Origin of the sequence: Labilibaculum euxinicum, from assembly GCF_963678175.1 — a bacterium.
In the GTDB taxonomy this organism is placed as follows: domain Bacteria; phylum Bacteroidota; class Bacteroidia; order Bacteroidales; family Marinifilaceae; genus Labilibaculum; species Labilibaculum euxinus.
Map to the genome: position 1 here is coordinate 2,768,229 of NZ_OY782756.1, position 57,671 is coordinate 2,825,899.

The window sequence follows — 57,671 nt, forward strand, 5'->3', positions numbered from 1 at the left end:
TTTCCCAATCCGACGTCCGACATTTTAAACCTCAATTTTGAATCCTCTTCCAGCAGACAAATTAGTCTTTTTACAATGGGCGGAACGCAGTTGTTTTCTCAGTTGAGTTCCGAAAAAAGTCATTCCATTAATGTAAATGAATATGCAACAGGTACATACCTGCTTACAGTTTCAGGTAAAGACGTGAACAAAACCGTGAAGGTTCTGATTGTTAAATAAGAGTTTTGCTTCAATAGTAATACAGATTTCAATGGCAATTCCTCACCAAATATCTCAGGGAAAAAAGTCAAACTTAATTTCGGAATTGCCATCACCAAAAAGGCACAAGAGGGAAGCTGCTCTCTTACTGTTATTGTTTCTTACAAAGCTGGGAATCAGCAGGAAAAATATATTGGGTTTGCAATTACCCGAATATAATTACGGTGGATCCGGAAGCTAACAGACAGATCCATTTATTGAAAATAATTAACTAATCATCTTAACTAATTATCTATGAAAAAAACAGTCTTGTTTTTAGTTTTGGCATTATTTTGCTTGCAATCCTTTGCACAAAAGCATGTCGTAACAGGTATAGTGGCCTCAGCAGAGGATGGTATACCATTGCCGTTTGCCTCGGTAGTGATTAAAGGTACTACAATCGGTACTACTACCGATATGGATGGAAAATATCAGATTGAGATCTCAAATGATGGGATACTGGTATTTTCGCTGATTGGTTTTAGCTCACAGGAAATTGTGGTGGGGAACAATTCAGAAATGAATGTGGTTTTAAATGTGGAAACAACAGGACTTGACGAAGTTATTGTTGTTGGTTACGGAGTGCAGAAAAAGAGTGTTTTAACTGCTTCAATTGCGAAAGTTTCAGCAGATGATTTAGAAAGTATTGCACCTGTTCGCATCGATAATGCTCTGAAAGGATTGGCCTCAGGAGTAACCGTTACATCATCTTCCGGACAGCCGGGAGCTTCTTCGCAAGTACGAATTCGTGGTATTGGTACGATTAATAATAGTGATCCATTATATATTGTTGATGGTATGCCAATTGATGGAGGAATAGATTATTTAAATCCAAGTGACATTCAGTCTATTGAAGTTCTAAAGGATGCTGCATCAGGAGCAGTATATGGTGCCCGTGCTGCTAATGGAGTTATTCTGATAACTACAAAAAGTGGAGATAAAGGCAAATTATCTGTAAAATATGATTTCTCGCGAGGTTGGCAAAGCAAATGGAATAAAAGGGATGTATTAAATGCCCAACAATATGCTTTACTGATAAATGAAGGTTTAGTTAATTCAGGGGAAACTGCAAGATATGATGATCCTTATGCATTGGGTAAGGGTACAGATTGGCAGGATATGGTTTTTTATGACAATGCCCCTGTTGAAAACCATCAATTGAGTGTTAGCGGCGGATCCGATAAAGTTATATATTATTTCTCTGCAGGTTATTATAAGCAGGATGGAATCGTTGGTGGAAATTTTGACCGTTCTAATTATGAGAGAATCTCATTAAGGTCAAATACAACATACCATCTTTTGGATAATATGAACCGTAATTTTTTAAATAAATTAACAGTAGGAATTAATGTTGCCTATTCAAGAATAAACTCTAAAGGTATTGGAACAAACTCGGAGTATGGTTCAGCACTTGGAGGTGCAATTTCATTCTCACCATTGTTAGGTTTGTATGAAGAGGATCAGGTAGCGGCTGCAGCCCTTCACCCAACGGCGGTTCGTGACCCAAAGAATGGGTTAATTTATACAATCGCTGGTGATGACTATAACGAAATCACTAATCCGGTCGCTCAGCTGGCTTTACCTGGAGAAGAGAATAACTCGGACAAGTTAGTGTCGTCATTTTGGGGCGAATTAACGATCTGGGACAATTTAAAGATTAGATCTTCATTTGGAACTGATCTTGCATTTTGGGGTAATGATGGTTGGACACCTGAATATTATTTAGGTAAATCTGCTTATTCTGATTATTCAAAAGTTTGGTCGAGTATGAATCGCGGATTTACCTGGCAGGTAGAAAATATCTTATCATACGAAAAGAGTATTGCCGACAAGCATAATTTTAACGTAATGTTAGGGCAATCAGCTAAAAAAGTAACAGGTCGTGGTTTAGGCGGAAGTAATAAATTTATGGTTGAAGAAAATGGAGACAAAGCCAATATTGATTTTACTACCGGAACAGCTGCAAATGGAGACCAGACAGTTGGAGGAGGAGCTTGGAGCCCACATACTTTAGCGTCAATGTTTGCCCGGTTAAGCTATAACTTTTCAGAGAGATATATGTTTCAGGCCACTATTCGTAGAGATGGTTCTTCTAATTTTGGTCCGGGAAAAAAATATGGTGTGTTCTCCTCAATTTCACTGGGATGGAATATTACAAATGAGGCATTCATGGAATCACGTCCAGAGTGGTTAACTTCTTCTAAACTGAGAGCTTCATGGGGTAAAAACGGGAATGAAAATATCGGGGCTTTTGGTTATACCGCCCTTACTTCAACAGGTAATAATTATGCTTTTGGACCAGGGAATGGAACATTAGTAAATGGAACAAAAGCATCTGGACTGGCTAATACTTCATTAGCATGGGAAGAATCGGAACAAACCGACATAGGACTTGATTTCGGATTCTTAAATAGTGCATTGACATTTACAGTTGATTACTATGAGAAGAAAACCAATGGAATGTTGATGACGATGTCGATTCCTTCTTATGTGGGAGAATCAAAACCAACTGGTAATGTTGGAGATATGAAAAACTGGGGTATTGAATTTGATTTAGGCTATAGATTCAAGCTTGGCGATTTCAACTTTAGCATTAGAGGAAACGCTTCTTATCTTGAAAACGAATTGGTTAATCTGGGAAATGCAGATGGTTTTGCTAATTACGATAGCTATGCTAATGTAGGAACTATTTCGAGAGCCCAAAATGGGTTGCCATTCCCCTATTTTTATGGATATAAAACAGATGGTATTTTCCAAAATTATGCAGAAATTAATTCGCATGTGAATAATGAAGGTGGCTTAATCCAGGCGAATGCAGTTCCTGGAGATGTAAGGTTTGTGGATTTGAATGGAGATGGCTCTATTGGAGATGATGACCGTACAATGATTGGAAAGGGTATGCCTGACTGGACATACGGCATAAACTTTGGAATTGATTTTAAAGGCTTTGATTTTAGCATGATGCTGCAGGGGACTGTTGGTAACGATATTTATGATGCTACCCGACGTACAGACTTGCGTTATATTAATTTGCCTGCCTATATGTTAGATCGTTGGATAGGAGAAGGAACTTCCAATACAATTCCTCGCTTTTCATTTTCAGATAATAACGGCAACTGGTTATCATCTGACCTCTATGTTAAAGATGGCGATTATATGCGCATTAAAAATGTAACATTAGGTTACACTCTACCCCAAAATATTGTCAATAAGGCATTTGTAAATAGTTTGCGCTTTTATGTTGCAGCAGAGAATCTTTTCACTTTCACAAAATACGACGGTTTTGATCCTGAAATTTCTTCAGGAGGTACTTCTCTTGGTATTGATCGCGGAATATATCCTCAGGCAAGAACATATACAGTTGGTTTAAACCTGTCTTTTTAACGATTAAAAACTTAAAGTAATGAAGAATAAATATATTTTAATTTGCAGCTTATTTTTTATCCTTTTGGGTTCTTGTAAAGAGGAGTTCCTTGAAGTAGATTCGGCAAGCAGCGTATTGATAGATGATTATTATACAACAGAGGATCGTATATTTGAAGCACTTGTTGCTGCTTATGATCCATTATCCTGGACAGATTATGCCTGGGGACAATATACTCAACTTAACTTAGTGTCAGATGTAATGTCAGATGATGTGTATGTTGGAGGAAATGACCAGGGTGATTTGCCTTTTCTGCATAAGATGTTCAATTACGAAGCGACACCGGAAATTGTTTGCAGCGATTTATGGACCACTTTTTATTCAGGAGTAAAGCGTGCTAACGCTGTTTTGGAATATATGGATAATGTACAGGATATTTCCGAATCAAACAAAGCACTTTACATTGCTGAAGCTAAAGCATTAAGGGCTTACTATTATATGTGGTTATGGAAACTTTGGGGCAATATTCCATATTATGAAACTAATCTAGATTTTCCATATATAGCAGCTCAGTTAACTGCCGATGAAGTTTATGAAGGTATAATCACAACATTAGAAGATGTGATTGCCAATGGTGGATTATCAATAAAAACTACTTCTGAAAATACAGGACGAGTATCCTTGGCCATGACTTATATGGTATATACTGAAGTGGTGATGTATCAGAATGATGAAAGCCGCTATTCAACAGCATTGGCTTACATGAATGAAATTATTGCAAGTCACCAATATATCTTGAATGATGATTTTGCAGGAATTTGGGAAGAAAGTGGAGAATGGACTAAGGAATCTATATTTGAAGTGAACTATTTTAGTGTTAATGGAGGAAAAGATTGGGGGAGTGCCATCGGTGATGGGGGTACTGTTTATCCTAAATTGATTGGTATTAATAGTTTATCAGGAAGTGATGATTTTGATGGAGGTTGGGGATTTGAACCTGTCCGTCAGGAAGCATATGATTTGTACGAGGATAATGACCAACGTAAAAATGGTGGAATTTTAAATTTTGCAACCTATGCAGCTCAATCTGGAGCTACTTACGAAGGACGTTATCAGGACACAGGAAACTTTTTGAAAAAATACCTTCCAAGAGCTAACGGAAATGCCGGTTATGCAGGTTCTGCGGATATGAATTACAACAATAACCTTAGGGTTTACCGATATGCTGAAACACTACTTAACGCCGCTGAATTATTAGCACGTGGAGTATCAGGAACAGGAAGTGCTCAAACTTATTTAGATGAAGTTCGGGATAGGGCAGGTGTAGGTAGCATTACTGCTACTGTTGATAATATCATTAAGGAACGTCATCTTGAGTTTGTGGGCGAAGGTAAGCGCTATTGGGATTTGGTTCGTACCGGAATGGCAGCAACAGTACTTGCTCCAAACGAATACAGAAAAAACACTTGGACAGAGAATAAAAAACATCTGCCTATTCCGCAGGCCGAGATGGATTCAGATAGCGGTTTAACTCAAAATCCTTATTAAAAAACAAAATATAATCATATGAAACGACCCCTATAAAAAGCTTTACACGCAGGAGGATGAGTGTAATTTGGGAGTTCCATATGGCAAGCACACAAAAATATAATCATATGAAACGTATTGAAATAATATATATAGGATTATTCGTCTTGTTAACTTCTTTAGGAATGGTTTCCTGTACTCAGGATACTTACGACGATCAAGAACATGTAACAGAACAAATGATAGATGTAAGATTTTCAGTGGATGAAATTTCTGCAAATAGATATCAAATTACGACCAATAGTAACAAATATGTTATTAGTAATTATTGGGATCTAGGAGATGGAACAGGTTTTTCTACTGGCGGTAATTCATTTGAATTGTTCTTACCAGATGCAGGAGAATATGAAATAAAGCATAAGGTAATTGTAGCAGGTGGAATTTTAAGCAGCGAAGCATCAAGCGTGGTGAATGTTGAAACTTCAGATCCAATTTCTGGAAATTTAATCAGAGGAGGTAAGTTTACTTCTGAAGATGATATAGCAGAATGGACAATTGGTGGCACGGGTGCAGGTAACGGCACCTGGAATTTTAATGACGGTAATGCTAACTTAACAACGCCCAGCTGGGGAGGTAATGGAATTTACCAAGCCATCCAGGTAGAGGAAGGGCGTAGTTATCAAATCGATATGTATATCAGTTCTACTACAGGCTGTTCTGATACATGGTTCGAAGTGTATTGTGGTTATAGTGATCCGGAAACAGTATCCGGCGATTACAATGAAGGAGAAAAATTATTGAGCATAAATACATGGGATGGAAGTGGAACAACTCCATTTGCAGGGAAATTTACTAAGGTAGGAAGTTCAACCGAAACCAATGGGGTCTTTACCGCAGCAACTGCAGGAACAGTATATCTTGTTATAAGAGGTGGCGGTGGTGATATGAAGGAAGGAATTACTATTGATAATGTGGAAATTCGTTCAATTCAATAACACCTCTGTCAGGTTTGGGCTATATACTCATGGATTTAAATCTGGAAGAGTTCATGATTATAATAAATTAGAATAGTTTATGGGGCGTTGCATTCGGAAGGCATTGGAATTCTTTGTGCAGCGCCCCTTTTTTAAGTTTGCCGTTGAAGGGACTGAGAAAGAAACTCTGGGCTAAACTAATTCAATTTTCACACAGGTGAAAGTTGATTCCGTTTGGGTTTTCAAGAACGATTAAAAATGAAAAAATGGTAAATAGATTTTACGTATTAGGGATATGTCTTTGCCTTTTACAGTCTTGTGTATCTTCTTTATCTATTAATGATCAGAAGATTGAGAAACTTTTGTCGCAGATGACAATTGATGAAAAAATAGGACAAATGTGTCAGATCAATGGCTTTTCCGGACAAATTCCGGATAAGATAAAAGAAGAAATAAAGGCTGGAAATGTTGGCTCTATTTTGAACGAAGTTGACGTAAAAACAGTAAATGAAATTCAAAAAACAGCAATTGAAGAAAGTCGGTTGGGTATTCCTTTGTTAATAGGTAGAGATGTTGTACATGGATTTAAAACCATATTCCCAATTCCTTTGGGGCAAGCAGCTACCTGGAATCCTGAAATAGTAAAAAAAGGGGCAGGTATTGCAGCACAAGAGGCTTCTTTAGCTGGTGTTAACTGGACATTTGCACCCATGATTGATATTGCCAGAGACTCCCGATGGGGGAGAATTGCAGAAAGTTTTGGAGAAGATCCATACTTGGTTTCAAAAATGGCTGTTGCTTCTACCGAAGGTTTTCAGGGCACCAATGGTTCTCTTTTTTCAAATGGCAAAATAGCCGCTTGCGCAAAACACTTTGCCGGCTATGGTGCAGCAGAGGGAGGCCGGGATTATAATACAACACTTATTCCTGAAGGAGAATTGCGGGATGTTTATTTTAAATCATTCAAAGCAGCCAAGGATGCCGGTATCAGAACTTTTATGACAGGATTCAATGATTTGAATGGCGTTCCGGCTTCGGGAAATCAATTCTTGTTTCGTAAGGTTTTAAGAGAGGAGTGGCAATTTGATGGTATGGTGGTCAGCGACTGGGCGTCAATTCATGAATTGATCAGTCATGGTTTTTCTTCTGATGAAAAAGATGCAGCAAAAAAAGCTTTGATAGCAGGCGTTGATATGGAAATGGCTTCCACCTGTTACAAAAATCATATTAAGGAACTTTTGGATGAGGGTCTTATAAATATAGATTTAGTTGATGATGCAGTAAGAAATATACTGCGAATCAAAATTGAACTGGGCTTATTTGAGCACCCATATGTAGATGAAAACGGACAGGGCGAAATTGGAGAAAAAGACATAGAAAAAGCGGCTCTGGAAGCGGCCGAACAGAGCATCGTTCTTTTGAAGAATAAAAATAAGCTGTTGCCTCTTTCCACAAAAATAAATTCAGTTGCAGTTATTGGCCCGATGGCTCATGAAAAATACGAGCAATTGGGAACATGGAGCTTCGATGCCGACAGTTTGTTATCAATTACGCCGCTCGAAGGAATTAGAAATTTGCTGGGAAATGCGAAGGTGAATTTTGCAAAAGGATTAAAATACACAAGAGACAAAAATTCAGATGGTTTCAAACAAGCAATAAAGGCTGCAAAATCCTCTGATGTTGTTGTTGTATGCGTGGGCGAGGAAGCGATATTATCAGGAGAGGCTCATTGCTGGGCCAGACTTGATCTTCCTGGAATTCAAAAAGAACTGATACAGGAAATATCGGAAACAGGCAAGCCAGTCGTTCTGATTGTAATGGCAGGAAGAGCATTGAGTATAGGAGATGTATACGAAAATGCAGATGCAGTACTGTATGCATGGCATCCGGGAACTATGGGAGGAACAGCATTGGCAAATATTTTGTTTGGAAAAGTATCACCTTCAGGTAAATTGCCGGTAACAATGCCAAAATCGGTTGGACAGATTCCCATGTACTACAATCATAAAAACAGCGGACGACCTGTTGATCCCAATAACTGGCCTTCAATTGATAAAATTCCCGTAAAGGCCTATCAAACATCATTGGGAAATACTTCTCATTACATGGATGAAGGTTTTGAACCCTTATATCCCTTTGGTTTTGGATTATCATATACTGATTTTGAATATTCAGACTTACGGATTGAAACACCGGTAATTGCAGGTACAGCAGAGTTGAAAGTATCCGTTTTATTAAGCAACAAAGGGAAATGTACTGCCGAAGAAGTTGTACAGGTTTACATTCGTGATCTGGTTGGAGATGTTACCAGACCGGTAAGAGAACTAAAAGCTTTCGATCGGGTGAAACTGAAGGCAGGAGAAGCCAAAAGGGTGAGTTTCACAATTCCGGCAAGCGAATTGTCATTTCATAATCAGCAAATGATGAATGTTGTTGAGCCTGGAAAATTTATGCTTTGGATTGGAGGAAATTCCAATGCCGATTTGGGTGCTGAGTTTGCAGTGAAATAGGAACTGTTTTAATTTTTATGGCACAACTATATCCTTGTAAAATATCAGCTTGTCATGCTCTGACTATATCCAAGCCTTTCTTGTCAGGGTATGACTTGATTCTATAAGCACTATTTTATAAGATCAATTTTGATGTTAATTTGGTATAATTGGTAAGTTTAAAATCAGTTTTTTCGTGTCAAATGATTTTTAAATCAATCTTTTATGTTGATTGTTTAAACCGGATTTTAAATGTGTATAATGATAATTATTTGTACCTTAAACCCTATAATTTGTAATTAATAAAACATGAAAAATTTACTATTGTTTTCCATCCTAATACTATCAAATATGGTATTGAAAGCACAGACTAAAAAATCAGACCTGGATGTCAATGATAAAATTGACCAACTGGTTTCTAAATTGACTTTAGAGGAGAAAGCAGCTCTTTGTTCCGGTCGCGATGACTGGAGCACACAGCCGGTCGAACGCCTGAATATCCCATGGATTTGGGTCGCAGATGGTCCTCATGGTCTGCGCCGGGCACCGGCAACCAATAAGGCTGGTTACGGCGATCAGTTGCCGGCTACCTGCTTTCCAACTGCATCGGCACTTTCTGCAACATGGAATTTAGATATGGTCAATAAAGTTGGACAAGCCATAGGTGAAGAATGCCAGGCGCAAAATGTGAATGTAATTCTGGGGCCGGGTGTCAACATCAAACGATCAGTTTTGGGCGGAAGAAATTTTGAGTTCTTTTCTGAAGACCCAATTTTATCAGGCGAACTGGGAGCGGCCTATATCAACGGAGTTCAAAGTCAGGGCGTGGGAACATCATTAAAACATTATACCGCCAACAATGTCGAAACCATGCGCATGTACAACAACTCCAATATGGATAATCGTACCCTGCACGAAATCTACCTCACTCCATTCGAAATAGCGGTTAAAAAGGCACAGCCATGGACAATTATGGCCTGTTACAATCGGGTTCAGGGTGTTTACGGCACTCAAAGTCCGTATTTGTTAACCGATATGCTTAAAAAGGAATGGGGATTTAAAGGCATTGTTATTTCAGACTGGTTTGCAGTGGTTAACCGGGTTGAAGCAATGAAAGCAGGCATGCACATCGAAATGCCCAGAGTTAGTGGTGTAAATGATTCTCTTGTTGTAGAAGCGGTTAAAAACGGAGATTTGGATATTGCCGTTGTTGATGGATTGGTAAAAGAGATCCTGACAATTGTATTTAAAGCAAAAGCTCTCGAAAAACAAGGTGCTGAACTCAATGCTGAAAAGCATCACGCTTATGCACGGCAGGTTGAATCAGAAGCCATAACACTTTTGAAGAACAAAAATCAGATATTACCTGTAACAAAAGAGAAGTACAAGCGTGTAGCCATTATTGGAGAATTTGCCTCAGCTCCCCGTTATCAGGGAAACGGAAGCTCTGAAGTGAAACCTACCCGGCTTGATAAAGCGCTTGACATCATCAAAAAAGAATATGGCAAGGACATAAAAATAAGCTATGCGCAAGGCTATAAATTATCTGATGATAATGATACGTCGCTAATAGATGAAGCCAAAAAAGCAGCTGCCGATGCCGATATTGCTTTGGTATTTGCAGGTTTACCATTGCAGTACGAATCCGAAGGCATAGACCGAACCCATATTAATATGCCTGTATCTCATAACAAACTAATTAGTGAGATTGCGAAAGTTCAGAAAAACACGGTTGCTGTACTTACCAACGGAAGCGCAGTTACCATGCCATGGATAAATGAAGTGGATGGTATTTTGGAAACCTGGCTGGGCGGACAAGCCGGAGCTGGTGCTGTTGCCGATGTTTTGTTTGGGAAAATAAATCCATCAGGCAAACTGGCCGAAACATTTCCTGTGAAATTAGAAGACACTCCTTCATTTTTAAATTTTCCGGGAGAGCAAGGCGAAGTCCTTTACGGAGAGCGCATTTTTGTTGGCTATCGTTACTACGATGAAAAGAAAATTGAACCTCTGTTTCCTTTTGGATTTGGATTGTCTTATACAACTTTTGAATACAGTAATCTTAAACTATCGGCTAAAAACACGACCGATAAAGAAGGAGTAACAGCGACCTTAACTGTTAAAAACACAGGTGATGTAAAAGGGAAAGAAGTTGTGCAATTGTATGTTACCGATAATAAAAGTACACTATTGCGCCCTAAAAAAGAGTTGAAGAAGTTCGCGAAAATTGAGTTAGAGCCGGGAGAAGAAAAAGAAGTGACCTTTAAATTGGAAGCCCGGGATTTCTCCTGCTACGATGGAAAAAGAGAGATGTGGATTGCTGAAAGCGGTGAATTTACAATTTCTGCAGCAACATCATCACGCGATATCAGATTATCAGAAGTTGTTGCCCTGCAATCAACGCAACAAGTTCCTTTGGCTTTCGACGAGTACACATTTTTTAGCGAATACTGGAAAAACAAGCAAACCCGTGCATTGCTGATGGAATTAGTTCCAAATTGGATCAAAGGCTTCACAGGAGAAGGAAAATCAGGTTATAATGCAGATTTCCCAGGCTTCATGGTTGATCATCCAATGATAAAATATCCTTACATAACCAATGGCGAAATATCTCATGCTCAGGTTATGGAACTGGTTGAGAAATGCAAGGCCTTCACTTATAATCCATAATAAGTATCACAAATATGTAGACCAGAGGAATTTCCACTGGCAGAAACAACGACTTAAATCGTTTTTGCATACCGAAGGAAATAAAAGTAATCCCTTCATTCATTTAGGTAAAGATCATCCCGCAAGGGGTGGTCTTTTTTTATTTCTTCTTGTTTCTTTTGGGAAGCACTTATTGTTTTGTAGTTTCGGGAACCTGAATACAATAAGAGTTGATTAGCGCAACTGCCTCACAAGTAACGGGAGTTAGATTAGGAAAATGAAAATTATGAATGAAGTGAAAATTAAATAAAAGACAATATGACCAATAATGATATATTAAGACGTGTTCGTTACGTGTTTGACTTTAGTGATCTCAAAATGATTGAACTTTTTAAATTAGCCAATTACGATGTCAGTAAAGCGGATTTGGATGGTTGGTTTAAAAAAGATGATGACCCATTATTAGTAGAAATCACAGATAAAGAACTGGCTATTTTCCTCAACGGATTAATCATTGAAAAACGCGGAAAAAGAGAAGGCCCACTACCAGAGCCAGAAGATCCTTTAAGTAACAATATGATTCTTCGGAAACTAAAAATTGCACTGGATTTGAAATCAGATGACATCTTAGATATGCTCGCCTTAATAGATAAAAAAATAAGCAAACATGAGTTGAGTGCTTTTTTCCGTAATCCAGATCATAAACACTATCGAGAATTTTTGGATCAGTACCTAAGATATTTTTTGAATGCACTGCAAAAGAAATACAAGAATAAGTAAGGCAAACATTCTATAGGACGAAGAAATAATTTGAAAAATCACACAAATACAACATCTTATAATTTCCCGCGCTCCTGCAGATTTGTAATCTGCAGGTTTCGAGTTGAGGATTTTCAATCCTCTATTTTCAGCTTAGGCGATTATAAATCGCCAACTAATTAAATCCAGATAACAAATCAGGGCCAGCCGTATCGCCTTAAAATATTTTTCTTGTCATGCTCTGACTATAGAGAAGCTGTAAATGTCAGGGTATGACTAAAGATTACCGCGGCAACCCCTGATTTGCAATCAGGAGTTCTGAGCAATAGGATTTACAACCCGAAATAATAATAAAAACTCGTTGATCAGTTCAGTCCAATTACGATATCCTGACAGCGTAGAATCTCTGTCAGAGTTTCGTAATTACTTCTCTTTGCAGGTTCAAACCTGTTTTATTTTAAGGGAGTCATTTTTTTCTTCATATAAGTTGTATCCATTAAATACATATATGTACCGATTATCATAAACTTCTAGTAATGCTACGCATCGATCTGCGAGATCAATTTTGTTGAAATCGAGTTTGAACAGGGAAATGTGTGAAAATACACCCTTTGTGCAGATCTTATGCAAGATACAAGGTTATGGAATGGGAGAGGAGTTATTTAACCCAAAAACACCCAATTAGTCTCAACTAGCTGATTGTTTACAATTAGTGAACTCGGAGGGATTCTTCCTTGTCGTGAACAAGTTACGAATCCCAACCTCTGTTGGCGTAACGCAGTGCACTATCCAGTTATGCTACGCGTCCTTTTTTTCAACCCCAAGAAAAAAAACACGTCACACCAGTTTTCTACTCTCCAAATCCCTCCAAAATCCCATAAAAGAACAATTCAGCATCACATCAGCAGTATAAAATCTCAAAACAGAGAGGAGAGGAGCTAAAAAGCTCAGGAAAATTCTACTCAAGTACAATAAAATTAGAGATGAGTGAGGGGAACACTTCCAAACTGTGGGGAGATTGAACATAAATGACAGAAAGTCGGAGAAAAGTGCAGGGAAAAGCTAAAAAGCCGGGGGAATCATCAAAAAGTGACAGAAAGTCATAAAAAATGAATTCAAAATAGAAGCAGAATTTCCAAAGTGTGAAATATATCATAAAAAATTTATTGAATAGTTTTTGCTTTTCAGACTTGAGAATAATAATTTCATTATGGCAAATAAAAAAAAGAGCATTTATAAAGTAATGTTATGAAACGTCCATGCCAAAGTGATTTTAACACACAGGGGAATGATTATTCCAGCATGGTAAGTTCCATCTAACCAAAAATAAAAAAATACAAACAGATGAAAGAAAGTTATTTAAAAGAACTTGAAAAAGGACGACTATTGGTTTATGGCATTTCGGCTGCTGAATCCATTAAGGAATGCATACAGCCAATCTATTCCGAAGAGCGTATCGAATTGGGAAAGTCGCTTTATACAAAAACCAAAACAGCTTTCGAGCTTCAAAATATCGAAGGTATTGAATCCAGTCAGGCAACTCGGGAATTCAACGGGTTTTACACGATGCTGCGCGATAAGCTGATTCGTATTCGTAAGGTGGGTCGCTACTTTTTTAAAAATGATCTTGAATTATCAACCCTTTTGCGTTTAAATAAGGAAGTGCCGGCGGCATATCCCGAGTGGAAATCTTTAGCTGATGATACTGTAAGTGCAATTATTACACATGAAGCTATTCAGGAAAAACTGACACTGGCTAGTTTAACGCCCGATGCAATTACAGCATTGCAGGCAGACTTGGTCAAACTGGATGACTTAAAGCTGAAGGCTGAAAAAGAGGATGGAGAAGCGCAGCAAGCCACCGCTCAAAAACAAGAGTACTATGTCGAATTTATGGCCTATTGCTCCGATTTGCGTGCTTGCCTCGATTTGTTTTACGAGGGTAGCGAGCGTCAGAAATTAGAAGTTTTGGGCATAGTTGTCAAATAATTAGAAGCTTAATAATTTTGAAATGCCACTTGATAATTCGGGTGGCATTTTTTTTAACTTTAAACAAATTACTTAATTTACAAATACTCAGTTTTTTTGTGTGGATATATATTAATTGAAATGCCACTTGTAACCTCTATTTTTTGCGGTTAAAACTAACATGAAATTATTTTTTCAAAGTTAAACTCCCGGTATTTAAACCTTTGGCTGCAGCCGATAAAACAACTTCATTTGTATTATCCTCTTTTTGAATAATGATTTGTGCGTATCCGTTAAACAACTTTCGTTTCCAGGGTTCAGACGGTGTTATTACCTGAATAATTCCGGGATCTGTGTTCATAACATCCCATTCTTTTAATTTTTGCAAAGGCCGAGCAATAATCTGAATGGCGTTTGTTCCTTGCTTTAAAACACTGGTATTAAAAACATATTTTTGATCATCTTCTGTACTCGGGGCAATTTTATTTCCGTTGACAGAAATTACTGCATTTACGCCAATTTTTTTATAAAAGAAAGTAACCGTATTTGTTTTAAGATTGCTCTTTAAATCAAATTTACCTCTGTAAACATAAGCCGGAGCCTGATTTTTATAATCTCTGTCTTTAAACGCTTCCTGCCAGTTATCTTCAGAATCCGTTACTTTTTGATTTGAATCTGCTGAAGCCAGTTTTTTCTCTTCAAAATCAGTTATTGACAGTAATTCTATATTATCAATAAATTGGTCTTTTTCTAAAGATGTCGGGTTTCCATTGCCAGCACCAAGAATTTTTCCACCTTTTAAAGAAAATGTTATTTCATGATTTGCAGTTGGTACATGTACACCATTTTTGTCTGTTGTCTCAACGGTTACCACAACAACATTGGTGTTTGTCTGGTTTTCTTTATCAACCGAAAGCTTTATATTCTCGGGATTTTCAGTTGTCTTATGGATTTCTGAAAGTACGTTTTTGCCGTTTTTATAACCAATCGCTTCAAGAGTTCCCGGCGTATATTTTACCTTCCATTCTAAATGTCCGTATTGCTCCATTTTCTTTTTGCCCAAGCTTTTTTTGTTCAGGAAAAGTTCTACTTCATCGCAATTTGAATAGGCCCAAACGTCGATTTCCTTGCCTTCCATTCCACTCCAGTTCCAATGTGGCATAATGTGCAAAACAGGTTCATTTCCCCACCATGATTTTAAATAAAACACATTGTCTTTCGGAAAACCGCAAACATCCATCATTCCAAAATAAGAAGTTACAGATGGCCAGCCATAAGGTGTTGGTTCTCCGCGATAATCAAATCCAGTCCAAATAAATAGTCCTGCTAAATACGGACGCGTTGCATAAAATTTCCAGCCTTCTTCAATGCTGTAAAATGTCGGACGAGGTTTTTTGTCGTAAGCACTTTGATAATGTTTGGCATCATCTGTAAAATAAATTCCTCGTGCTGCAAATGTAGAACCTTCCTCTGTTCCCATTCCAGGCTGTTGTTTGAATTCATTTCGGTGTGCATCAATATCCCCGTTACCCAAATAATTATAGCCCATAATTTCTACAACAGATGATATTCCGCTTTTAAAACCACTGCTAATCCCAACTGTAACAGGTCTTGTAGTATCGATACTTTTTGTAAAACCCTGCATGACATTCGTAATACGCTCACCAACAATTCCACCTTCAATTTTCCATTCTTCATTTCCAACAGACCAGCAAAAAATACTCGGATGATTACGGTCGCGTTCGATCATTCGTTTTAAATTATTTAAATGATAATCGTTAATTCCCATCAATCTGGTTTCATCAATAACCAGCATCCCTAATTCATCACAAGCTTTTAACAATTCAGGAGTTGGCGGATGATGCGAACAACGATACGCATTCGAACCCATCCCTTTCAGTTTTTTGATTCTGAAATACTGCAATTCGTCCGGCAAAGCTGTTCCTATTCCTGCATGATCCTGATGATTGTTGGTGCCTTTTAGTTTTACCGATTTTCCATTCAGGAAGAAACCTTTTTCGGCATCAAACTTTATTGTTCTTATTCCGAAAGTTGTTTCATAATGATCAATAGTTTTTCCTTCTTGTTTAATCTCAGTTACTAATCGATATAAATTCGGATTTTCAATATCCCATAACAATGGATCATTTACTTGTAATTTTGAAGTGTAATGTATTGTTTTATAAAAATCAGGAGTCGTTGTATTTTCAGAAATAGTTGCAATTTGTTTTCCTGAAGCATCCAAAATAGTCTGGACAACTTCAATCATACCTTTATAACTGCCTTTATTCTCAATAGTAACATCAGCCGTAACTTCCGCATTATTTTCTTTTATTTCTGAGGTAACATAAGTTCCGTTTTCTGCAACATGAATCGGATTCGTTTTCTTTAAATATACATGTCTGTAAATTCCGGCACCTTCATAAAACCAGCCTTCTTCCATCGAAGCATCAACACGCACAACAATTGTATTTTTGCCGCCGTAATTCACATATGCCGTAATATCATATTCAAAACCATTATAACCGCTTTCTTCTGTTCCGAGATAATGTCCGTTAAAAAATACTTTTGAATTTCTAAAAACGCCATCGAATTTTAAAGAAATAATTCGTCCTTTATCTGTTTCCGGAATATTGATTTTTTTTCGATACCAGCCTATGCTTTTTTTAGGAAAATTTTTCCCGGCAGTTTTAAACCCGTGACTAAAACTGGCTTTTTCACTAAACGATTGCTCTACAGCCCAATCGTGAGGCAAATCTAATTTTCGCCACGCACGATCATCAAAAGCTGGAGCTGCCGGACCATCTCCATATCCGGTTTTGGCTAAATAGGAAAAATATCCTGTTGCATGATTAAAATCTTTCTGAGTATCATATAAATGACCAAACGAAAAACGCCAGTCTTTATCAATTAAAATCAGCTCTCTTTCGGTGTGCTTTTGTGCTGAAATACAAAATGGTATTGAAAATACCAAAAAGAAAAAAAATCGATTAAGAGAAATAGATTTCATAAATAATTCCAGTTAATTTGATATACGTAAAGGTTATAAATATACCCTTTTTGAATTCCAGGAATTAATAGTATTTTATCAAAGTTTAATGGTAAAAAAGCACCATTAAAAACGGTACCCGATACATTTTTTGTTAATCCTCATGCTATAAAGGGTTCTCATCCCGGTTTAAATTTGAGAAATTAGCCCATAAAAAAACTCATCAATTTCTTGATGAGTTTTCTGTGAACACGGAGGGATTATTCCTCGTTCCTCGTCATGAACAAGTTACGAACCCCAATTGGGTTCTCATCCCGGTTTAAATTTGAGAAATTAGCCCATAAAAAAAACTCATCAATTTTTTGATGAGTTTTCTGTGAACACGGAGGGATTATTCCTCGTTCCTCGTCATGAACAAGTTACGAACCCCAATTGGGTTCTCATCCCGGTTTAAATTTGAGAAATTAGCCCATAAAAAAACTCATCAATTTCTTGATGAGTTTTTCAGTGAACACGGAGGGATTATTCCTCGTTCCTCGTCATGAACAAGTTACGAACCCCAATTGGGTTCTCATCCCGGTTTAAATTTGAGAAATTAGCCCATAAAAAAAACTCATCAATTTTTTGATGAGTTTTCTGTGAACACGGAGGGATTCGAACCCCCAACCTCCTCGGCCGTAACGAGGTGCACTATCCAGTTATGCTACGCGTCCTTTATTCTTGTTTGTCCTGCAAATATAGGGGTTTTAGACTGATTCCTCCAAATGTTTTGGTGTTTTTTTAGCGATAAAAATGAATGATCTTGCTAAGAACTTTAGCGGGAGTATTTTACAATGGAAGAATTTTTACTGCAAAAAGTTAAGAAGCCCGGTTTTCGAAGAGATTTAGCGTGGGATATATGAATATTAGGGAAGTTTTAACAATCGATTAACAAGTAAAAGGTATAATGGTCTGGAATTATTTGTATAATTTTACTAGAATACAAAAAAACAGTTGAAACAACCATGTGAAAAGAATTACAGTAAGAATGAGTGTAATTTGGGAGTTTCATATGGCAAAAACACACAATTATAATGATATGAACAGAGAACCTTCAGAATTATTTGAGGAAGTTGAAGAATCCAAAGCACTTTTCCACATTCATAAACTTCAGAACATGTGTAATGAGGTAAGAAAGCAGAATGGGGACGATCATATGCATAATTTTTACACCATTACATGGATTAAGGAAGGAGAAGCAATACATGCCACCAAATATGTTGAGTACACATTGCGTAAAAATTCGATTCTTTTTGTGCCGCCGGGCTTAATGCACCGTTTTATTAGTAATGCACATTGCACAGGTTATTCTATAACCTTTAACGAAGCATTTTTTGCTGTTAAAGAGAATGGTGAAGATTCAGTTTCCGATTCAACATTGTTCAGTAACCCCGATTTCCGATCAATTATTACATTGGATGAAAAGCAGCAAATGGTTTTTAAGGGAATTACAGAATTGATGGAAAAGGAATTTGAGAATGACGATCGGTACCGTCACGAGATGTTATTGCAGCAATTGAAGTTGTTTTTATTGGAATCAAGAAGAATTTATGAAGAGCAGCACGATTTGGATGTGAGTTTAGACGAAGAGCATCCTGGCTCGGTCATCATTAAATTTAAACAACTGATAGATGATAATTATAAAGAACAAAAAAATGTTTCTTCCTACGCCGATATGCTTAATTTGAGAGCAACATGTTTGAATGAGATTACGAAGAAAACAACCGGTATTACAGCAGGAGAATTAATCAGAAACAGAGTGATAAAAGAAGCAAAAAAAATGCTTTATGGTTCTGATTTGAATACCAAGGAAATAGCTTATAATTTGGGTTTTAATGATCCGGCTTATTTTAGTCGCTTCTTTAAAAAATACACCAGTCAAACATTAAGCGATTATCGGAGTCTGATTAGAAAATAATCCAACAATAAAGGGAATTTGTCCATTTACCGATGAACAATTACGTGCTAAATTTGTAATTGTAAGGTTCTTACAGATATTTTAAAACGAATAAAAGAAATTTAATTAATATTTGAAGTTATGAAGAGATTAGGTTTAGTAATGATAGTAGTTCTTGTTGTCAGTGTTGTTTCGACTCCAGGCACGGCTTTTGCAAAAAAAGACAATTTAAAATTGAATGCTGAAAATAGTAAAATTGAATGGTTAGGCAAAAAAGTGACAGGAGAGCATTCCGGAACCATTAAAGTAAAGAGTGGAAGCTTGGTACTTGACGAAGGTGAAATTGTTAAAGGAAGTTTTGTTGTTGATATGACAAGTATTGCGAATACAGACCTGAAGGATGCTGATTACAAAGCAAAGTTGGAAGGTCATTTAAAATCCGACGATTTTTTTGGTGTGGAAAAATTTCCTGAATCAAAATTTGAGATTACCAATGCCGAGAAAATGGAAGATGGTAATTACAAGGTAAAAGGAAATATTACAATCAAAGGAATTACTGAACCCATTGAATTTATGGCGAATTTACACAAACATGATGCGAGTGTACATGTGAGTGGAAAAATGACTATCGATAGAACAAAGTTCAACGTTCGTTACGGATCCGGTTCTTTCTTCGATAATTTGGGAGATAAAACAATTTATGATGATTTTGAATTAAATTTAGATTTATATTTAGAGTAAAGATTTTTTTTTAGAAGCATAAGCCGGAATATTCTTATTTCGGCTTTTTATATGGAATTGTATTGTGTAATTAATAAGAACAATAGTTTTGATGCTTTTGTAAAGTCTCGCTAAATCTTTGATCTTACTGTAAATAATCGTAATTTGTTAACGCTTTAAACCTAAACCAAATGTTATTATGATGCGAATTTTGTTTTCAACTTTATTTGCCTTACTGATCTGTTCGAATACTTCTGCTGAAGTAAACTTAAAAAATTTGCATAGTTCCCGTGTTTATTCCACAGTTCTTAAAGAATACCGCGATGTAAAAGTTTTGCTTCCCAACGAATATAACGACACATATTATAAATACCCAACAATTTATTTGTTGGACGCAGAGACGAACTTCGATATGGGAATCGAAGTTTTAAGTTTTCTCATGGATAATCATTTTATTCCGCCTCATATTGTTGTAGGGCTTCCGAATACCGATCGCTTTCGCGATATGACTCCTGTTGATTCAATTATGAATAAAAATATTTTTAGAACCCGGGGAGGAGCCGATAATTTTATTAAAACCCTCGAGTTGGATGTGTTTCCCTTTATTGCAGATAATTTTAGAGCGAGTACTCAGCGGCTGGTTATGGGACACAGTTATAGTGGTCTTTTCGTAGTATATGCATTTTCTACACGACCCGACTTATTTGATAAATATTTGGCCTTTAGTCCGATTCTTTGGTGGAATAATAAGGCGATTGTAAACGATATTGACCAGTTCTTAAGCAACAATTCATCCATTAGAAAACAACTGTTTGTTTCTTTTGCCGAGGAAGCTACGGAGATGTTAAAATCCTGTAAATCCTTAATTCTATCCTTAGAAACAAAAGCACCATCCGATCTCAAATGGAATTATGCATGGATGCCCGACGAAAGTCATTACACCCTCTATCGTAAAAGTTTAATGCAGGGCATGGAAACTATTTTCGCAGAATACAAATATCCTGATGTACAGGTTTTAGTTGAAAAGGGTGTTGAGGTTGCTGAAACTTATCAACGAAAAGTATTGTTGAGTTATGGCAGAAATGAAAAATTGCCCTATTCTCTGCTTGAGAATGTTTGTATTCAGCTTAAAGATGCTGAACGGTATGATGACGCAATGGCTTTTTTAAAATATTCTATTTCCAATTATCCTGAAAGAGCAGAGTCATTTTATTACGTAGGTGAGATCTACGAAAAAGTTAATCAACCTAAGGAAGCAGTAAAGTTTTATGAGATTGCGCATAACAAAGACAAAGGCAGATGGGATTATGAGAATAAATTTATTGCGATGCAGAAATTATTGGTTGAACTTGAAAATAAAACTCAAAACAATATAGATTTATAATGTAAAGCAAGGCGAAGTATTAAATATTAATACCTTTAAATTTATTTACCCTCCAACACAATTACTTTTATTCTAGTTCGTTACACACTATAACGATAGTGATATATTTTTACTGATGCAATTAATTTGCATTGGTCGATAGTAAAAGCGGAGGAACGATGAAGGGAATATTTTTCACAGAGTTTTTGGAAATGGTAGAGAAGGAGTATGATTTAATCTTAACCGAAAAGATCATTTCTGATTTGGGAACAGGAAATAACGGTGTTTACGAAGCAACAGCCGATTATCCGTACAGTCAATTTGTTGAGTTGTGTAATTTGCTTAGTTCCGAAGTGAAAAGTTCAGTTCCCGATGTCGCAAAAAACTTTGGAGAATATCTTTTCTCCCGTTTGGTAATTTTGTTTCGACCCAGTTTTGCCGGTAACAGCAGCATATTCGATTTCTTAGATCAGATAGATGAGTTCATCCACAATAAAATTCAGGAACGCTTTACTCCGGTTGAAATTCCACGTTTTAGAGCGGTGAAAATTAATGATTCCACGTTTCAGATGAGTTATCAGACTGAAAAATTACTGATTGATTTGGCCATTGGATTATTTATGGGCTGTCAAAGGTTTTTTAATGAAGAATTGACTTTAAATACTGAATTTATTTCAGAGAAAAACAAATTGGTCTGTTTCACCCTTTCAAAAAATGAGGTGTTAGTTTGATTCCATATTGTGAAAGGTGAAATATTTGGTTTTCCCGGCCTTCACTTCAAGATCAAATTGCTGATCTTTGCTATCTCCGTTTGGAGAATTTACTCTAAGAGTAACGGTATGTTTTCCCTCTTTCAATCGAATTCGGGTGTAGTGAATAGAGTTGGGTAGGGTTTGCCAATTTCTGGTGTCGGCTTTTTCAGTAACGGCATTAAAAATGCTGATAATAGCACCTAAATTTTCATCTTTACTTCTTGTGTAACTTTCAATTGCCTGCTTGGTGGCAAGTCGAAGTAAAGAATTTGCCATTTCGCGTACCATTCGGTCTTTTAATGTTTTAAAAGCAATTGCGTTTATGTCTTCTCCTTTATCCAAAGGATAGCTAAGCGAATCATTTATAATGATATCGGCATTTGTGTAGTAGGGAATTCGTTCCTGATATTTTGGAAAAGCAACACGAACAAAATCCAGATCACTAAAAGAATTTTGTGTCCGGCTATCCATATTTCCTACAAAAAAAGGCAACGTAACATTTTCTTCATTGTTCACCATGGTCAGATAGCCATCGCGGCCATTAACGGCGCTAAAATTGATGCTCCATTCTGCTTTTACCGGACCAAGCCCCGACAACCAGATGATTATTACATCTCCTTCAGTCTTGTCGGCCTTTTGGAAATCGAAGCCAAATTTATTCTTGAAAAATTCATAATCTTCCATCAAACCGGTTTTATAGGCAGTTCGAAGAAGATCTTCTTTCAATTGCTGCGGTGCAGGAGTATTAAAGTTTTTCAGATAATTGTCCTCATAAATTTTAAGGGCATTCCGATAAGCAATAAAGGCATTGTTCGAATCTCCCGACGAATCGTAAATTAACCCAATTAGTGTATGGGCAAAGGCATCATCGCTGTATCTGTTCTGATAATTCTTTGGATATTTATCGTTCAGGGCATACAATTTTTCATTTACTCTTCGGCATTCAACCAAAGCAGCTTCCGTATCGCCCATTTCCAAATAGCTTAACGCTTTATAGAAATTGAGCATTACATTCTCAAAATCCTCTGGAACATAGGGTCTGGCCATTGGATTGGTGAGCATTGCCAATGCTTCCGAACCAATATTTTTACGTTGATCTTCAATGAAAAGATCCGCTTCGTTAAAATACTTAGTCGCCGAAACATAATCTTGCTGCATCCACGATAAAGTTCCCTTATTCAGTAAAAACAAGGCTTTATTTTTGTTTCGATTGCTCTTTTTATCTTTATCCAGTACTTTTTCGGCACTCGCTATGTCGCCCTGCAAAAAATAGTTGTTAAAAGCTTCATTTTGCATGTAATAGGTAGCACAACCAGATAATAGAAGAAGAACACCAAATAAAAAAACAGGGAGTATTTTACCCGATATATGTAAGGATAATTTTTGCTTCATCGAAAAAGGAATAAAGAAATTCAGGAAGCCAACCAATGACTTCCTGTTGAGTACTAATTTATTTGTTTACGTACTTTTTAATTTTCTTATCACCCATCCAAACCAGTTCGCTGGTTTCAAGATTAGTTAACTCCAGATTTAACTGATAGTAACGAACATTTTCTTTTTTATAACTGTCTATAATCGAATTGATGTCACCTTGTAATATGAAGTCAGCACCTAATTCCTGTCCCCATTTTTTAAGAGTTGCTTTGGATGCAAAATCTTGTTGGTCTGCACGTTCCTGACGAAGATCTTCTCGTTTGGCACCCGCTTGTACCAAGCGAACCCGACTGTCATTTAAAATGGCTTTTTCGATGTCTTTAATGTAAGTATCCGAATCGATATGTTCTGAACTTTTATTGGTGATTAAGCCAACAATAACAACAGGTTTACGATTAAATTCCTGTTGATAATCTTCAATCCAATTTTGATTAAGTAATTGATCAATTAAAGCCTCGGCAGTCAATTTTGAATCGGTATCGTTCCATCGACCACTTAAATCAATTTGCTGATCAGGAGATACCCGGGTAACTTGTCTCGAGCACGAAACGCCAGCTAATACAGCCAGTGCGAAAACAAATAAGCGAAATGAATACTTCATAATATTTTCATTTTTTGTTATAAATAATATTCTAATTTTTTGAAGTGAATTGTATTCAGGTAATTACAATTTTTATGCCAATATGATTATAAATCCTCTACTAATTTTGATAGTTTTAGGTAATGCGATTCACTAATTGGAGTGAGAGGCAAACGCAAACAATTTTCACAGAGTTTTTTCATGCTTAGAATTGCTTTAATTCCGGCAGGATTGCCTTCTGTAAAAAGGTTTTGGATGATTCCAAACATCTTATAATGAATCTGAAGAGCTTCCTTGTTTTTGCCATCTAATGCTAATCTTACCATCTGGCTCCATTCCTTTGGAAAAGCATTCCCAAGTACAGAAATAACACCACTGCCTCCTAATGAAATAAGAGGAAAGGTTATGGCATCATCGCCTGATATCACTAAAAAGTCTTTTGGTTTGTTTTTAAGAATGTTCATAAGTTGTTCCATATTACCTGAAGCCTCTTTTACACCAATTATATTTTCAATTTCCGAAGCCAGTTTTACGCAGGTTTCAGCGCTGATGTTAACACCAGATCTGCTTGGTACATTATAAAGAATTACCGGAACCGGACTGGCATTTGCAATGGCCTGATAATGCAGAAACAAGCCTTCCTGACTGGGTTTGTTGTAGTAAGGAGCAACTGATAGAATGGCATCAATTTCATCAAATTCGGCGAACTCCTGAATCTGCTGAATAACAGCCTGTGTATTGTTTCCTCCAAAGCCAACCACCAAAGGAACGCGCTTCGCATTCACCTCAATAATGTGGTTGATGACGGAAATTTTTTCATCACACGAAAGTGTTGATACCTCACCTGTAGTTCCCAGCACTACTAAATAATTAATACCATTTTTAATCTGAAAATTAACAGCGTCGCTAAGTGCAGTATAATCGACACTTCCATTATTTTTAAATGGAGTAATAAGAGCTATGCCTGTTCCTGTAAATTTGTTGCTGTTCATCCTTATTACTTTTTAATCTGTGAAAGATACTTTAAGCTTTCGCTGATTAGATTTTCTATCGAATTGTTTTTCCCCTGATCAATCATTAAATCAAGATGTTCACAGTTGTCCACCAATGAACCAACTTTGCAGGATGCCAATGAAACTTGTGTAATGTATTTTATCGACAGATGTTCTGATTTAGTAAGAACAAAGAGTAAATCAAACTTAGTATTGGTGAATTCTATTAATTCAGGAATGATTGGTTCACCGCTCCATTTCACATCCTTATTGGTATAGAAAACTATTTTTTGAGCCACACCAAAATCAGGCAGTTCGTTGGCGTTAACCCAACCAACGGTTTGCACTTTATAGCCTTTTTGGCTTAAATCTTCTGCGAACTTTTTTACTACAGAGTGATTCTTTTCCTGAAGAGTATCAAACAGGATCCCTATACTTTTAGAACTTTCTAAATTGTGAAACTCCTTTTTGCGCGTATTTTTTTTTAGCTTGCTTTTGATTTTTAATCCGGCAAGCTGATTTTTAATATTTTGAAAAAAACTCATTTTATATTCGATAGTTAAGTTGAAGGCTTGTATTTATGGGTTGCACAGGCAATCACAATTTGAAACCACAAGTTATGAAAAAAATCATTTTGTAAATCATAAATTAAGCTTATTTAATTTTTTTTGGAGCCTTGTAACCATTTGGATTCAGTTTGCCTGGGGCAATGTGTAACTCATTTGCCAGATCGGTAAGACTATTCATATTCATTACTTCGCATGCTTTTATTGCAATTTTAGCACAAGCCAAAGTGTCCTCCAATGCATCGTGGTGTTTAAGTGGAATATCGAACAAGTGAGCCATTGTATTCAGCTTGTGGTTTGGCATATTGGGCCATATGTTACGGCTGATTTGTACGGTGCATAGGTAATCAAATTCCGGAAAACGAATGCCATAAGTGTCTAAACAGGAGCGAAGTACCGACACATCAAAACTGGCGTTGTGGGCAATCACCATTTTACCATGAAGATAATCTTCCACTTCTTCCCATATGTAATTGAAGCTGGGTTCGTTCATTACATCTTCCTCTGTAATTCCATGTATACTAACATTCATCGGATGAAAATACATTTCAGGAGGCGATATCAACCAATCTTTGCTTTCAACAATAATTCCATTCTCAACACGGACCAAACCAAGCGAACAGGCAGAATTTCGTTGTCCGTTTGCTGTTTCGAAATCTATAGCGGTAAAATTCATTTTTTTTAAGATAAAAGAGTAAAGAAACAAGGACTAAAACTTTTAATTTTGTGCTAACTGCTAACTGCTAACTGCTAACTGCTAACTGCTAACTGCTAACTGCTAACTGCTAACTGCTAACTGCTAACTGCTAACTGCTCATCCCAATCATCTTCAAAAATTCATCTTCCGTTTTTATTCCAATTCCTAATTTTTCTACTTTTTCAAATTTGCTTGGTCCCACTTTTTCTCCTGCTAAAAGAAAACTTGTTTTCTTCGATATAGAACTTACATTTTTTCCTCCGTGCAGTTCAATCATTTCCTTTAATTCATCGCGGGAGTATTTTGAAAAGCTTCCGGATATAACAATGGATAAACCTTCAAGTGTATTGCTCGCACTCTCATTTTCCACAATTTCTTTTTCCAATTGCAAGCCAAATTCTTTTAATTGAGCAATTAAATTCTTATGGTATTCATTGGCAAAGTATTCTACTATACTTTCAGCAATTTTTACTCCAATTTCGTCTACTTGAATCAATTCTTCAAGCGTCGATTCTGCTAATCTGTCGATAGAAGGTATCGCTTTTGCCAATTTCTTCGCTACTGTAATGCCAACATACCGAATGCCCAAAGCATACAAAACCCTTTCGTAAGGAACCTGTTTCGAATTTTCAATACTTGTTAAAATTCTCTCTGCAGATTTATCGCCCATGCGCTCTAAAGGAATTATATCATCTTTAGTCAATCGGTACAAACCTGTAACATCACTAATTAGATTCTTCTGAAAAAGCAGGTCGATTGTTTCTTCACCGAGGCCGTCCAAATCCATGGCTCTGCGACTGATGAAATGTTCAATTTTCCCTTTAATCTGGGGCGGACAGCCCATATCATTCGGACAATAATGATTCGCTTCGCCTTCTTTACGAACCAAAGGAGTGCCACATTCAGGGCATTCTTCAATGTATTGAATTGCTTGTGCTTCCGCAGATCTTTCAGTCAGTTCTATACCAACAATTTTTGGAATAATTTCGCCGCCTTTTTCCACATAAACAGTATCGTTTTCGTGCAGATCTAAATTTTGAATGATATCAGCATTGTGCAGTGATGCTCTTTTTACTGTTGTGCCGGCCAATTGCACTGGCGTTAAATTGGCTACCGGAGTAATCGATCCGGTTCTGCCTACTTGATAAGTCACCATTTCCAGTTTGGTAGATACCCGTTCTGCTTTGTATTTATAGGAAATTGCCCAACGAGGCGATTTTGCAGTAAAACCTAGTTCTTCCTGCATATCCAGCGAATTCACTTTTATTACAATTCCATCTACAGGAACCGGCAACGAGTTGCGTTTTTCGTCCCATTCTTTAATGAATGCAATTACTTCGTCGATATTTTTACAAAGCGCCGTGTTGTCAGGAATTTTAAACCCCCAGTTTTTAGCGGCCAATAAATTGTCGTAATGGTTTCGGCTTGGAATTTCCTTGCCCAACAAATAATACAGGTAGCAATCTAACTTTCGTTTTGCAACCACAGATGAGTTTTGCATTTTCAATGTTCCCGAAGCTGCATTTCTAGGATTCGCAAACGGCGCTTCTCCAATATCCCCGCGTTCCTCGTTCAAGCCATTAAAAACAGTAAAAGGCATTAATATTTCTCCTCGTATTTCAAATTCTTCAGGATATCCATCACCACTTAATTGCAAAGGTACCGATCTGATTGTTTTCACATTAGCCGTAACATCATCACCTTTTACACCATCGCCACGGGTTACTGCCTGAACCAGTTTTCCATTTTTGTAGGTTAAAGAAATTGATGTGCCGTCGTATTTCATTTCGCATACGTATTCAACATCACCATCAATCAACTTTTTAATACGGTTTTCGAAATCGCGGATTTCTTCCTCCGAATAGGTATTGCCTAACGAAAGCATCGGGTATTTGTGCTCTACCTGATTAAATTCCAGATTGATATCGCTGCCAACTCGTTGGGTTGGCGAATTGGGATCATAAAATTCAGGATATTGATTTTCCAAAGTCATCAACTCTTTCAAGAGTATATCAAAGTCGTAATCGCTGATGCTTGGCTGCGATAAAACGTAGTAATTGTGATTGTATGTATGTAATTGCCCGCGCAATTCTGCAATGCGAGCTTTTGCTTCTGCCTGATTCATAGTTGTAAAAGTCTATCGTTGTGTGAATAGATGAGCTGTGTTTTTTATAACAAGCCCTGAATGGTAAAAATAGTAAACCTTGAGGTGATTTCAATGATTTTTGAGATCGAAAACTGTAATTGATGAACTGTCTGATTATGAGTTGTAAAGTACAGCCATATGGAAAGCAATTACAGGTAGGAAGAGGTGGTGTCGACGAATCTTTAACTTTGAATAACGGATGTTCTGACTTCGCTGGACATGACGTTCCCAAGTGATATTGGAGATCATTTTCATTTCGCACCATTTACCGATTCTTGAGCACACTTAACCGATTTCAAGAATTAAAAGCTATTATATTGCATTACTTTAGTTTTAGAAATAAAGGATACACTAATCTTAAACAAAAATATCATGGATGAAAATAAAAAAAATAAAAGTCTGTTTGTTGGGCTTGGGTTAATAATAGTTGGAATCGTAATTATTTTGGAACGGCTCAATTATCAGTCTGATTTTATCGAAACCTATTTGTATCGGTGGGAATCTGTTTTAATTTTAATTGGCGTACTGCAGATTTTGGTTCGTCGGAGAATTTTTGGAGGTCTGATGGCCATAGCTGTCGGAGGATACTTTCTTATGGATGATTTGTATTTTCTACCACAAAATTGGGAGATATGGTTTTTTCCTGTACTACTTATTTTAGGAGGTATTGCGTTTATTTTTTCTCCTGATTCACCATATTGTTGTAAAAATAAATAAATTCATATCATAAAATATATCATCATGAGATCACAACATAAATCAAACCCAAACAACCGTGCAATATTCGGTATTTTCTTAATTCTATTTGGATGCTTATTGGTTCTTAAAAATCTGGATTTTATTCCCTATGACTTAAGGCATGTTATCTTTTCGTGGCCAATGTTACTGTTTGGTTTAGGGGCACTTTTCTTTTTTGGTAAAGATGATAAAACTACAGGAATTGTTCTAATGGCAGTGGGAGGGGTGTTTTTAATGCCTATTGTATTCGATTGGAGCTTTAACTGGCGAGGCTTATTTTGGCCTGTAATGCTAATTGTAATAGGAGTTGTGGTTATCCGAAAACGAAACGGATGTGATGTTAGCAAGCGATCGGCGGTAGGATCAGATTCTGATTATATCGATGAGCTAAATATATTTGGCGGTGGTGAAAAAGTAATCAACACCAAAAATTTTAGAGGAGGAAAAGTTACCTGTGTTTTTGGAGGAACAGAATTAAATCTCACCAATGCCGATCTGGCCGAAGGCACAAACATAATTGACGTATTTACAATGTTTGGTGGTTGTGTTCTGGTTGTTCCATCCGATTGGGAGGTTAAGGTTGAAGTCTCTGCTATTTTAGGCGGTGTTTCCGACAAACGAATACCAACCACAAATTATATAGTTGAACCTAAAAAGGAACTAATCATTAAAGGATTTGTCGCTCTGGGTGGTTGCGAAATTAAATCATATAAATAATTTTAGATGCAGCATCCTCTTCTGAAAAATCGTTTTGCTATTCCAATTTATATAGCAGCCTGGGCATTTTTTGCAATGCTGTTATTTATGATTGGATGGTATTTCGAGGGAAGGACTATTTATGATTCGGCCGTAAATGCCTTTAGCTTTTCATTTCCATTATTGATATTAGGTGTATGTATTTGGTTTATTGTTATGTATACCAGTATCGAAAGTCTGGGTTTTTTCCATTTTTTTTTGCATCATTTAACTGCTGGTTTAATTGTGGTGGGGATCTGGATATCGTCCGCATATCAATTACGAACTATGTGGTTTGGCACCACCAGTGAAGGTTTCGATTATCTTATTCCTGTGCATTGGCAGATTTTTATGGCCTTTGGGATGTACGATTATATTGTGATTGTGTATTATTTAGTAATGTATTATCGTAATTTTCAAGATAAATTGGTTCGTGAATCTGAGCTAAAAGAGTTAGTGAAAGAGGCAGAATTAACAGCATTAAAATCTCAAATTAATCCGCATTTTCTTTTTAATAGTTTAAATTCGGTAAGTTCTTTAACTTTATCAAAGCCGGAACTATCCAGAGAGATGCTTGTTAAATTGTCAACCTACCTTCGTTATTCTCTGGCTCAGAATTTAAAAGAGTTAAATAATTTGAGTAACGAATTGAGTAATATTCGTTTGTATATGGAAATTGAGAAAGTTCGTTTTGGTGATCGTCTGCAGCTTCATTTTGATCTTTCACCCGACTGCGGGAAACTAAAAATTCCCAATCTAATTTTACAGCCATTATACGAAAATGCGATTAAATTCGGAGTGCATGAAAGCCTTGAGCCTGTTTGTGTACTAACAAAGTGTCGTTTTGAGAATGATATTTTAAAAATTAATATCAGTAATAATTTTGATCCGGATTCGGTTCCTGCAAAGGGAAATGGTATTGGTTTACAAAATATACAGGAACGCCTGCATTTAATTTATGGCCACGCTGATTTGATGCGGGTTGTTAAGAAAGAAGATCAATTTACTGTTTATCTGGAATTTCCACAAAGTTTATAAGATATGGAAGTAATAAAAGCAATAATTATTGATGATGAATCATTGGCCAGAGATCTGGTTCGCTCTTATTTAGGAGCTTGTCAGGGTATTGAAATTTTAGGTGAGTATTCAGATGGATTTCAAGGCTTAAAAGCAATTAATGAGTTGGAGCCGGATTTGGTGTTTTTAGACGTTCAGATGCCTAAACTGACAGGTTTCGAAATGTTGGAATTACTCGATAAACCTTGCAATATTGTGTTTACAACAGCTTACAACGAATATGCAATCAGAGCATTCGAACACAATGCAATTGATTATCTGCTCAAACCATTCTCAAATGAACGTTTCCAGGATGCCGTGCGCAAGGTGAAGGATCGTATTTCAAATTCGGTGACGAGTGAAGATCAGATTGAGAAAATAAAAAATCATAACGATTCCTCGGATGAGTTATTGACCCGGGTGGTGGTGAAATCAAGAAATAAAATTGACGTAATTGCAATTGACAAAATAAAATATTTTGAGGCTCAGGACGATTATGTGATGATTTATACCAATGAGGGAAGGTATCTGAAACAAAAGACAATGAAATATTTTGAAAGTCATTTAAGCCCGAAAGAGTTTTGTCGAATACATCGAACTTATTTGGTGAAGATTGATCAGATAGCTCAATTGCAGCCTTACGAGAAGGATCATTGGATTGTAATTTTAAAAACCGGGGAAAGTTTAAACGTCAGTCGAAATGGATTTAAGCAATTAAAACTGCAATTGGAAATTTAATCATTGATCTGTTTTTATATGGTAAGCATCATTTTTTCACGAATTGATGCTTTTTTTATGTCAAAAGCCAGATGTTTTTTTAGGGCTTCTTTTGTTAAGTGTGTTTTATACTAAATTGTGCTGAGTTTTTGTTGTTTTAGTTGAATGACCAGTGTTAATAAGGTTTTTAGTGTGAGTACATGTAAACTGATGACAAACTGATTGTTTCTGTTTGTGAATTGGCGGAAAAGTTTTTTGATTTTTAATTGATTCGTAACATAAATTTTCTACTTTTGTGCAACCTGTTACTATATACACTAACTAATTTACACACTACTAATGAGTCTAAAACTTGATTGCAGAAATGGATTATTGCCGGTCCTTCTGTTTTTTTTAAGCCCCGCTGTGCATTCCTATGCTCAGGATTCTACAAAAGCTGTAACAAATTCATATTTGAATGGTGTAGTTGTCGATAATGAACATCAAAAGCCTCTTGAGTATGCTACCGTATCAATTTATTCTTTACCAGATTCTTTATTGGTTAAGGGAACTATCACAAATAGAAAAGGGGAGTTTGAACTAGCTGATTTAGCTGGTTTAAGCTATTATTACAAAATTGAATATCTTGGATTTGAGAGCTATAGCAGTAAGCCGGTTCTTTTAAAAGAAAATGAAAAATTATTATTGTCTGATCCACTTGTTTTGCATGCCGATACCCAAACGATTACTGAAGTGGAAGTAACCGGGAATCGTGATTTTGCACGAATCGAATTGGACAAAACAGTTTACAATGTGTCAAAATCACCTGTTTCAGATGGAGGTACTATAAATGAAGTTTTAGCAACAATTCCTAAATTAAATGTTACAGCCAATGGCGGAATACAATTACGGGGAAGTTCTGATGTGAAAATATTAATCGATGGGAAACTGAGTGGATTACTTGGAATGAGTCCCGGAGATGTATTGAGTAATATGCCGGCAGCAGATGTTGACCGTGTGGAAGTAATTACAAGTCCTTCCGCAAAATATGATGCTTCAGGTTCAGCTGGGATTGTAAATATTATTATGAAGAAGGATAGAGCCAAGGGGTTTAATGGAAATGCTTCCGCCACCATTGGTACGATCAACAAGCATTCGGGTCGGACTGCACTTAATTTACGAACCGGAAAACTCAATTTGTCAGGATCATACAGCTATCGAAACGATTGGTCTGGCAGAGATTATGAATTATCACGATTTACAGAAATAGACAATAATGTTGAGATGTTGAATAGCCGTGCCGATGTCGATTTAGGCGATAGAAGTCACATTGGACAATTGGGCATGGATTATTTAATAAATGATAAGAACACCGTGAGTTTTTCTGTTACCAATCGAAATGTGAAGCAAAATCGGAATGGAATCTATAACTATTCACGAAATTTAATTACCAGTAGTACTTTTTCAAATGAAACATCCCGTGAAAGTGCTGTTGATATTGATTTGAATTCCTGGGTGTACAACGCCTCTTATATTCGTAAGTTTGATAGAAAAGGACAGGAATTTTCTTTTGATGCAAGCTATACAAGTAATAAAGCAGAAAATTACGGAAATTATACTGATGAAGTAGAAGGGAATACCAGTGACTTTTTCAATTCTAACCGCGAGGAAGCAATTATTCAAATGGATTACAAACAGCCTTTAGGTGAAGTGGGTTCGATAGAAACCGGATATTTGTACCGAACGAATGAGATAAAGTACAATGGGCCTATTGATTTATCTACTGCGTTTAATTATAAAGAGAGCATTCATGGTTTGTATTTTCAATTTAGTGGAGAGAAAGGAGATTTTGGATATCAGTTTGGTTTGCGGTCTGAGTATTCGGATATTGAGACGAATAAAGCGTATAATGACGATTATTTAGACTTTTTTCCCAGCGTACATCTTTCCTATAAATTATCCGACAATAAGCAGGTATTGCTGACTTATTCTAAAATGGTTTATCGTCCTGATTCCAGAATGTTGAATCCATTTCAAAATCTTCAAGATCCGGAAAATCAGAGATTAGGTTCTAAAGAATTGGGAGCCTATTATACGCATATGCCGGAGTTAACTTTTGTTTATAAAAGAGATAAGATAACCTATACTACAAATTTGTATTATCAGTACAAGGATAATATCATAAGACAGTATCGTTCTGTTAATGAAAGCAATGTGGCGATTGTGACTTATGAGAATGTTGGAAATCTACAATATGCAGGTGTTGATTTTAATATATCTACAAAATTTAACAAATGGTGGAGTGTTAATTCCTACTTGTCCGGAATCTATCAAAAGTATACACCCTCTGCTAAAGTGAGTTTTTCTACCAATGACGATTTTGGTTTTTTTGGAAAGCTAACTTCAACCATGCGAATACCTAAGTGGTTCAATTTTCAAACAACTTTGCGTTATGACTCTGATATGCCTGTTGTTCAAGGAAATTACGATCAATCCTTTCAAGTAGATTTCGCTTTTGGTAAGAGAATAATGAAAGGCAAAGCAAGTATATCTTTATGGATTTACGATGTTTTAAATAGCAGTAAGTATAATGTAAATACTTCAGGAGATCGTTTTACTCAAAGAATGAAGTACAATTTTGAAAATAGGGTGGCAAATTTGACCTTCCGATATAATTTTGGTAAAAAGTACAATGTGTTAAAAACTAAAAAAAGAGGAAGTGGAGTCCAGCACTCAGAGAAAGATATCTAACAATATTAGCAGGTAAAAAAAAACCTCGTTCGTTGAACGAGGTTTTTTTTTTGTATTCATTGTTTTCCTTAATTGATGATGATTTTTTTGCTCAGCAGGTTTTTGCTTGTTTGGATATTGAGTAAGTAAACACCTTTTGAAAATGAATGAACATCAATGATGTGCTTTGTGTCGCTTATTTGTTTCTGGTAAATAATAGATCCTTTTAGATTGATTATTCGCAATTGAGTTGGTCGGTTATTTGGCAAATCAATACGTAAAAATGTGCTTACGGGATTTGGGTAAACAGCAAGTGCAAAATCTTCTTTTGTAAAATCATCAACAGCAGTAACAGGAGTGATATTAATCGTCACTTTTGTCTTAATTGAGTGGCCATTATCGTCGAAAGCGCGGTATGTGAAAAAATCTTCACCACTGTAGCCAGTATCAGGAATGTATTCAAAGGATCCATCTTCCGAAAGGAAAACAAAGCCATTTTCGCAGAATTCGGATAATTCTGAATAGAATGAATTGCCATCAAAATCAAAGTCATTGGCCAAGAGTCCATTTTCAGCATCAATTATCAGATTTTCGCCCTGATTTGTGGAATAGCTATCAGTATATGCAATTGGCACATTATTAAATTCAATCAATCCATCTTTTACAACATAGTAAGATTGCTTTTTCACTTCTACATAGTTAGTTGGTACACCCCAGCTCCAAATGAATCTATTATTTCCTTCCAATAATACATCATTATGGAGAACGCTTAGGGCTATTCCATCAGAGATGGCTTCTTCTGTTTCAGGTGTGGCTCGGTCATCATTCATTACTTTTGCATTGGCAGGATCGGTAACCTGTAATAATGACCATGGAATATGAATATCAATTGAATCATTTGAGATAATTACAGCATCCAAACTTGAAGGAGGTAATTCAGTTCTACGGGTTTTCAGATTTCCAACATACTGAATTTCATAATTTTTGTCATTGTTTTTCCAGCGAATCAAGTTCCAGGGAGCTCCATCAGTAACAGTAGAATGATAAAGCTGTTTGGCTTCTGAAACACCATGCCATATACCAAATAAATCATAGGCTTGAGTAACAAATAATTCAGCAGAATAGTTGGTGATACGCAGGGCAAATTCAGCTTTGTTTGTAATTGTAGTTCCCGAAGGAAGTATTGATTCGCCCAAGTTGGCATCATAGGTGTCAATTGCCATCCAAATCGTATCAATGTTCGAAAGCTCTTTTTCAAGCATCAGGCGAATGTTGAAAAAATCAAAGTCTGCCGCTGTAAGAATTTTTTTAATGGGTTTATCACTACCAAAATCATCTAATACTGAATATGAAATTTCTGATGGGCGGAATGCAATTAAACCAAAATTTTGTTCAGCCGCGGTAATATTGTGCCAAAGTATTCTTGCTTCAGGATTGAAATCGAAAGGATCTGTAATCCATGTTCGTTTGAACCATTCATCCAGTAAGGAAAATTGGATTCCTCCTGCACAACCGGCTTCTTCAATATTATCAAGAAGTCTCAAAAAATTAAGTCCTTGTTCAACTTCTGAACTTCCCCCATGATTCATTCCATTTGACGAATAATGTGCAATACCCCAGCTCGAAGGCGTGCCTGTTTCAGCAATTAGCACAGGAAAATTTTTATAATGATTCTTAAGATCACTGATATAACCCAAATAACTGTTTGGACCTAAAGGATCGGAGTATTGTTTATAGCTGGGATCTTCGCTAATAAAATCAGGATAATATGGGTACGCGTGAAAGCTGGCAAAATAACCCGCAGGTGCTCCATCAAAGTTTAAATTGGATAAATCCAGTGATTCTTTGTCTTCATCTGTTCCTGATTCTGTTGGATGTGCTAAGGGATCCAAAGTAGGCCAGCTGGAAATACTAACAGGACGCTCCGTATTGTAATTGTTGCGTTCGTATCGTACAAGTTCATCCAGATGTGATACTGCCCAAACTTCGGATGGAGAGGCGCTTGCCAACTTAAAAGCAGTACCTGAAAATGAAGTTTGATCAGAATGTTTACTGTTTGTTTCCTGAATTTCTGCCGGATGAATTTCTCTTCCAATAATATAAGACATAAGCCAAGGCGATACATCAACAGTATATAATCCGTAGGCCTTCCCAAACCGGTGATCTATACTGTTATTTCCATGAATACAGTTAACCACGTCTTTAATTTCCTGATTGAATGCATCATTTAGCTGATACAAATCATTGGTGTACCCACTTAGTTCTTCCTCTAGCCAAACACCATGCATTATATACATCGGACTTGCCGGATTTGCATCGTTAAATTCTTTTAAAGCTTCGTAAAAACGAGGGTAATGAAGTGTATAGACTCTAATACAGTTAAATCCAACATCATGAATATCCTCTATCCAGCGAGCATATTGATCTTTGCTTGCGGCCAGTTCACCTGGGAATGTTCCGGGAATTGAAACGCCAAGGTTAATTCCTTTAATAAAAAAAGGCACATAGTTTTCCCCATTCCAAACGGTAAAATTTTGTGTGTCTGTTGAAAATGGAACTTGAGTCCTGTTTGGATCAGCCTCCTCAGCATGAGAGCACTGTGGCGATAATGTAAAAAGGATTGTAAAAACACCGATTAGTATGGAAAAGTATTTAATTGGATTCATCATCAGGTTTTAAAATATTTATTGAAGATGCAAAATAAATTGATGAAATCCGATTTGTTGAATGAATGATCTGTGATTGATATGAATAAGTGTCTTAACTTATTCTGAATGTATGACTCTTTATTTTAAGGGATTAGCTATTGTTAGGTTTATCGTTTATTAGGATGTGTAAGCCTGCTGTGATGTGCCAATTATTGAGTTGTTTGTTGTTGAAAGCAATAGGCTTTTATAGTTTGTTTTTTTATATTGAATAAAGATTAATAAAGGGTTTTTTATTCTACCAAATAGTCAGAAGAGATAAGATCCGAATTTAATTTATCCGTTTCAAGACTAACGTGAAACAGAGCATCTCCTTTATGCACCATAGGTGCAGTGTTTACACAAAACACATAACAATCAAACGGAGCAAGCACTTTTTTTTCATATCCTCCGTAAGGATCTGTTATTTCGCCCAAAATTTGTTTTTTAATGACCCAACTTCCATTTGTAACCCGTAATTGAAACATACCCGAATTGGAAGCTCTTAACCATTGAGCTTTAGGAATCACAACTGGTGTCTGCTTTAATTGCAAATCTCCATTCTGTAATCCTAAATATTTCATCACGTTCACTGCGCCTTCTACACCGCAGCTAATAACATCTTCATCCAGATCATTCGATTTTCCACCTTCAAAGAGTAGAATTGTTTTTCCCAGATTGCGAATGGTGTCGCGAACAGATTTGGAAATGTAATCGGAATTCAAAATAAACGGAGCATTAAAAACCTGTGCAAGTTTCAATGTTTTTTTTTCCTTAATTACGCATCGAATTTGAGGGAAATTTGACCTGTCAGCACCGCCCGAATGAAAATCGATCACATAATCAACTTTGGGTGCAATTTCTTTCGTAAAACGATATGCAAATTGACTGGCAAGAGAACCATTTAAAAAACCAGGGAACATTCTGTTCAAATCTCTGCCGTCAGGAAATTCTCTGCGGAGATTTAAGAATCCAAATACATTAAAAACGGGAATGCAGATAATCATTCCCCTTTTTGGTTTGTTGTATTTTTTTCGAATGATATTTCGAACAATGGCAACTCCATTAACTTCATCACCGTGCACACCACCCATTAAAAGCAAGGTAGGACCATCTTTTTTCGCACGTTCCACAATTACGGGAACCTTAATGGTATTTCGGGTATGCAATTTTGCAACTTCCAATTCTAAGAAAGCACGCTCACCTTTCTGAATTTCTTTGCCTAGTATGGTATACTTATCAATCAACATTCCTTTCAATGAATCTAATTATTTGTTTTGCGATGTCCTTTTTGGTTGCTATCTCGATACCTTCCAAACCTGGCGATGAATTTACCTCCAAAACCAAAGGTCCGCTTGCTGATTGCAGCATGTCCACACCAGCAATTCCTAATCCCATTGCCTTTGCTGCTTTTATTGCCGTGTTTTCCTCTTCATCAGTCAATTCAATAATTGTTGCAGAACCTCCCCTGTGAAGGTTAGATCGAAATTCACCTTTTAATGCTTGCCGTTTCATAGCTCCAACCACTCTTCCATCAACAACAAAAGCTCTAATATCAGCACCTTTCGATTCTTTAATAAACTCCTGAGCAATCACACGGGCTTTTAGTCCGTTAAATGCCTCAATAACTGAAGTTGCAGCATTTGGAGTTTCGGCTAAAACAACACCTAATCCTTGAGTTCCTTCCAGAAGTTTAAGTACAAGTGGTGTGCCTCCAACCGATTGAATTACATGATTAACATCTTTTGTGTAGTTGGTGAAAACGGTACGGGGTAAGCCTACACCTGCGCGTGAAAGAACCTGTAAGCTTCTTAATTTATCCCGCGATTTTATTAAAGCTTCAGAACCAACAGCTGTAAATGTTTTCATCATTTCAAATTGGCGGACTACTGTTGAACCGTAAAAAGTAACAGAGGCACCAATTCTTGGAATTATTGCGTCAACATCCATCAAGTATGCGCCATCATAGAAGATCTTAGGTTTCTTTTTTTCAATTTCAATAATGCATTTTAAATGATCCACAACAAGTACTTCATGGCCTCTTTTTTCTGCTACTTCAACTAATCTTTTGGTAGAATATAATTTAGGATTTCTTGATAAAATAACAATTTTCATAATATGTAATTAACATTTATTGGATGGACTTTAAATTCTCTATTGCTGATTTTTTTGTTTCAATTTGAAAGAAATATTGCGTTTTGAAGTATCAACAATAAATTTTCCATTTAAAAGTTTTCTTCCGATTAGTATCGGATATCTCATTTCGCTGCGTTCGCTTAAAGAAAGCTCAATAAGGAACTCCTTATCAAATAATATAATAATTGTTTCAATTACAAAACGGGTTTCTGATTTTCCAAAAGAATTTTTAACTCTTTTTTTCTTGTAATTTTTAACAGTGAATTCTTTTTCGTTATAATCGGGATGGGAGGGATCCAAAAGTTTGAATTTTAAATGTCTTTCATTTCCAACCTGACACTCTTCAATTTGATGACAATGAATAGAAGACGTATACGCTCCGGTATCAACTTTTAAATCAATATTTGATAAGTGCAGATCCGGAAAATCAGCCCTGTCAATTTTCCCAATGATTATTTTCATGTAATTGTAATTTCTTTATTTTTCTCGTTGAGAAGCAATTTAAAATTTTCCAATGTAGGAAATTAATTTTAAACGCTTGTTTCCCCTTTTATATCTACTTTATGCCAACTTGTAATGGAAATGATGCAATAGTACGATCATTTCCTGAAAGGAGAATCAATACAAACTTGTATTCATTTTTTCATTTATACTTTTAATTCAGGCAAAACCATGAAAACAGCAATATGAGAGCAATTTGCAATTAGATTTCTTTTTTCAGATTCACATCTAATTGATTAAAAGGGATAGTTATATTGTTCTCAATAAATTTTTTATTAATAATTAAACGGATATCACTTTTCACCTTGCCTATTCTAAAGATGTTTTTGCTGAAAAATAGCAATTCAAAATCCAATGAGGAGGCGCCAAAATTTACAAGCCGGGCTTCAATAGATTGTCTTTCGTAAATATCGGGATGTTCAAAAGCACTTTCTTCTAAGGTTTTTAATATTAAATCAACATCAGAGCCGTAGGCTACTCCCACAGGAATCCGGAAGCGGGTTTTTTTAGATTGATGACTCCAATTAATCACTTTGTTTGTAGTAATTAGCGAGTTGGGAATAATAATCGAAATTTCATCTCTGTCTAAACCTTTTGAGGTTCGCAATCCAATGCTCTGAATTTTAATTATATCTCCATCAATTTCCAATATATCATTAATTTTTATCGATCGCTCCGAGAGGAGGATGATTCCTGATATCATATCGTTAAAGGTTTGCTGTAAACCTAAACCTACACCAACCAGTAAGGCAGCCGAGCCGGCAATAAGCACAGTTACTTTTATATGTATGGCTTCAAGCATTAAACCAATCGACATGATCCAAACCACATATTTTATGATCTGGAACAGGGCATATGTATTGCCTTCGTCTGTTTTAACAAATTTGTGCTTACGAAAAAGCGTTTTTTTAATTAAATAAAGACATATTTTAGTTAGTATATAAATCAGTAAGATACTAAGCAAAGTAAATATTGTGATTTTATAATTGTCAATGCTAAAGAGTTGATACTTTAATATCTTATCAATTGATGCAAACATATTTGGTTTTATCTTGAAGGTTATTTTATTGAAGAGTTTAATTTCGGAAATAAATTTCGCAAAAGAACTATTATTTTTTTATAATCTGCAAAAGTTTCATGAATATTAATAATAAATAAATATTGTGCTTGTAACTAAGGCAAAAAGTCAAAAAGGATTCATCTGAGAATACGAAGAATACAAATTGTTAACATGTTTTTTTTGTTCGCTTTACCCTTCATTAGCTTGCGTTTACCGATTTTTATACATTTTTAATAGATAAAATAGAATTCAGGCGGTCATTAATTGATACTTTTGTGCCACAAGCGAATTTATGGATAAGAATAGTAAGAATGTTCAGGAGTTGGAGAGTGCAAGTATCAAAAGCTTGCTTTGGAAGTATTTCTTACCAGCTTTTACCGGGGTGGTTATTAACTCATTGTACAATGTAGTCGACCGGATTTTTATTGGTCAAGGTGTTGGTGCAATTGCGTTATCAGGTCTGAGTGCAGTGTTTCCAATCATGTTAATCATGATGGCATTTGGCATGCTAATCGGGATTGGTGCAGGTGTTCGAATATCTATCAATCTGGGAAAGAAAGATTTGGGCAGAGCAGAATGGGTTTTGGGAAATTCATTTGTTCTCATGATTATCGTTTCAGTTATTATTACTGTAATCGGATTTTTAATAAAGGATCCATTACTCAGGATGTTTGGAGTTGGAGATGATACCATGTTCGTTGCCAACGAATATCTAAATATTATTCTTTACGGGGCGGTTTTTAGTGTTGTAGGCTTTTCTTTAAACAATTTGATCCGTTCCGAAGGAAACGCAAAAATAGCGATGTACTCCATGCTGATTAGTGCCGGCACAAACATCATTCTCGATCCCATCTTTATTTTTGTTTTGGATATGGGCGTTGCAGGAGCTGCCTATGCTACGATTATTTCGCAATTGATCTTATGCATCTGGGTAATCAGGCATTTCAGAAGCGAAAAATCAGTCATAAAACTTCGGTTCTCAAATTTTAAATTGAACCGGGAGATTGTTTTTTACATTTTAACCATAGGTTTTGCTCCATTTTCGATGCAATTGGCCGGAAGTTTTGTTCAGGCATTATATAATGTGCAGTTGGTAGAGTACAGCAACGATATTGCTATAGCAGCAATGGGTGTAATTAACTCTGTTGCCATGCTGATTGTAATGACTGTGGTGGCTCTAAATATGGCGGCGCAACCTATTTTTGGCTTCAATTACGGGGCGCAAAATTACGCCAGAGTTAAAGAATGTCTGATATTGTGCATTAAAGCAGCAACAGGAATTGTGATTGTTGGTTTTCTTGGGGTTCAGTTATTCCCCGAATTAATTGTTAAGGCTTTCAATAATTCCAGTGCAGAATTACTGGATATGGGGTCTTACGGTTTACGGATTATATTGATTGCGTTACCGGTGGTTGGTTTTCAGGTTGTTGTTGGGAATTATTTTCAGTCGATAGGAAAAGCCGGCATTTCGGCTGTACTTACATTAATGCGTCAGGTTATTTTATTAATCCCAATTCTCTTTATTCTTCCTACTTTTCTTGGTTTGGATGGTGTTTGGTTTGCCGGTCCGATATCCGATATTGGTGCAGCTATTGTGGCGGGAGCTTTCCTGATAAGAGAATTACGAAAGTTAAATCGGGAAATTGACTTCAATAATAAATAAATTGTACTAGGCTAATTTTTAATACGTTTTAGTATACAAATGCAGAGTGTTGTGTATTCTAAATAAGTCTCCGATGTATCTTTTTTAGATTTCGATTCCCCGATTTTTTGTAATTTGATGTTTGTATTAAACTGACGGGATCAATGAGGGGCTTCAGGACAATCATATTATTTCTATTTCTTATTCAATCTTCTTATCAGGGTTATTCGCAGGTAAATGCGAACAGGCCAAGAGTAGAATTGGGGAAGAAAAGATTCGATTGGCTAAAGTCGAATATTTCGGGTGGAGATAGTGGCAGTACCTACAATACATTTATAAATAGCTACAATAACAATTGGATTACAGATTCCGATCACTACTTAGCTGGTTCAAATTCAGCTCAGTGGACTTATAATTGGACGAATGGTGATTCCTATATGCTATCTAAAATGACTGCTTTTTTACTGCAGTTAGGGACTGATAATTTGGCTCAGGCGAGGTGTGAATTTATTATTGAGAAATACATTACTTATATCGATGGAATTAATTTCGACAATTATTCAGGAGATACTCAAGAGAATTTGCTTCGCGAAAATTGTGAGTTTGGCGCTATTCTTCTCGATTGGACTTACGATTATATTCCTGTAACACAGCGGCAAAATTTATCCGTTTCCTTCTATCGGGTTCTGGAGTATTTCATGAGCAACTATATTTTAACAGGTTCAGGAAATAGTTATGTAACCAGTCACAACATAAACAATTGTATCATGACAATGCGTGCAGCCATTGCACTGCATGGAGCCGATGGCCTTTCATCTTCGCAATTGTCTCAAGTAAATTCCTGGTATCAAACTTTGCTTGGAAAGTGGGAAAATGGTATTTTACCGGCTTTTGCACACTTTCGTGATGATGATGGTGGATGGAATTGGGGTGCAGCCTACGGAATGATAAATTTACCGAATCAATACCAGTTCTTCGACGATATGAAGTACGGAACCGATCGGGACTATTATAAAACCCAGCCTTGGATTCGTGAGTCGGTCAATCAGTATTGGTATTTTTTTCGTCCGAATAATTATTGCATTCATCTGGGTGACGCCATTGTAAAATTGGATCAGGCAAATCGTGCAATGTATCGTCATGCAGCAGAATATCAAGATGCCCGAAGTCAGTATCTGGTTCAGGTTTTTAATCAATCACAATATCTAAACAATTCAATATTGGTTTTTATTAAACTGATGTATAAAGATTTTACAGCTTCTTACGTACCGCATCCTCAGCTGCCACTCAATTATTGGGCCGATAAAACCGGATTGTCGGTGAGCCGTACTTCATGGAACGAAGATGCAGCAATGCTATGGTTTTACAATGCTCCTGCTAAACGGGCTGATCATGAGCACCGGGATAACAACACATTTACCATTATAAAAGACAAACCTTTGATTTTGGATGCCGGGTTTTACGATTCGTTTGGCACTTCTCATTATAATAATTACTACACACGGACCATAGCGCACAATTCCATTTGTGTTTACGATGGAACAGAAAGTTATCGAAACCTTGGGCGAAGTGTTTCCAATGACGGAGGGCAAATAGAATCGGATAGATTGGAAAATTTAGATGATGTTTTTTCTGTTCAGCACAGAAGAGGGAAATGGATTCGTTATGTTTCAGGTGCCGATTTTTCCTATCAGGTGGCTGATGCAGCAGATTCTTATCAGGCAAACAAATTGGATCGTTTTGAACGTCGGTTGTTGTTTCATAAGCCCGACCGTGTAATTGTTTTGGATCATGTTCATTTATTAAATACAAGTTCCAGAGTGCGAAAAGCCAAGTACATCAATCACTTTGTAAATAAACCGGATATCAGCGGAAGCGTTACGAATACAAAGGTTGCAAATCATATCATCACCTATAACGGGAAAGATTATAAAGCCGCAAATGGCAAGGGGAGTGTTGCGGTTCGAACCTTATTGCCGGCAGTTAGTGCAACAACTTTAATAGGTGGCAGCGGATATGAATATTGGGTGGATGGAACCAATTATCCGCCAAACCGAAATGTTAATTTGGATGATGAACACCCTGGATTCTGGCGAATTGAAGTGGAACCAATTGCAGTGAAGGAGAACACCGTTTTTTTGCATACGATTAAGATTGGGGACAATTTGAATCCGGCAGTTGCAGGAGGAACACTTTATTCTAACGAAAGCACTATTGGTGTTGATTGGGAGAATCATCTATACCTCTTAAATGCTCAGGGAGATACGGCATCTGTGTCTTATTCTGTTCAAGACATTGTTGGTGATCGGACAATTAAAATATTTGCGCTCGATTTAAAAAGTAAAACATCTTTTGGAGTATTTGTAGATGATGTTTTAGAGCGCTCAGGAGACACGAATTCGGATGGAATTCTTCAGGCTACAGTGGATTTGCCAGATGGAAATCACACAATACTTGTGCGAGACACTCTTGCCACAGATCCCAATCCGGGTACCGATCCTGATCCCGACCCAACACCCGAAGAACCGGGAGAAGAAGATTTGGGCGCAGTGAAAGTTTTTCCCAATCCCAATAAGGGAGAATTCACCATTGTGATTGAAGACGATACGGTTACAGAGTTTCAAGTGGAAATTTTCGATTCGGAGGGGCGGAAGCTTTCTCAGCACCAAAAGACGAGCAACCGAACAGATATGGATTTGAGTGGTTTATCGGCAGGGATCTTTTTTTTAGTCATTCATTTTTTGGATAGAACGGTGAAGAAGAAGATTGTAGTGATTTAAAATATTTAGAACCCTTTAAATGGGTTCAACAAAAAATTCAAATGTTTCTTTATTGCATCCGTCTTTCTAATCATGATATTTCCTTATCTTTAGACTTCTAAAAAAAACCACATTCATGATCAAACGAAACATTGTACTAATTGCTTCAATTTTGATGATTGCAGCATGTCAAAACTCTAAACCCAAAACTTCTGTGAAGCAAAATACATACTCCTTCTTTCTGGGAACCTACACCGATGGTGATTCCAAAGGAATTTACAAGTTGAAAATGGAAGCAGATGGTCATTTAAAAATGATTGGTTTGGTTGCTGAAACAGCCAATCCTTCGTTTTTGGCTTTTGCGAATAATCAAAAAACACTTTTGTCTATCAACGAATTGGTGAAAGATAATAACATGGGAAGTGTTGAATCTTACCAGACAGGTGATTCGTTAAAATTGATTAGTTGTAAGCCGAGCGGAGGAGCGCATCCTTGCTTTGTTACTGCAAATGATGCTGGTGTAGTACTAACTGCCAACTACACAGGAGGTAATGTTGGATACTTACAAGTTGATGAGAATGGAGAATTGTCTGATCTTTTGGATGTGCAGCAACATACCGGTTCAGGAACGGTTGCAAATCGTCAGGATCAGCCACATGCCCATAGTGTTTGGTTTCAGCCCAATTCAAATCATATTATTGCAGTCGATTTGGGAACCAACGAGTTGTGGATTTCAAGCATCGATACTGTCAGCAATCAATTTGTGCCGGCAAATCAGGCAAAAGTTTCTTTGGTTGACGGGGCAGGACCAAGGCATTTGGCTTTTCACCCCAATGGAAAAATATTTTATGTGATTAATGAGCTTGACAATACCATTACTGGTTTTTCAATTTCAGATAATGAAGAAGTTAGTATGATTGGGAATGTAAGTACTTTGCCAGCCGATTTCGATGGAGTAAGCAATACTGCCGATATACATATTTCAAAGGACGGCAAATTTTTATACGGATCGAACCGGGGGCACAACAGCATTGTTATTTTCGAAGTACAGGAAAACGGAGCTTTAAAATTGGTTGGACACGAATCAACACGAGGTGATCATCCCCGTAATTTCAGCTTATCGCCCGACGATAAATTTCTGCTGGTTGCCAACAAAAATACCAACAATATTGTGAGTTTTAAAAGAGATTCTGTAACCGGAAAGCTAACTTTCGTTGATGAAATAAAAGCGCCCAGTCCGGTTTGTATTCTATTTCAGCAATAGTTCCGGCAAAAAATAAGTTAAAACTTAAACTTTTTTGGGGCGAAATAGTAGGCTGTTTAGAATATTAGCTTGTATTCAGGAATGCCTTTACTATTTTGTCGGGATTGCCCGCCCGATTTGCTGAGAGTCATTCCGAAGTGGGGGATTGCCCGCCCGATTTGCGGAGAGTCATTCCGAAATGGGGGATTGCCCGCCCGATTTGCGGAGAGTTATTCCGAAGTGGGGGACTGCCCGCCCGATTTGCAGAGAATTATTCCCAGGTGGTGTATTGCCCGCCCAAAATGGGGAAGCTTCGCCCGTCAATAAATATGGCTAATTCTAAGAAACCTCACCCAAAAAAGTTGAGACATAAAGTTTTTTAAAACTGAATTTCCAGCTTTAAATAACAACACGTTTAAACTCAACTAACATCAGCAAATCCGATTTTTGCAGATCGGGATAGAAAGTCAGCAAAGCGTACCATAGTTCATCTTTCGATTTGAAGCCGTCTTTGTGTGCCTCTTCCAAACTCATTTCATCAAAGCTTTTGTACGAAACAGAGGTGATTTCAATGGGAATTGATTTTCCATGATCAAAAATTGCCGTTCCGGTACCTAATTCGGGACATGCTTCATCGATTCGGGTTGTTTGTGTTTTACTTCCTTTAAGAACAGGAATGTAAAAATCTTCGTGAAAGTGAATTTGAGACATGGATTTAATTGTTTTTGTAAATCAAGTGATATTTATTATGTTGCATTTTGTTTGAATGTCCACCTCTTACCATTTTGATGATATTCAAGTAACATATAACCAAATTTACCATTTTCTAAAGGAACCATAATTTCAATTTGATTATTGTTAGATATTGTGTATTGTGAATATTTTTCATGTATTAAATTTAGATAACTGTTTAAAATAAAAAATAAAGACATCGTGCTGGAAAATTGATTTTCCCAATCTTTATAACCCATTGCTTCCAAAAGGGAATATTTATCAGACTTATAATTGGCATAATAGATACCCCCTTGGATAAAATAATATTGAGAATGAGCGATTGCATTTCTCACTTGTTGGGAATAAGACTTCTTGAGCAATGAATAAAATGATGGTGAATCATTTTTTATTCTGTTAATTATATTTGTTCTAATATGTGTGCTTTTTGTAGTTCCCTTCTGATACGGGATTTTTAAATTCCAATCATAGTTTTCACCACAGGCTAACTTTACAAGTTGAGTAAGTAGTTTAATGAAGTAGGTGTTTTCCCATATTTTGAGATATAACATTTTTTCTAAATGAATTGAATGCTCAAGTGAAATTTTTTGTTCTTTATCAAGGTTATTAAAAGTATTTTCATTATCTGTTATAAAATTGTTTGCAAGATTTGAAATGAAATTTAAATGAGTAAAACTTGAAAGACCATCATCTCCTGGACCTATTGAGAATGACCTCCCTTTTGAGCCTTCGTATATAAATCCATGTTGTTGGCAGAGTATTAAATCACTGTTATGTTTTTGATTGTTTTCACAAAGCTGTATTAGTTCTTGTATTGCAATATGGGACTGAGAGTCTGTTTGTTTTGCTGTTTGGTTTCGTATCATTTTATAATTAATAACTTTTTAGTTTTTTCAAAAATCAAATTCTGAATATCCGGATAGGTCAATTCTCTGGGTAGATTTTTGAAAAGCTTGACTTCTGCAATTTCCAATTCGGGTAATTTACCCAATTGCTGAATGTTGGCAAAGAAGATTCTACCTGATTTTATTTCTCCTTGCCAATCGCAGGAATAATCGCAGACCGTACGTAAACCAAAATGAGTAGCACCTGTTTCTTCATACAATTCTCTTTTTGCCGCAGCTAAGGCCGATTCATTTTTTTCAATATGTCCGGCAGGCATTTCCCAGGTTTCCCTCAAGCGATGGCGCACAAATACCCATTTGTTCTGATATTGAGAACAGACAATAGAATACTTCAATTTTTCTGATGCAATGCTAAAAGGGGCGTGAAACTCTACAATTGGTTTATTCATGTGTGTTTAAACTGAAAGTGTATTGTTTAATTTACAAGTCCAAACAAAGTAAGTAATGTTTTTAATCTTTTATTAATAAGTTAAAATTATTCTGAAGTAGATTTTCCTTTGTACATTTCGCTGAATGGTCCTTCAATAGGTTCCCACAATTCCACCTTATTGCCTTCGGGATCTAGTATCCATCCAAATTTACCGTATTCAAATTCCTGCATCTCACCAATAATTTCAACGCCTTCTTCTTTCAAAACTTTAAGTAGTTCAACCAGATTTTCAACACGGTAATTGAACATGAAATCTTTTTTCGAAGGCTCAAAATATTCTGTTTTTTCTTCGAAAGGACTCCAGATTGTATAAGCGGTTTCTTCTGGCTTGCTGGTTTTTCGCCATTCGAACATGCCGCCGTATTCATCAGGACACTGAATGCCCAAGTGTTTGTTGTACCATTCTCTGCTTGCCTTTGGGTCTTTCGATTTGAAAAATATTCCCCCGATTCCTGTTACTCGTTTTTTCATGTTTTTTCTGCTCAATTTACAATTAGGTTTTATACCTGATATGAGGAATATCTGTAAATAACTTTGTGTTACTTCGTGATATCCTTTGGGTTTCCTTTGTGGTTAATTCTTTAATCGGTTTTCCGGTAATTAATAATCCCCTTTACCATTCCTCTAAAAATAAAAAGATGAAATGGATAACTCAAGGCCCAGTACAATCTTCCCATGATTCCTTTGGGGCGAAAAGTGGCTTTCTGGGAGATGAAATTTTCATTATTCTTTCTGTTTATTGTGAATTCGAGCCATGCTTCACCCGGCAAAACCATTTCGGCATACAACAATAGTCTTCCGCCTTCTTTATCGGCAAGAAGTACCCGCCAAAAGTCAAGAGAATCACCCATTTCTATTTCAGACGGATGTCTGCGCCCCCTGTTCAAACCAACACCACCAAAAAGTTTGTCGAGCACGCCACGTAAATGCCAAAGCCAATTTCCGTAATACCAGCCTCTGTCGCCGCCTAAAGCCCAAACATTCTCAATCACTTGTTCCGGATTATTGGTAAATTTATAACGTTTATTATCGGTATAGCATCCATAAGTTGGAGGTTCAACATACTTCATTTTTTCATTGGGCAGAATACCGCTGCTCAAAGCATCTGTCCACGAAGAGATCACCATTTGCTGTTTAATTTTTCCGGTTGCCCGCTCTATGGCTTCTTTGTAGGGCATTAAAGTAATTTGCAGTTTTGATGCCAGATTGTTCGGACGGCAAATCACTTCAATTTTCATACTGTCGACAAGGTTTAAGGCCAGATTATAGGAGGTTGAAGTGATGAAATACAACCAATAGGAAGACAGGCGGGGAGTCATTACCGGAAGGGTGGTGATGATTCTTGGCAGCTTTCTAACTTCGGCGTATTGCTGCAGCATTTCTTTATAACTCAACACCTCAGGGCCACCAATATCAAAAGTTTGGTTCAGGCATTCATCGTGATCAATAACCTTGGTTAAAAAATCAATAACGTTGCGGATTGCAATGGGTTGACATTTTGTGAGTAGCCATCTGGGCGCTGTCATAATGGCTAATTTTTCAACCAAATCTCTAATAATTTCAAATGAAGCACTTCCCGAGCCAACAATAATTCCAGCTCGTAAAATGGTGTGGTAACTTTTGCTTTTTTTTAGAATGTCTTCCACCAGTTTTCTTGATTCAAGGTGTTTCGAAAGTACTTCCACATTGGCAATACCACTTAAATAGATTATTTGCCGGTTTTGTGTTTTATCGATAAATTCTACAAAGTTTTGTGCGCAGGTTTTCTCCAATTTTTCAAATCCATCGGTATCATGAAGCATGGAATGAATCAAATAGTAACTCACCTCAATATCCACTGGTAGTTTGCGCAAAGATTGTAAATCCAATAAATCGGCTTCGAAGATTTCCAAATTGGGATGATCAATTTCTTGTGGTGAGAAACGTTCCTTATTACGAACACAGCAGACAACAGTATGCCCTTGCTCCAGCAGGACGGGTAGTAATCGTTTCCCTATATAACCATTGGCTCCTGTAAGTAGTATTTTCATCTAAAAATGAATTTGTAGGATAAGAAGTATCAATTTACTAAATAATAAGCTCAGTTTTTACCGATTAAAAATTTATTTATACATTTGAGCCATAACAGAACAGAATACTTGAATCGATAATACGCATGAAAGCATTTCAATTTACTCCGGACAGCAACTCTCCAATCCCAAAATTTCAACAATTAATTCAAGCATTTCAGGATGCGATCAGCCAAAAAATATTCCAGCCAGGTGATGTGTTGCCCTCGGTAAACGAGATGTGCCGGGAGTGTTCTCTATCCAGAGACACTGTATTTAAGGCATATGCTGAATTGAAGAAAAGGAACGTGATTGAATCTGTTCCGAATAAAGGATATTTTGTTTCGGGTGAAATAACCAGAGTGTTTTTGTTTTTGGATACTTTTAAAGCGTACAAAGAGGTTTTGTACGATAGTTTCAGGAAAAGATTAGCAGATAATGTAATTGTGGATCTGCATTTTCATCATTACAATATCGATGTATTTAAATCTCAGATTCGAGAGAGTGTTGGCAAGTACAGCAAATACATTATCATGAATTTTGATCATCCCAAAGTGGCCGCCTGTTTGAAGCAGTTGGATCCAAAGAATGTAATGATTATTGATTGGAACATTAAGGCTGATGATCAGCATTCTCAGATCTTTCAGGACTTTGGAGAGTCTGTTCTTACTTCTCTGCAGTCTGGTTTGGGGGAGATAAAGAAATACAAAGAGTTTAGTATGATTTACCCGGATTATACTTATCATCCATACGAGACCGTTGAGTTTTTTCTGCGCTTTTGTAAACAAAACAAGATAAAACATTCCATTTATACTGATATAGATTCCATCGAGGTGAAAAAGGGTGCGGCTTATTTTTCGGTTAGTGATCGGGCAATGGCTAAGATTCTGGATAAAGCAAGAGAGAAAAATCTGGAATTTGGCGTAGATATAGGACTTGTTTCTTACAATGAGACACCAATGAAAAAATATATCGACAAAGGAATTACTGTAATATCAACAGATTTTGATCTAATGGGCAAAAAGGTTGCAGAGTTTGTAACTACATCTGAGCGAGTTTATTATTGTGTCCCAACTCAACTTGTAATGAGAAAATCTTTATAGTTTTTTAAAAATGTTTTTTTATTAAAAAAACATTTTTAAATTTGCATCAGAACAGAACAGGGCAGAACGGTAAAAAAGAATAGAAAATGTATTTATTAGGATTAGATATAGGAAGTTCCTCAGTTAAAGCATCATTATTGGATGCTGAGAGCAGCAAATGTTTGGCTGCTGATTTTTTTCCCAAAAAGGAAATGGAAATTACGGCACACGAAATTGGTTGGGCCGAGCAAGATCCTGAAATGTGGTGGAGCAATCTAAAGCAGGCAATCAAAAGTGTAATGCAAACAGCAAATATAGATGGGGAGATGGTTAAAGCCATTGGTATTTCTTATCAGATGCATGGTTTGGTTTGTGTTGATAAAGATTTGAAGCCGGTTCGTTCTTCAATTATTTGGTGCGACAGCAGAGCCGTTGAAATCGGCGATAAAGCTTTTGCAAGTATTGGAAAAGACAAATGTTTGTCGCATTTACTAAATTCTCCAGGAAATTTTACTGCCAGCAAATTGGCTTGGGTGAAAGAGAATGAACCTGAAATATTTGCGAAAATTTATAAAATAATGTTGCCCGGAGATTTTATTGCGATGCAATTAACCGGAGAAACCTGTACTACTGTTTCAGGTTTGTCGGAAGGAATTTTTTGGGATTTTAAAAATAATTCAGTTTCGGAAGATGTACTGAATGCATATGGTTTGTCGGCTGATGTATTGCCTAAAATTGTTGATACTTTCTCGAATCAGGGACAGGTGCTTCCTGAAATTGCTAAAGAATTAGGCTTTTCAAGCAGTGCGGTAGTTTCTTATCGTGCAGGAGATCAGCCAAACAATGCATTGTCTTTAAATGTGTTGAAACCAGGCGAAGTTGCAACTACAGCAGGTACTTCAGGTGTGGTTTATGGTGTTAGCGATGAGGTGAAATTTGATCCTTATTCAAGAGTAAATTCATTTGCTCATGTGAACCATACGGAAGAGAATAATCGTCTTGGAATTTTGTTGTGCATTAATGGAACCGGAATTATGAATTCATGGTTGAATCATAATGTGGCGAAAGGATTGTCTTATGCAGAAATGAACGAAAAGGCAATGGAAATTCCTGTTGGATCGGATGGCATAACAATTCTGCCATTTGGAAACGGAGCTGAGCGTGTTTTGAATAATCGTGAAATAGGTGCGCAAATTTCGAATTTGAACTTGAACCGTCATACTGATGCTCACATTTACAGAGCTGCGCAGGAAGGAATCGCATTTTCATTTTATTATGGAATGGAAGTAATGAAAGAAATCGGCGTACAGCCAAATGTAATTCGTGCCGGACATGCAAACATGTTTTTAAGTCCCTTGTTTCGGGAAACCTTAGCAACCGTATCGGGTGCAACCATTGAATTGTATGATACTGATGGATCGTTGGGAGCCGCAAGAGGGGCAGGATTTGGTGCAGGCATTTATTCTTCTCTGGAAGAAGCTTTCGCAGGATTGGAGAAAATCAGTACAATCAAGCCTGACGAAAGTCTTCGTGAAGAAATGTTGAAGGCATATGATCGCTGGAACAAAGAATTGCAAAAAAATATATAGTAGATAGCTAATAAACAGATTGATAATTTAATAAGAAAGAACATCATGACTATTCTAAAAGGAGACAAAGAGTATTTTCCTGGAATTGGTAAGATTGCTTACGAAGGACCGGAATCAAAAAATCCTATGGCATATAAGTGGTACGATGAGAACCGCGTTGTTGCAGGTAAAACTATGAAAGATCATTTGCGTTTTGCAGTGGCTTACTGGCATACTTTCTGTGGCGATGGCGGAGATCCATTCGGACCTGGAACTCAAAAATTTCCTTGGGGAAATGAAGCTGATGCAATTAGTGCTGCTAAATCGAAAATGGATGCTGCATTTGAATTTATTACAAAATTAGGTGTGCCTTTCTACTGTTTTCACGATACCGATGTTGCTGGTGATGGTACTGTTTTCGAGATTGAGAAGAGAATGGCTACTATGGTTGACTATGCAAAACAAAAGCAAGCTGACTCAGGAGTTAAATTGTTGTGGGGAACAGCGAATGTATTTTCGAATGCCCGTTACATGAATGGTGCTTCTACCAATCCTGATTTTAATGTAATCGCCAATGCGGGTACTCAGGTTAAAAATGCATTGGATGCTACTATTGCTTTAGGTGGTACAGGTTACGTATTCTGGGGAGGTCGTGAAGGTTATATGTCTCTTTTCAATACCGATATGAAACAGGAATTGGATCATATGGCAAGATTCCTGACTATGGCCCGTGATTACGGTCGTAAGAATGGTTTCGAGGGAACTTTCCTTATCGAGCCTAAGCCAATGGAGCCAATGAAACACCAGTACGATTTTGATTCGGCTACTGTAATGGGATTCTTGAATAAGTATGGTTTGGCTGACGATTTCAAAATTAATATTGAAGTAAATCATGCTACACTTGCAAGTCACACTTTTGAGCACGAATTACAAACTGCTGTTGACAACAACATGTTGGGAAGTATTGATGCGAATAAAGGTGATTATCAAAATGGATGGGATACTGATGAATTCCCAACAAGCATTTATGAAAGTGTTGCGGCCATGTTACCAATTCTTGAGAATGGTGGATTTACTCACGGAGGTATCAATTTTGATGCAAAAACCAGACGTAATTCAACTGATTTAGAAGATATTTTCATTGCTCACATTGGTGGAATGGATGTTTTTGCACGTGCATTGGTTATTGCTGATAAAATCAGAACCGAATCTCCATATTTACAAATGAAAAAAGACCGTTACTCTTCATTCGAATCAGGAAATGGAAAAGCATTTGCTAACGGAGACCTTTCTTTAGAAGATCTTAGAAAGATTGCAAAAGAAGTTGGGGAACCAAAACAACTAAGTGGAAAACAAGAAATGTTAGAGCAGTTAATTAACTGGTATATTTAAATAAATCTTATAAACTCCCGCAATCGAACCTGCGGGAGTTTAATTCTAATTTTCAAATCCATGTCTCAAGCCCAAACCCAGGGGAGTAATTCGTTTATCTTAACCATCACCTTAGTGGCAACACTTGGGGGATTGTTGTTTGGTTACGATACTGCCGTAATTAATGGTGCTATTGAAGCACTAAAAGTATTTTTTGTTACTCCATTAGAGTCTGATCATGCTCTCGCATTGCAGGTTATTGGAGAATATAAGATTATCATTTCTTTGTGTTTTGTAGTTGTTTCCTTGTTGGTTTCCAGCTTCATGTTTCGCATGTATGGAAAGAAGAAGGGAATGATATACAGTGGAATTGTAATTGTTGCAGGAATCATAGTTTGGTACACTCAGTTCTGGGTATCTGTAAACGAAATTTCTGAAAATACCTTAAATTCGATTAATGGTTTTACGATTTCGAGTGCCATTATAGGTTGTATTATTGGAGGTTCTATTGGCGGATATGTTAGTCAGAATATTGGTAGAAAAAGAGGTTTAGTTCTTGCTGCAGTTCTGTTTATTATTTCTGCAATTGGTTCGGCTATGCCTGAAATTATGAATATTTTCGGAGCCGGAACCATCACTTCATTTATTTTTTACCGTATTATTGGTGGTATGGGTGTAGGAATAGCATCAATGCTTTCTCCTATGTATATTGCTGAAATTGCACCAGCAAACATTCGTGGTAAATTGGTTTCATGGAATCAGTTTGCAATCATCTTTGGTATGTTGGTGGTTTATTTTGTGAATTACATTATTGCTTCAAGTGGTGATGATGGTTGGTTAAATGAAATAGGATGGAGATACATGTTTGCATCTGAAACCATTCCTGCAACTATCTTTTTGGTATTGCTGTATTTCGTTCCTGAAACTCCACGGTTTCTAATAATGAAATCGAGAGAAGAGGAAGCAAAAACTCTTTTAAATAAAATTGTTGGTTCGGAAAAAGCTCCGGGTCTGTTAGTCGATATTAAAGAGTCGTTAAAAGAAAATAACGCTCCATGGTTAACTTTTGGAGGATTAATTATAGTTATCGGAATATTATTGTCTGTATTCCAGCAATTTGTAGGTATCAACGTGGTGTTGTATTATGCATCCGAGATTTTCAGAAATATGGGCAGCGATACCGATACTTCTTTACTTCAAACCATTTTGGTTGGGGCAATTAATTTGATCTTTACAGTATTGGCAATTTATACTGTTGATAGGTTTGGACGTAAGCCGTTAATGATGATTGGTGGCATTGGTATGGGAATCTGTATGTTCGCATTGGGTTTTGCCTTCTATTTCAATCAGTTGGGTTTGGTTGCTTTGTTCGCCATGTTAGGATATGTTGCCTTTTTTGCCATGTCATGGGGACCGGTTACCTGGGTGTTGTTATCAGAGATTTTCCCGAACTCAATTCGTAGTGCCATGTCGATGGCAGTTGCCGCTCAGTGGATTGCAAACATGATTGTTTCATGGACTTTCCCAATGATGAATGACAACTCTTGGTTAACCAATCAGTTTAATCACGGATTTACCTATTGGCTTTATGGTGCAATGGGATTATTATCAGCATTGTTTGTATGGAAAGTAGTTCCTGAAACCAAAGGAAAAACTTTGGAAGAAATGGGACGCTTGTGGAAAAAATAATTTTAAAATAGTTAGTTAGTAGTTGTACATGTTATATCCATTATCGCTAATTAATAGATAAGTTGGTGGGTTTTATTGGTTTAAGATAATGGATAATGTAAAGGATCGGCTGTGGCCGATCCTTTTTTTATTCTTGTTTAATCAAAGCATTAGAGGATGTTGTTCTTTTCCGTATATTTGACGTCATAATCTCCAAAAGCCAAATTTCCATATTGTTTCTGATCTTGTGAAAAATCAGAAATTCAAATTAGTAGAAAATATGAGATTATTAGCCACTTGTTGGGCAATGATTTGTCTTTTTGCGTGTAGTGAAAAGAATGTTGAAAGCGAGAACAAGCTTACTGGTTACGTAAACACTTTTGTTGGGACTGATGGTCCGGGTAATACTTATCCGGGAGCAGTTGCTCCTTTTGGAATGGTTCAGTTGAGTCCTGATAACGGTTTGCCCGGATGGGACAGAATAGCAGGTTATTTTTGGCCCGATTCAACCATTGCAGGTTTTAGCCACACACATTTATCGGGAACAGGAGCAGGAGATCTATACGATTTGTTGTTCATGCCAATGAACAGTCGTTTTACTGAAAGTTTAACTCCTGAAGGCGATTATCGTCCCTATTCTAAATTTTCTCACGATAGAGAGGAAGCATCACCCGGATATTACAAAGTTGATTTGCTAAGCTCCGGCATTGTTGCAGAATTAACTGCCACCAAGCGGGTCGGATTTCATCGCTATACTTTTCCTGAGGATGAGAAGTCACAGATTATTCTGGATTTAGGATTCAGAATGAATTGGGACAGTCCGTATGCCACACAAATTACTATCGAAAATGATTCTACCATTTCCGGATATAGAAAATCCAACGGATGGGCGAAAGATCAGCGTGTGTATTTCGCAGCGAAGTTCTCGAAAGCTTTTAAAAGTGCCGATTTGTTCGATGCGGATACAAAATCAGAAGAGAGTGAAGTGAATGGTGCAAAAACCAAAATTGTTGCCCATTTTCCCACTACGGAAAAGGAACAAATATTGGTAAAGGTGGCTTTGTCATCGGCTTCGGTGGAAGGCGCAAAGAAAAACCTGAAGGCTGAATTGCCGGCATGGGATTTTGATGCTGCAGTTAAGAGCGCTGATCAGGAATGGGAGAAAGTACTTTCACAGATTGAAATTACCGGATCGGAAGTTCAGAAGGAGATATTTTACACCAATTTGTACCATTTGTATTTGACACCATCCTTGCTTTCGGATGTTGATGGAATGCACAAAGGAGCAGATGGAAAGAATCACAAAGCCGAAGGATTTGATCGTTACGACACCTTTTCTTTATGGGATACCTACCGAACAGCTCACCCTTTGTATACTATTTTGTGTCCTGATAAAGTTGTTGATTTTATCAAATCATTTTTGGCTCATTACGATGAAACAGGTTTGTTGCCGGTTTGGTCGCTGGCAGGAAACGAAACAAATATGATGATTGGTTACCATGCCGTGCCGGTAATTGTTGATGCGTATTTCAAAGGAATTGAAATGGATGCTGAGAAAGCTTATACTGCCTGTAAAGAATCAGCCATGGAAAAAGGCAGACAGATTGATGAGTATATGAAATTAGGATACGTCCCTGCCGATGCCGAAGGAGAGAACTGGTCAGTTTCCAAGACACTGGAATATGCTTATGATGATTGGTGCATTGCTCAGTTTGCAAAAGCGTTGAACAAGAAAGATGATTACC

Annotated in this window: 42 protein-coding genes and 1 tRNA gene (2 of these 43 cut by a window edge); 25 read left to right on the plus strand and 18 right to left on the minus strand. The window is 36.8% G+C overall.

From position 1 onward, the window contains the following. The 8 genes from ACY0M5_RS11010 to ACY0M5_RS11045 all read left to right on the plus strand — a co-directional run. Positions 1-219, plus strand: partial view of a carbohydrate-binding protein gene (locus ACY0M5_RS11010; protein ID WP_461629144.1) — the 3' end only. 2,538 nt of this gene lie to the left of the window's left edge; 219 of the gene's 2,757 nt are visible here — the last part of the coding sequence; the start codon falls outside the window, past its left edge; the stop codon is at positions 217-219. Between the two features lie 273 nt (positions 220-492). Then, entirely contained in the window at positions 493-3,621 is a 3,129-nt protein-coding gene (locus ACY0M5_RS11015) for a SusC/RagA family TonB-linked outer membrane protein (RefSeq protein WP_461629145.1), read from the plus strand. A 19-nt stretch (positions 3,622-3,640) separates the two neighbouring features. After that, positions 3,641-5,149, plus strand: coding sequence for a RagB/SusD family nutrient uptake outer membrane protein (locus tag ACY0M5_RS11020; RefSeq protein ID WP_124991402.1), 1,509 nt, complete (start codon positions 3,641-3,643; stop codon positions 5,147-5,149). Between the two features lie 107 nt (positions 5,150-5,256). Next, a complete protein-coding gene (locus tag ACY0M5_RS11025; RefSeq protein WP_124991403.1) occupies positions 5,257-6,123 on the plus strand; it encodes a hypothetical protein in 867 nt (288 codons plus the stop codon). A gap of 245 nt (positions 6,124-6,368) precedes the next feature. Further along, entirely contained in the window at positions 6,369-8,612 is a 2,244-nt protein-coding gene (locus ACY0M5_RS11030; protein WP_461629146.1) for a glycoside hydrolase family 3 N-terminal domain-containing protein, read from the plus strand. Positions 8,613-8,900: 288 nt separating this feature from the next. Further along, positions 8,901-11,261: a glycoside hydrolase family 3 C-terminal domain-containing protein gene (locus tag ACY0M5_RS11035; protein ID WP_461629147.1), complete on the plus strand. Its 2,361-nt coding sequence runs from the start codon at positions 8,901-8,903 to the stop codon at positions 11,259-11,261. 297 nt (positions 11,262-11,558) lie between these two features. Then, the gene (locus ACY0M5_RS11040) at positions 11,559-12,020 is read left to right on the plus strand and encodes a YehS family protein (RefSeq protein WP_124991406.1); all 462 of its coding nucleotides are present in this window, start codon (positions 11,559-11,561) and stop codon (positions 12,018-12,020) included. Between the two features lie 1,323 nt (positions 12,021-13,343). Next, on the plus strand, positions 13,344-13,988 hold the full coding sequence (locus tag ACY0M5_RS11045) for a PQLLE family protein (RefSeq protein WP_461629148.1): 645 nt from the start codon (positions 13,344-13,346) through the stop codon (positions 13,986-13,988). Between the two features lie 166 nt (positions 13,989-14,154). Here ACY0M5_RS11045 and galA read toward each other — a convergent pair whose 3' ends face one another. Both galA and ACY0M5_RS11055 read right to left on the minus strand, forming a co-directional pair. Beyond that, positions 14,155-16,977, minus strand: coding sequence for a beta-galactosidase GalA (galA, locus tag ACY0M5_RS11050; protein ID WP_461629149.1), 2,823 nt, complete (start codon positions 16,975-16,977; stop codon positions 14,155-14,157). A gap of 618 nt (positions 16,978-17,595) precedes the next feature. Then, a tRNA-Arg gene (locus ACY0M5_RS11055) sits at positions 17,596-17,669 on the minus strand. 314 nt (positions 17,670-17,983) lie between these two features. On the opposite strand from ACY0M5_RS11055, the gene ACY0M5_RS11060 reads away from it, so the two are divergent. The 4 genes from ACY0M5_RS11060 to ACY0M5_RS11075 all read left to right on the plus strand — a co-directional run bounded on the left by ACY0M5_RS11060 (position 17,984) and on the right by ACY0M5_RS11075 (position 21,706). Further along, positions 17,984-18,913 carry a helix-turn-helix domain-containing protein gene (locus ACY0M5_RS11060; protein ID WP_461629150.1) on the plus strand — a complete coding sequence of 310 codons (930 nt, stop codon included), beginning with the start codon at positions 17,984-17,986 and terminating at the stop codon, positions 18,911-18,913. A gap of 120 nt (positions 18,914-19,033) precedes the next feature. Then, entirely contained in the window at positions 19,034-19,633 is a 600-nt protein-coding gene (locus ACY0M5_RS11065; protein WP_461629151.1) for a YceI family protein, read from the plus strand. 178 nt (positions 19,634-19,811) lie between these two features. Next, positions 19,812-20,996, plus strand: coding sequence for an alpha/beta hydrolase-fold protein (locus ACY0M5_RS11070; protein WP_124991411.1), 1,185 nt, complete (start codon positions 19,812-19,814; stop codon positions 20,994-20,996). Positions 20,997-21,154: 158 nt separating this feature from the next. After that, the gene (locus ACY0M5_RS11075) at positions 21,155-21,706 is read left to right on the plus strand and encodes a heme NO-binding domain-containing protein (protein WP_461629152.1); all 552 of its coding nucleotides are present in this window, start codon (positions 21,155-21,157) and stop codon (positions 21,704-21,706) included. Here ACY0M5_RS11075 and ACY0M5_RS11080 read toward each other — a convergent pair. The 6 genes from ACY0M5_RS11080 to ligA all read right to left on the minus strand — a co-directional run bounded on the left by ACY0M5_RS11080 (position 21,698) and on the right by ligA (position 28,121). Further along, entirely contained in the window at positions 21,698-23,119 is a 1,422-nt protein-coding gene (locus tag ACY0M5_RS11080; protein WP_461629153.1) for a COG3014 family protein, read from the minus strand. The two genes, ACY0M5_RS11075 and ACY0M5_RS11080, sit on opposite strands and share 9 nt — an antisense overlap. Before the next feature lie 58 nt (positions 23,120-23,177). Beyond that, on the minus strand, positions 23,178-23,762 hold the full coding sequence (locus tag ACY0M5_RS11085) for a penicillin-binding protein activator LpoB (RefSeq protein WP_101309201.1): 585 nt from the start codon (positions 23,760-23,762) through the stop codon (positions 23,178-23,180). Positions 23,763-23,848: 86 nt separating this feature from the next. Next, positions 23,849-24,733 carry a 4-hydroxy-tetrahydrodipicolinate synthase gene (dapA, locus tag ACY0M5_RS11090; protein ID WP_461629154.1) on the minus strand — a complete coding sequence of 295 codons (885 nt, stop codon included), beginning with the start codon at positions 24,731-24,733 and terminating at the stop codon, positions 23,849-23,851. Between the two features lie 5 nt (positions 24,734-24,738). Then, positions 24,739-25,278, minus strand: coding sequence for a DUF6913 domain-containing protein (locus tag ACY0M5_RS11095; protein ID WP_461629155.1), 540 nt, complete (start codon positions 25,276-25,278; stop codon positions 24,739-24,741). Between the two features lie 109 nt (positions 25,279-25,387). Next, positions 25,388-25,975, minus strand: coding sequence for an exonuclease domain-containing protein (locus ACY0M5_RS11100; protein WP_461629156.1), 588 nt, complete (start codon positions 25,973-25,975; stop codon positions 25,388-25,390). Positions 25,976-26,105: 130 nt separating this feature from the next. Next, a complete protein-coding gene (gene ligA / locus ACY0M5_RS11105; RefSeq protein ID WP_461629157.1) occupies positions 26,106-28,121 on the minus strand; it encodes an NAD-dependent DNA ligase LigA in 2,016 nt (671 codons plus the stop codon). 393 nt (positions 28,122-28,514) lie between these two features. Between ligA and ACY0M5_RS11110 the strand changes: the two genes are divergently transcribed. The 5 genes from ACY0M5_RS11110 to ACY0M5_RS11130 all read left to right on the plus strand — a co-directional run bounded on the left by ACY0M5_RS11110 (position 28,515) and on the right by ACY0M5_RS11130 (position 34,118). Then, positions 28,515-28,859: a LiaF transmembrane domain-containing protein gene (locus ACY0M5_RS11110; protein WP_101309196.1), complete on the plus strand. Its 345-nt coding sequence runs from the start codon at positions 28,515-28,517 to the stop codon at positions 28,857-28,859. Between the two features lie 24 nt (positions 28,860-28,883). Next, on the plus strand, positions 28,884-29,597 hold the full coding sequence (locus tag ACY0M5_RS11115) for a LiaF transmembrane domain-containing protein (RefSeq protein ID WP_124991419.1): 714 nt from the start codon (positions 28,884-28,886) through the stop codon (positions 29,595-29,597). A gap of 6 nt (positions 29,598-29,603) precedes the next feature. Continuing rightward, on the plus strand, positions 29,604-30,653 hold the full coding sequence (locus tag ACY0M5_RS11120) for a sensor histidine kinase (RefSeq protein WP_461629158.1): 1,050 nt from the start codon (positions 29,604-29,606) through the stop codon (positions 30,651-30,653). 3 nt (positions 30,654-30,656) lie between these two features. Then, complete coding sequence (locus ACY0M5_RS11125; RefSeq protein WP_461629159.1) at positions 30,657-31,409, plus strand: LytR/AlgR family response regulator transcription factor; 753 nt, start codon at positions 30,657-30,659, stop codon at positions 31,407-31,409. Between the two features lie 318 nt (positions 31,410-31,727). After that, entirely contained in the window at positions 31,728-34,118 is a 2,391-nt protein-coding gene (locus ACY0M5_RS11130; RefSeq protein ID WP_461629160.1) for a TonB-dependent receptor, read from the plus strand. A gap of 68 nt (positions 34,119-34,186) precedes the next feature. Here ACY0M5_RS11130 and ACY0M5_RS11135 read toward each other — a convergent pair whose 3' ends face one another. From ACY0M5_RS11135 to ACY0M5_RS11155, 5 genes are all read right to left on the minus strand, one after another. Further along, entirely contained in the window at positions 34,187-36,763 is a 2,577-nt protein-coding gene (locus ACY0M5_RS11135) for a T9SS type A sorting domain-containing protein (protein WP_461629161.1), read from the minus strand. 272 nt (positions 36,764-37,035) lie between these two features. Beyond that, a complete protein-coding gene (locus ACY0M5_RS11140) occupies positions 37,036-38,031 on the minus strand; it encodes a succinylglutamate desuccinylase/aspartoacylase family protein (protein ID WP_461629162.1) in 996 nt (331 codons plus the stop codon). After that, on the minus strand, positions 38,021-38,896 hold the full coding sequence (gene rimK / locus ACY0M5_RS11145; protein WP_461629163.1) for a 30S ribosomal protein S6--L-glutamate ligase: 876 nt from the start codon (positions 38,894-38,896) through the stop codon (positions 38,021-38,023). Before rimK ends, ACY0M5_RS11140 begins: the two co-directional genes overlap by 11 nt. Positions 38,897-38,935: 39 nt before the next feature. Further along, the gene (locus tag ACY0M5_RS11150; RefSeq protein ID WP_124991426.1) at positions 38,936-39,379 is read right to left on the minus strand and encodes an ATP-dependent zinc protease family protein; all 444 of its coding nucleotides are present in this window, start codon (positions 39,377-39,379) and stop codon (positions 38,936-38,938) included. A 241-nt stretch (positions 39,380-39,620) separates the two neighbouring features. Continuing rightward, entirely contained in the window at positions 39,621-40,457 is an 837-nt protein-coding gene (locus ACY0M5_RS11155) for a mechanosensitive ion channel family protein (protein ID WP_124991427.1), read from the minus strand. Between the two features lie 313 nt (positions 40,458-40,770). On the opposite strand from ACY0M5_RS11155, the gene ACY0M5_RS11160 reads away from it, so the two are divergent. The 3 genes from ACY0M5_RS11160 (at position 40,771) to ACY0M5_RS11170 (ending at position 46,143) form a co-directional block, all read left to right on the plus strand. Continuing rightward, on the plus strand, positions 40,771-42,141 hold the full coding sequence (locus ACY0M5_RS11160; RefSeq protein ID WP_461629164.1) for an MATE family efflux transporter: 1,371 nt from the start codon (positions 40,771-40,773) through the stop codon (positions 42,139-42,141). Between the two features lie 143 nt (positions 42,142-42,284). Beyond that, positions 42,285-44,900, plus strand: coding sequence for a T9SS type A sorting domain-containing protein (locus ACY0M5_RS11165; protein WP_461629165.1), 2,616 nt, complete (start codon positions 42,285-42,287; stop codon positions 44,898-44,900). A 115-nt stretch (positions 44,901-45,015) separates the two neighbouring features. Further along, positions 45,016-46,143, plus strand: a complete 1,128-nt coding sequence (locus ACY0M5_RS11170) for a lactonase family protein (RefSeq protein ID WP_225441316.1) — start codon at positions 45,016-45,018, stop codon at positions 46,141-46,143. A gap of 378 nt (positions 46,144-46,521) precedes the next feature. On the opposite strand, the gene ACY0M5_RS11175 is transcribed toward ACY0M5_RS11170, so the two are convergent. The 5 genes from ACY0M5_RS11175 to ACY0M5_RS11195 all read right to left on the minus strand — a co-directional run bounded on the left by ACY0M5_RS11175 (position 46,522) and on the right by ACY0M5_RS11195 (position 50,219). After that, on the minus strand, positions 46,522-46,833 hold the full coding sequence (locus ACY0M5_RS11175) for an ASCH domain-containing protein (RefSeq protein ID WP_461629166.1): 312 nt from the start codon (positions 46,831-46,833) through the stop codon (positions 46,522-46,524). 35 nt (positions 46,834-46,868) lie between these two features. Then, on the minus strand, positions 46,869-47,720 hold the full coding sequence (locus tag ACY0M5_RS11180) for a hypothetical protein (RefSeq protein WP_461629167.1): 852 nt from the start codon (positions 47,718-47,720) through the stop codon (positions 46,869-46,871). After that, complete coding sequence (locus tag ACY0M5_RS11185; protein WP_461629168.1) at positions 47,717-48,148, minus strand: NUDIX hydrolase; 432 nt, start codon at positions 48,146-48,148, stop codon at positions 47,717-47,719. Before ACY0M5_RS11185 ends, ACY0M5_RS11180 begins: the two co-directional genes overlap by 4 nt. An 86-nt stretch (positions 48,149-48,234) precedes the next feature. Beyond that, positions 48,235-48,660: a VOC family protein gene (locus ACY0M5_RS11190; protein WP_156196777.1), complete on the minus strand. Its 426-nt coding sequence runs from the start codon at positions 48,658-48,660 to the stop codon at positions 48,235-48,237. Positions 48,661-48,770: 110 nt separating this feature from the next. After that, the gene (locus ACY0M5_RS11195) at positions 48,771-50,219 is read right to left on the minus strand and encodes an SDR family oxidoreductase (protein ID WP_461629169.1); all 1,449 of its coding nucleotides are present in this window, start codon (positions 50,217-50,219) and stop codon (positions 48,771-48,773) included. 125 nt (positions 50,220-50,344) lie between these two features. Here ACY0M5_RS11195 and ACY0M5_RS11200 point away from each other — a divergent pair, with 125 nt between their 5' ends. From ACY0M5_RS11200 to ACY0M5_RS11220, 5 genes are all read left to right on the plus strand, one after another. Beyond that, positions 50,345-51,340: a GntR family transcriptional regulator gene (locus tag ACY0M5_RS11200; protein ID WP_461629170.1), complete on the plus strand. Its 996-nt coding sequence runs from the start codon at positions 50,345-50,347 to the stop codon at positions 51,338-51,340. 86 nt (positions 51,341-51,426) lie between these two features. Further along, the gene (locus ACY0M5_RS11205) at positions 51,427-52,908 is read left to right on the plus strand and encodes a xylulokinase (RefSeq protein WP_124991436.1); all 1,482 of its coding nucleotides are present in this window, start codon (positions 51,427-51,429) and stop codon (positions 52,906-52,908) included. A 45-nt stretch (positions 52,909-52,953) separates the two neighbouring features. Continuing rightward, the gene (gene xylA / locus ACY0M5_RS11210) at positions 52,954-54,279 is read left to right on the plus strand and encodes a xylose isomerase (RefSeq protein WP_124991437.1); all 1,326 of its coding nucleotides are present in this window, start codon (positions 52,954-52,956) and stop codon (positions 54,277-54,279) included. Between the two features lie 60 nt (positions 54,280-54,339). Beyond that, positions 54,340-55,947: a D-xylose transporter XylE gene (xylE, locus tag ACY0M5_RS11215; protein ID WP_461629171.1), complete on the plus strand. Its 1,608-nt coding sequence runs from the start codon at positions 54,340-54,342 to the stop codon at positions 55,945-55,947. Between the two features lie 259 nt (positions 55,948-56,206). After that, positions 56,207-57,671: the 5' portion of a GH92 family glycosyl hydrolase gene (locus ACY0M5_RS11220; protein WP_461629172.1), read on the plus strand. 716 nt of this gene lie beyond the right edge of the window; only the first 1,465 of its 2,181 coding nucleotides appear in the window; it begins with the start codon at positions 56,207-56,209; its stop codon lies off the right edge, out of view.

What these genes read in the sequence shown, in the direction of transcription:
- ACY0M5_RS11095 (WP_461629155.1), bottom strand. Translation starts at nt 25,278, where the DNA reads ATGAGTTTTTTTCAAAATATTAAAAATCAGCTTGCCGGATTAAAAATC.
- ACY0M5_RS11130 (WP_461629160.1), top strand. Translation starts at nt 31,728, where the DNA reads ATGAGTCTAAAACTTGATTGCAGAAATGGATTATTGCCGGTCCTTCTG.
- ACY0M5_RS11200 (WP_461629170.1), top strand. Translation starts at nt 50,345, where the DNA reads ATGAAAGCATTTCAATTTACTCCGGACAGCAACTCTCCAATCCCAAAA.
- xylE (WP_461629171.1), top strand. Translation starts at nt 54,340, where the DNA reads ATGTCTCAAGCCCAAACCCAGGGGAGTAATTCGTTTATCTTAACCATC.
- ACY0M5_RS11135 (WP_461629161.1), bottom strand. Translation starts at nt 36,763, where the DNA reads ATGAATCCAATTAAATACTTTTCCATACTAATCGGTGTTTTTACAATC.
- ACY0M5_RS11180 (WP_461629167.1), bottom strand. Translation starts at nt 47,720, where the DNA reads ATGATACGAAACCAAACAGCAAAACAAACAGACTCTCAGTCCCATATT.
- ACY0M5_RS11185 (WP_461629168.1), bottom strand. Translation starts at nt 48,148, where the DNA reads ATGAATAAACCAATTGTAGAGTTTCACGCCCCTTTTAGCATTGCATCA.
- ACY0M5_RS11175 (WP_461629166.1), bottom strand. Translation starts at nt 46,833, where the DNA reads ATGTCTCAAATTCACTTTCACGAAGATTTTTACATTCCTGTTCTTAAA.
- ACY0M5_RS11080 (WP_461629153.1), bottom strand. Translation starts at nt 23,119, where the DNA reads ATGAAGCAAAAATTATCCTTACATATATCGGGTAAAATACTCCCTGTT.
- ACY0M5_RS11205 (WP_124991436.1), top strand. Translation starts at nt 51,427, where the DNA reads ATGTATTTATTAGGATTAGATATAGGAAGTTCCTCAGTTAAAGCATCA.
- xylA (WP_124991437.1), top strand. Translation starts at nt 52,954, where the DNA reads ATGACTATTCTAAAAGGAGACAAAGAGTATTTTCCTGGAATTGGTAAG.
- dapA (WP_461629154.1), bottom strand. Translation starts at nt 24,733, where the DNA reads ATGAACAGCAACAAATTTACAGGAACAGGCATAGCTCTTATTACTCCA.
- ACY0M5_RS11020 (WP_124991402.1), top strand. Translation starts at nt 3,641, where the DNA reads ATGAAGAATAAATATATTTTAATTTGCAGCTTATTTTTTATCCTTTTG.
- ACY0M5_RS11100 (WP_461629156.1), bottom strand. Translation starts at nt 25,975, where the DNA reads ATGAATTTTACCGCTATAGATTTCGAAACAGCAAACGGACAACGAAAT.
- ACY0M5_RS11195 (WP_461629169.1), bottom strand. Translation starts at nt 50,219, where the DNA reads ATGAAAATACTACTTACAGGAGCCAATGGTTATATAGGGAAACGATTA.
- ACY0M5_RS11030 (WP_461629146.1), top strand. Translation starts at nt 6,369, where the DNA reads ATGGTAAATAGATTTTACGTATTAGGGATATGTCTTTGCCTTTTACAG.
- ligA (WP_461629157.1), bottom strand. Translation starts at nt 28,121, where the DNA reads ATGAATCAGGCAGAAGCAAAAGCTCGCATTGCAGAATTGCGCGGGCAA.
- ACY0M5_RS11075 (WP_461629152.1), top strand. Translation starts at nt 21,155, where the DNA reads ATGAAGGGAATATTTTTCACAGAGTTTTTGGAAATGGTAGAGAAGGAG.
- ACY0M5_RS11035 (WP_461629147.1), top strand. Translation starts at nt 8,901, where the DNA reads ATGAAAAATTTACTATTGTTTTCCATCCTAATACTATCAAATATGGTA.
- ACY0M5_RS11120 (WP_461629158.1), top strand. Translation starts at nt 29,604, where the DNA reads ATGCAGCATCCTCTTCTGAAAAATCGTTTTGCTATTCCAATTTATATA.
- ACY0M5_RS11115 (WP_124991419.1), top strand. Translation starts at nt 28,884, where the DNA reads ATGAGATCACAACATAAATCAAACCCAAACAACCGTGCAATATTCGGT.
- ACY0M5_RS11140 (WP_461629162.1), bottom strand. Translation starts at nt 38,031, where the DNA reads ATGTTGATTGATAAGTATACCATACTAGGCAAAGAAATTCAGAAAGGT.
- ACY0M5_RS11070 (WP_124991411.1), top strand. Translation starts at nt 19,812, where the DNA reads ATGATGCGAATTTTGTTTTCAACTTTATTTGCCTTACTGATCTGTTCG.
- ACY0M5_RS11060 (WP_461629150.1), top strand. Translation starts at nt 17,984, where the DNA reads ATGAGTGTAATTTGGGAGTTTCATATGGCAAAAACACACAATTATAAT.
- ACY0M5_RS11170 (WP_225441316.1), top strand. Translation starts at nt 45,016, where the DNA reads ATGATCAAACGAAACATTGTACTAATTGCTTCAATTTTGATGATTGCA.
- ACY0M5_RS11165 (WP_461629165.1), top strand. Translation starts at nt 42,285, where the DNA reads ATGAGGGGCTTCAGGACAATCATATTATTTCTATTTCTTATTCAATCT.
- ACY0M5_RS11040 (WP_124991406.1), top strand. Translation starts at nt 11,559, where the DNA reads ATGACCAATAATGATATATTAAGACGTGTTCGTTACGTGTTTGACTTT.
- ACY0M5_RS11155 (WP_124991427.1), bottom strand. Translation starts at nt 40,457, where the DNA reads ATGTTTGCATCAATTGATAAGATATTAAAGTATCAACTCTTTAGCATT.
- ACY0M5_RS11085 (WP_101309201.1), bottom strand. Translation starts at nt 23,762, where the DNA reads ATGAAGTATTCATTTCGCTTATTTGTTTTCGCACTGGCTGTATTAGCT.
- ACY0M5_RS11125 (WP_461629159.1), top strand. Translation starts at nt 30,657, where the DNA reads ATGGAAGTAATAAAAGCAATAATTATTGATGATGAATCATTGGCCAGA.
- ACY0M5_RS11025 (WP_124991403.1), top strand. Translation starts at nt 5,257, where the DNA reads ATGAAACGTATTGAAATAATATATATAGGATTATTCGTCTTGTTAACT.
- ACY0M5_RS11150 (WP_124991426.1), bottom strand. Translation starts at nt 39,379, where the DNA reads ATGAAAATAATCATTGGGAAAATTGACAGGGCTGATTTTCCGGATCTG.
- ACY0M5_RS11190 (WP_156196777.1), bottom strand. Translation starts at nt 48,660, where the DNA reads ATGAAAAAACGAGTAACAGGAATCGGGGGAATATTTTTCAAATCGAAA.
- ACY0M5_RS11045 (WP_461629148.1), top strand. Translation starts at nt 13,344, where the DNA reads ATGAAAGAAAGTTATTTAAAAGAACTTGAAAAAGGACGACTATTGGTT.
- ACY0M5_RS11015 (WP_461629145.1), top strand. Translation starts at nt 493, where the DNA reads ATGAAAAAAACAGTCTTGTTTTTAGTTTTGGCATTATTTTGCTTGCAA.
- ACY0M5_RS11065 (WP_461629151.1), top strand. Translation starts at nt 19,034, where the DNA reads ATGAAGAGATTAGGTTTAGTAATGATAGTAGTTCTTGTTGTCAGTGTT.
- rimK (WP_461629163.1), bottom strand. Translation starts at nt 38,896, where the DNA reads ATGAAAATTGTTATTTTATCAAGAAATCCTAAATTATATTCTACCAAA.
- galA (WP_461629149.1), bottom strand. Translation starts at nt 16,977, where the DNA reads ATGAAATCTATTTCTCTTAATCGATTTTTTTTCTTTTTGGTATTTTCA.
- ACY0M5_RS11110 (WP_101309196.1), top strand. Translation starts at nt 28,515, where the DNA reads ATGGATGAAAATAAAAAAAATAAAAGTCTGTTTGTTGGGCTTGGGTTA.
- ACY0M5_RS11160 (WP_461629164.1), top strand. Translation starts at nt 40,771, where the DNA reads ATGGATAAGAATAGTAAGAATGTTCAGGAGTTGGAGAGTGCAAGTATC.